Consider the following 55,465-nt stretch of genomic DNA (forward strand, 5'->3'; position numbering starts at 1 on the left):
CCAAAGAGATCATGCGCTGCCTGAAACGCTACATCGCCCGAGAGATCTTCAAGATCCTGACCAGGGCAAACACCCTCAGCGAGGAAGGCCTGCACGCAGCTTGACACGACATAGGAGCATCCCGAAGGTTCCGGACAGCGGATCCTGCGCAAACTCGGACTGACCTCGCGGGCGCGGGTGGCTGCCTGGGCGGCGGAGCACCTCGCCTCCTCATCCGCCATGCGCTGAGCGCCCAACGCGTTCATCCGCGCCGGTCATCGGCGCGGATGAACACTGCAAGGCTTGGCCTTTCGAGGGGAGCCGCGATCAGGGCAGGCGGTACTCCATGTGGCTGATGGCGTGGACGAAGTTGCCGACCAGCGGCTGCGGTTCACCGAAGGTGATGCCGGGGGCGCGGGTGAACAGCTGCTGGAAGATGTGGCGGAGCTGCATCTTGGCCAGGAAGTGGCCCATGCAGTAGTGGGGGCCGCCTCCGCCGAAGCCGACGTGCTTGTTGGGGGTGCGGGTGATGTCGAAGACCTCGGGGTCGTCGAAGACCGCGGCGTCGCGGTTGCCGGAGGAGTAGAAGATCGCCACCCATTCGCCCTTGCGGATCTCCTGGCCGCCCAGGACGGTGTCCTGGGTCGCGGTGCGGCGGAAGGTCATGACCGGGGTGACCCATCGCACGACCTCCTCGATGGCCGGGCCGATGCGGGCGTCGAAGTCCTCCAGCAGCAGGGCGAGCTGGTCGGGGTGGTCGGTGAACGCCTTGGCGCCCAGGGTGATGGTGTTGCGGGTGGTGTCGTTGCCCGCCACGGACAGCAGCACGAAGAAGGAGGCGATTTCGTCGTCGGTCAGTCTGACGCCGTCGATCTCGGCCTGCACGAGCTCGGTCCAGATGTCGTCGCGCGGATTGGCCCGGGTCAGCTCGGTGAACTCCATGCCCATGCCGAGCAGGCCGACGAGTCCCTCGGTGAGCAGTTCCGCGGGTGCGCGGCCTTGGGCGATCTCGGGGTCGTTCCAGCCGACCAGACTGTCGGTGAGGCGGGCGGCTTGCTCGCGTAGTTCCTCGGGGAGGCCGAGCATGTCGTAGATGGTGTTCATCGGCATCCGCATCGAGAACCGCTCCACGAAGTCGCCTTCGCGGGTCTGCAGCAGTTCGTCGACGAGCCGGGCGGCCCGGTCCTTGATCTGCTCCTCGATCTTGCGGATCTGGCGGGGGGTGAACGCGGAGTTCACCAGCCTGCGCAGGGACAGGTGCCGCTCGTCGTCCATGGCCAGGAACGAGCTGGCGGCCTCCAGGAACTCCTCGGGGACCTCTTCGAACTGCACGCCCTCCCCGGAGCAGAAGATCTCCGGGTGGGTGCTGACCTCGGCGATGAGCTCGTTGGTGGTGACGGCCCAGTATCCGTCGTTCTGGGGCGGCATGAGTTGCCCGGCCACCGGGGGCTGCCAGCTGACCGGGGCCTGCTCGCGGAGTTGCCGGAAGGTCGCTTCGCGTTCTTCGGCCGTCTTCGCCCAGAAGGACATGTCCGAGATGCAGATGGGGTGGTAGGGACGCTTGTCGATGGTGACGGACACGGTGTTTCCTCTCGTCAGAGGTTCGGGGTGGGGGAGAGCGGATCGAGCGGCAGGCCGATGCGCGTCAGGACTTCTCGATTCGCTCCGTGTAGCGGGTGCGGGCCGAAGCGTCGAAGTGCAGGAAGGTGTCGTAGGCGCCCATCTTGTGGTTGAACCAGTCGCGCAGGCGCCGGCCCAGGAACGGCTGGATCTTCAGGATCGGCGCCAGGATCTTGGGCACCACGACGTCCTTGCGGCGGTGTTCGATGGCCTCGGCGATGGCCGAGGCGACGTCTTCGGGCTCGACGGTGGGGATGAGCTTGAGCCCGGCGGTGCCCGCGATGAGATCGGTGTTGGTGAAGGAGGGCATCACGCAGGTGAAGTGCACTCCGGTCCCGGCGAATTCGACGCGCGCGGCTTCGGTGGCCTGGATGACGGCGGCCTTGGCGGCGCAGTAGACGATGCCGCCGGGGATCGGCGCGCGGCCCGCGGTGGAGGCGACATTGACGATGTGGCCGCGGCCGCGGGCGACCATCCCGGGGAGGGCCAGCCGCATGCCGGTGAGAGGACCGGTGACGTTGATCTGGAGCGAGCGCCGCTCCAATGCCGGGGACATCTCCAGGAACGCGCCGATCGGCATGATCCCGGCGTTGTTGACGAGGACGTCGATCTCGCCGTGCTTCTCGGCGCTCGCGCGCAGGAAGGCGGCGAAGGACTCCTCGTCCGTGACGTCCACGTGGAACGCGGCGACGTCGGCGCCGATCTTCTCGGCGGCCTGACGGGCGGCGGCCTCGTCGATGTCACCGATGGTGACCGCCGCGCCGCGCCGATGCAGCTCTTCCGCCGTGGCGAAGCCGATGCCCCGGGCCGCGCCGGTGATGACGACGTGACGTCCCTTGGTTCTGCTGTTCTCGGACATGCTGGGTGACTCCCGGAGGTGGGGTGGGTTTGCTCAGAGGTCGAGGACCAGGCGGCCGGAACGGCAACGTGAGACGCACGGCATGAAGTAACCCTCGTCGCGGTCTGAGTCTGTGAGGACGGAGTCCCGATGGTCCGGTTCGCCCTCGATGACCTTGGACTCACAGGTTCCGCACACACCCGAGGTGCAGGAACTGTCCAGGTCGATGCCGTGTTCGCGGGCGACGGCGAGCACGCTGGTTCCGGTGGGGACGTGCGCGGTGACTCCGGAGCGGCGGAACTCGACCTCGAACGCGGTGTCCGCGCTGTCGTCGAGGTCGGTGCGAGGGGTGAACCGTTCGGTGTGGAGGCTGCCGCCGGGCCAGGCCTGACAGTGCCGCTCCACCGCGGTCAGCAGGGATTCGGGGCCGCAGCAGTACACCAGGGTGCCGGGCAGGGGAGTGCCGAGCGCGGATTCCAGGTCGAGCAGGCCGGTCTCGTCCTCGGGTTGCAGCCGGACCCGGTCGCCGTGCCGGCTCAGTTCGTCGCGAAAGGCCATCGAAGCGAGGGTCCGCCCGCCGTAGAGCAGCCGCCACTCGGCGCTCTGCCGTTCGGCCGCCCGGATCATGGCCAGGATCGGGGTGATGCCGATGCCGCCGGCGATGAAGAGGTAGGACGGCGCGGGCTGGAGCTCGAAATGGTTGCGCGGCCGGGAGACGGCCACGACGTCTCCGACCCGGAGCCGTTCGTGGACGTACGCCGAACCGCCGGCGCTGTCGGGAGCGCGCAGGACGGCGATGCGATAGGTGTGCTCGTCCTCCGGGTCTCCGCACAAGGAGTACTGCCGCACCAGGCCGTCCAGGCGCAGGTCGATATGCGCCCCGGCCGTCCAGACGGGGAGTGGTGAACCGGAGGTCAGATCCACTGCGAGGACGCCGTCGGCCAGGGTCTCGAGCCGGGCCACGGTGAGCGTCAGGTCGCCGTTCCTGTCGCTCTCCAGGGCGCGCGGTGCTTGCAGGATCGTCACGGGGGGCCTCTTTCGGGGTAAGGATCCGGCACGTCGGTGCCGCCCGGCCCGCCAAACATAAGTCAACTTATGTTCGAGGGCAAGACCCGTCCCCCCTGCTGTGAGGCCTCCCTCGTCACAGGTCCCGTCGTTCCTCGATGTGCTCCAGGAGTCGGCGGAACGCCCAGTTCAGGTGATGGGGGTCGGTGGAGTCCCCTTCGAACTGCTCGAAGCCGACGAGCACGTAGAAGGCGGTGCGGGCGTAGCCGGTCGAGGTCTCCCGGTCTGAGAACAGCGCATCCATGGCGTGCTGTACGGCGTCCAGGCGCTCCCGGTCGACCAGTGCCTGTACCTCGGCCACCTGGGGGTCGATGAGACTCCAGGCGCGGATCGCGGCCTCGGCCCTGTGGGGCAGGCTCAGGGCCAGTTCGCGCAGCAGGTCCAGTGCTTTGGCCGGGTCGTTCGTCCGCGACGCGGCGGCCGCGAGCAGTGAGGTGCGCTCCTTGCGCCACTTGTCGAGCAGTTGGCCGGTGAAGTCCTGCCAGTTCTGGAAGTGGTTGTAGAACGAGCCGGTGGTGACCCCGAGGGCCTTGCAGAGGTTGGCCTGTTTGAGCGCCGGATAGCCCTCCTCGGCCAGTACCCGCATGGCGACGTCGAAGTAGTCGTTCTTGGTGGCCCGGGGTGCCATGGGGCTCCTTCGGCGTCGGGTTCCCCGCTCGACGGAGGGGATCGGTGGTGTGCTTCGTTGAGGGATTTTTCCACCCCCTTCCAACATAAGTTGACTTATGTTAGCGTCCGCGGTCGATGGAGGACGGGGCTCGCCGCATCGGCGTGTCCACCGGCTCCTCCCAGGAAACCGGAGGTCGAAGCCATGTCCTTGCAGAGTCGGGAAGAAGTGCGCACCTACCTGGGCGGCGTCTTCGAGACGGCCTTCGCCGACCCGGAGTTGGCGTCCAAGCTCAAGGAGACCGGGCTGGTGCTGCAGTTCGACTACAGCGACCCCGAGACGGTCATCACCGTCGACACCGCGTCCGGGTCCGTCGTGCTCGGCACGATCGACGGACGTTCCCCCGCGGCGACTCTGTCCATGACGGCCGGTGTCGCCAACCGTTACTGGCAGGGCAAGGTCAGTCTGCCGCTCGCGATGGCCAAGGGCCAGATCAAGGTCGCCGGCAACGTGGCCGGACTGCTCAAGATCGCGCCTCTCGGCAAGAAGCTCTACCCGATCTACGTCCAGAGGCTCAAGGACGACGGACGTGACGACCTGATCGCCGCCTGAACCGCCCTTTGCCAGAAAGGCCATCCATGTACCGTTCCTTAACAGTGTCCAGGAGTGACCCTGTGATCAGCGGCCTGCCCCGAACGGTGCTGGACAGGCTGATCCCCCGCGTTCACGCACCCGGCAGATGCACCGATCGTGTCCGTGTATCCGTTCGGGTGGGGCGGGTTCCCTCACGCTCCGAATCGCAGCGTTCGGCCTGGGCGGTCCGATGCCCCGCACCATCACTCCGGTGGTGCGGGGGCGGTGCCGTCCGACGCCGGGCGCCATGTCCCAGGGCGCGTCTGCCGATCACCAGGCTCGCGGCCTCGTGCCGGGTGGTCTCACGAGTGGTGGTGCTGGTGGGCTTCTGCCAGTACTTCGCTCCCCACACGCTGGTGTAGGCCGGATCCACCGCCACCAACGCCAGGTCGTGCTCGGCGGCCATCGGGGCTCATGCCGGGAGCGGAGCCCTCCGACGAACCGGCCGCCGAGCTCATCGCGTACATCCGCGAGAGGCTGGCGCTACAAGGCGCCCCGCAGCGTCGACTTCGTCGAAGACCTGCCCCGCACCCCCACCGGCAAGCTGGTCAAGCGCAAGCTCGTCGACCGTTACGGCCCGGACGGAGTGCCGAGGTGAGCACCGCTGCGGAGACCCCGGCCATCGAGATCGAGCTTCTCCCTGTAATACGAACACAGGCGGTGCGGCGTCGAATGCTCAGGAGCGGATTCTCGTACCGCTACGCCTGACCTTCAGCCACCCTCTCCCAAGAGATACGTAATCAAGTACATCAGCTGCAAGGCTGTCGTGCGGGTGCGCCGAAGGATCCTCACTACGAGAACCTGCCACCACACCGTCCGTGTTCATGCTGAGGCCTCTGCTGGCAGGGGAAGTTCATTCGACACGGCCTTCTGGAGAGCTTCAACAGTCGAAGCTCTCTAGAACCTCGGCAGGCCTTGGAGCGGGTGGTAAGGGGTCATGCCCGTGCCTGAGACGACGACCAGGGCCGTGGGGGCCGGGACCAGCTGCAGCCGTGAGTCGATGCGGCGCAGCGGGACGGTCGCCGACCTGCGCTCCGCTCCGGTGGCCGGGTCGAGGATCCGGAGCTTCATCGTGTCGAACCGCGCGGTCGCCATGATGACGTCCTGGCCGTCCACGGCGAGGGCCGAGACGGAGTCGCGGTCCTCCTTCGTCGCCCACAGGCGGCGGCCGTCGGCCAGGGCGTAGGCCGTGACCTGGTGCCGAGCCTTCTCGGTGCGGGTCGGGGTGATGACGGCGTCCCCGGTGACGGCGATCCGGAAGACCGGGATCGACCTGCCGGGCAGCACGGCGGAGGCGTCGATGGCCGCGGCCGGGATCGTCGCGGTGATCTTGCCCTCGGCGTTCACGGCGAGCAGCGAGGTCGTGCCGCGCTGGTCGGTCTCCCGGACGTGCAGAACGAGCGGGTCCGCCGAGATCAGGGCGACGTTGGCGTTGCCGACGGCCGGGATCCGCAGGGACCACTGTTCGCGTCCGGTCGCCGGGTCGAGCGCGCGGAGCACCTCTCTGGAGACCCCGTCCCGGTCGTTGCAGCGCTCCGCGGCGATCGCCAGGTTCGTCCCGCCGGCGATCCAGGAGTAGCGGCACACCGGGCTCTGCGGGACGCGTTTCCAGCGGGGCTTCCCGTCGCGGGCGCCGAGCGCCTGGAGCGTGCGCTGGGTGCGGATCATCGCGGTGTCGCCCGCGATGGCCAGCTTGTCGGCGTCGGTACCGCTCGACGCCTCTTCGGGCGGGATCGTCGCGTTCCACAGGCTCTTGCCGGTGGCCAGGTCGACGGCCGAGACGCGGGAGCACTGGGTGCTGGTCGTCTGCTCGGCGATCATCCCGATTCCGTCGACGGCGGTTCTGCTCATGCCGCACAGGACGTCGCGGCCGGGCAGAGTGGACTGCCAGCGCTGCCCGCCCGACCCGGCGTCGAAGGCGGTCAGCCCGTCGAACCTGGCCCTGACGACGAGCCCGCCGGACGTCCAGACGCCCTCGGTCTCGGCGTCGGAGACGGTGTCGGACGGCGACGTCCAGGTCACCTCCACGGAGCGTCCGTGCATGGCGTCGAACAGGACGGCGCCCGGGTAGATCCCGATGGCCGTGACCAGCACGCCCGCCAGGCAGCCGACCCGCCCGGCCTTGAGCAGCCCGTAGATCGACAGCGGGATGAGGGCCATGAGCGAGAACAGCGACAGGACGAAGATGGTGCCCCAGTTCTGTGGGCACGGCCCGCTGCTGATCCCCCGCGACGACGACCCGCACGAGCCGCCCGCCTCGGTTTCCAACACGATCCAGTCGCGCACCTGAAGGGTGAGCATCAACCCGACGCCGACGGCGGCGACCAGACCGATCACCAACCATTTGACGTTGACCGTCCCGCGCATCCGGCCGCTCCTCTCTACGAGCGACCGGAGTATCGCACGCCCCACCCGCCCTTCCGGACGAAGGAGATCAAATCGGGATCAGAGCGGGAGGTCTTCGCCGCGTTCGGCTTGGTCGCGGCGGAAGGGCGTTCAGCTCGCGAGCAGAGGGGCGGGTTGCGGCTGTGGCGCGTGTCCGCGTTCTCCCAGATCGATCTTGGTGTGGGATGGGACGTTCGCTCATGCCGATGGCCGGACGTTCCCCAGGATCGGCGGGACCATCAGAGCGTCCATGAGGGACGGTTCACATGCCGTCGACGGTCCTACCTTTCGCTTGACCGATGGCGCGCATGGATTCGCATCCTGATTTGAAGGTAAGTGTTGTGAGCCGGCGGGACAATGAAGGCAGCCAGTCATGGAACGCGAAGGGGGACCGCGGATTTTGTGGTCGCGATCAGGTCTTGAAAGGCCGTTGCCGTGGGCTGGTCAGCTCGGCGGAGACCCGCGGCAGTGGGTGCTGTCGGCCGACGATCCGGCGGCCCGCTGGGTGATCTTGACGGGGGTGCTCGGCCGCACCACCGAGGACCTCGACGTCGTTTCGGCCCACCGCGAGGCCCTCACGGATGTCGGTACCGCTGATCTGCTGGGCAGACTGCCTGACTGGGAGGGGGGCGACCGGTTGTCGGGCCACAACAGCCCGGCATTCGCGCCCAACCTTCTCAATCTCCTTGCGGACCTCGGCGTGCGAGGGGGCGAAGACGCCGGGATCGAGCGGCTGCTCGACCAGATGCTCGCCCACCAGGAGCCGACGGGCAGGTTCCCTTCCTTCGGCGCGCCGCGAGGAGGGGAGGCGCCGGTATGGGGAGCGCTGCTGTGCGACAGCCATGCGATCCTCGAGGTGCTGGTGCGGTACGGTCGCGCCGACGACCCCCGAACACGCGCCGGGCTGGACCGGCTTGCGGTGGACCTGGCCGATACCGCCCAGGGCCGCGCCTGGCCCTGCGTGCCGCATCCGGTCCATGGGTTTCGCGGCCCCGGCCGCAAGGGGGACTTCTGCCCCCAGGTGACCCTGCAGGGGTTGCGGGTGTTCGCCAGGCTCCCTGAGGACCAGCGGCCGCCCGAGTTGATCCGGGTCGCCCGGGTCGCGCTGCGGGCCTGGAGGATGCGGGGAACCGAGAAGCCTTACATGTTCGGCCACGGCAAGGCGTTCAAGACGGTCAAATGGCCGGTCACGTGGTACGGCGCGTATGCGATGCTCGACACTCTCGGCCGCTTCCCGGCACTGTGGCGAGGGGCCGCGGCGGAGGAGGAGGACCGCTCCGCGCTGGCCGAGCTCGCCGCCTGCCTGATCGCCTACAACGTGGGTGCGGGAGGAACGGTGGTTCCTCGTTCCGTCTACCAGGGCTGGGCCGGGTTCTCGTTCGGGCGCAAACGCGAGCCTTCACCGCTCGCGACCGCCTGGCTGCTGAAGGTCCTGTGCAGGCTCGACGACCTGGCCCCTGAAGCCGCCGCCGTCGACGTCCGCCGCCTGCCGAGCTCCAAAGGGGGAACCGGAACGGTGGTGCCTCCACCCGGATGACGGGCCGAACGACCGGCGCATGGCGCCCCACGGGGTCTCGTCGCCCGGGCTGCAGCAGCCGTGGAGCGGCAGGACAAGACCGAGCCCTACCGGGAGACCGGCCTCAAGATGAAGCACTCCGGATCCACCCAAAACGGGGCACATCAGTCGGCCAGATCGTGCCTGCCGACCTGCATCATGTGCTCTTGGGCATCTGCCAGCACCTTGGCCAGACCAGCCAGCGAACGCTCGATCTCAGCGGGGTCGCTGACCAGCTTTGACAGACGGTATCCGTTCGCCTCGAAGGTCACCTTCACGAGGCTGACAGGTCCGGTTTTGGCGGCCACCGCCGGCGCCACCCTTCCGGAGCTCAAGGAGCGGATGGGGCATTCCAGTGATCGCGCGGCGATGATCTACCTTCATGCCACCCAGGAGCGTCACCAGGAGATCGCCGACACCCTCAGCGCCATGACCAGGGCGCAGCTCAAGGGCACGGCGGAAAAGCCATCGGGCACGCGGCGGGCACGCAGGGGAAGAAAGCAGTCCTGACATGACGAAGGCCCAGGCAGAGTTTCTCTCCCTGACCTGGGCCTTCGTCGGCTGTACCCCCAACGGGAAGCGCTCCGCACGGCTGCACGCTCACGGTGTCGGCCGTGTTCCCGTCCACCGCTTACACGACGGGCGGTCCCCTTCGGAAGATCGTCGAACCGTGTCTCTCTCAACACCCGTGCCCGTCGGACGGCGGTGACGGGGCCGCCCTCAGCCCGCTACCACCAGCAGTCGTACTGCCTGATCGCGGCGCCCTTCGTGGTGAGGCCGCCGTAGTCGGGGGCCAGGCACTTGCCGGTCGAGGCGTTGCGCAGGACGTATCCCGTCGTCTTGCTGCCCGCCTTGAGCACGAGGGTCACCGGGTAGATCTTGTAGTGCTGCTCGTCGGGGCCGCAGTGCCAGTTGATGACCTTGGTGCCCGAGCTCTTGCTCCAGCCGTCCACGGCCATGCACCTGTTGGACCAGTCACTGTAGATCTGGTACTGGCCGCTGCTCTTGTGCAGGGTCTCCCATCGCTGCTGATCGGTCTTCTGGCAGCTCTGCTGGACCAGCGGGGTGCCGGCGGCCTTGCTTCCGCCGGAGATGTCGGCGCACAGGCTGCTGTAGGAGTTGACCAGCCTGCGCTCGCCGTCGAACCTCCAGATCCGGTAATCCTTGCCGTAGTCCTTCTTGGGCGGCGTCCCGCCGGCGACCTTGGTGATGAACGGCGGCGCGGAGGCGTTGGGGCAGTGGTCGGCCAGCTCGCTCGCGGTCAGCGCACGGGTGTAGCCCTTGAAGACCGGGGACCGGGTGTTGTCCGGGCTGGTGACGTAGTCGGTGGCCGTCTCGTTCCTGTTCCCGTCATAGGAGGCCTTGACCGTGACGTGGGACCGGTAGAGGGGGTCCTGCACCTCGATCCATCCCACGGAGTACGCCGGGACCGTGGTGCTGTGCGTCTCGGAGTAGCTCTTGGTCCAGCTCCACGACCAGCCGATCTTCGCGCCCATCTGCTGCTCGTACTGGGTGCCGATCGCGCCGGACTTGTGCTTGAGGCCGAAGTCCAGGCCCACGCTGAAGCTCGTGCTCTGGGAGTGGCCCTTGCTGAAGCTCACGGAGCCGCTCGTCTCGCACTGCACGTGCCAGTCGGTCTTGCGCTCGGGCGTGCTCCAGACCTGCTTCGGCTGGTCATTGATCGTGATGACGCATTCGGGGTCCTCGTAGATGTAGTCGCCCTGCTGGACGTTCCTGGGATCCATGCAGTCGGCGATCACGTCGGCGGGGCCCGCGGAAGCGGGTCCCTGCACGGCGATCACGGTGGGAGCGGCCACCGCCAGGGGCAGCAGAACCCTCAATGCTCTCCGGACAACTGCGTTCACGTGGAGAACCTTTCCTCGGCCTGAAGGGTCGCCGCAGCCTAGGAATCACACGGAACCGTCCGGTGTACGAAAGGCGGCCTCCTTGTTGATCAAGAATGTTTTTCACCTTTCGCGCACGACACCTGATGTTCGCCTGAAGTTATTTCTGACAGCAGAGGCGTCGGTCGTCGTTCACTTGACGACCACGCCGCAATGCCCGGCCCGGCGAGCGGGGCGGAAAGCGGACCGGCGACCCGGGTCAGCGGCAGGTCCAGAGGACGGCCGTGTAGGGGGCCCCTCAGGCGGTCGCCAGCGGGTACGGTCTTCCATCGGCGTCGATGAGCCTGGCCACGGTGGGGGCGCCCGAAGGAGCCTCGCCGTAGGCCCAGACCGATCAAGGAAGGAAGATCATGTGTCATCATCTCATCCGCCGGAATTCGGGTGTGTTCAGCGAACGGCCCTGTTTCGAATCCAGTGGTAGCGGAACGTAGTCATCCCTCTGCTCCGATTCCTGTCGAGGTCGGCATGTAGCGCTGGTTGGCCGCTCTACATGACCACTGGATATAAGGCGGGGCCGTTCGCTGAACACGCACTCAGCCCGTTCTCTGGGAATGCGGATCAGGCCGCTGTGGCCGAGCTTGATCCGGATCTGCGAGTTGTTCCTTGGCAGAGACGCTCTCGTGACGTCCTGAGAGAATAATCTGGTCTCGGCCAGGCGGACAGGAGATCTTGATGTGCCCTGCGGGATGCCGGCACTCCGAGCTCCTGCACATCGAGGCGGAAGGCTGCCGAGCGGCCGGATGCGGGTGCATCTACGGGCTGGTCCCCGGATCGAGGCTGATGGGCGCTGTGCGGTGTTGTGGCTTCTTGCGGGGCTCGATCGCCGGTTGCGGGAGACTCTGAGCCGCGATGGAGACGGCGGGAGGCCGGGAAGGACGGGGGCGGCTGTGGCGGGCGCGCGGGTGAGGTCGGAGCGTGAGCCGGGGCGTCCGCGCGAGGCGAGGGTGGACGTGGCCGCGCTGGCCGCGGCCCGTGAACTGGTCTGTGAGCTCGGCTATGCCGACACCACGATCGACGGGATCGCCCGCCGGGCAGGGGTCAGCCGGACCGCCATCTATCGTCGCTGGCCGTCCAAGGCGCTGATCGTGCACGCGGCCGTGTTCCCCGCCTCCGATCTGCGGCTGCATCTGACCGTCACCGGAGATCTGGCCGCTGATCTGCGGGCGCTGGTGTTCGGGCTGGCTGCTTTGTTCGAGCGCCGGGAGGTCCTGGCCGCCATGCCGGGGCTGATGGCGGACGCGGTGGCCGACGCCCGGTTGCGGGAGGCGTTTCAAGCCGGCCTCGAGTCGGCCGTGCGGGACGAGTTGAGCGGAATGTTGTCGGACGCCGTCGCGCGTGGGGAGGCTCGTGAGGACGTCTCGGCCGAGACGCTCCTCCACCTCGTGACCGGCACGATGCTCTTCCGCGTCGCCGTTCGTGGGCTGGACTCCCTGGAGGAGCTGGCGTCGGAGCTCACCATGATCCTCCAGCGGGCCTGCCTGCTCTGACGCGGTTCCTCCGCTTCCATCGCTTTCGAGTGATTGACATCACAGCCAATTACGCTACATCATGACTCGAAATATTCCGTCCAGGAGGCGATGCCCAGTGGATCTGCGCACGAGTGCGGTGTTCAAGGACTTGATCGGCGAGCTGACCGCCATCCAGGAACGACTCCTCAACGACCCCGGCCTGGATGAGAAGAGCCTGCTCGAAGGCCACAAATGGATCTTCTCGGTGCTGCGGACCGGCCTGGAGACCCAGGTGTGGGCAGACCCGGACGCGCCGCGGTTCGTCGACATCGTCGGCCCGCATCACAAGTGGGGCGGCGACAACGCCGACGCGTTCTACCAGTTCGCCCCGCTCGACCCGTCCCGGACCTATCGGGTGCGCGGCCTGCGCGGCGACGCCGTCTACCTCTCCCTCACCGTCTACGGAGGCCCGAACGACGGGCGTTACTCGGACCGGATCGTCGCCATCGCCAACGACCGGAGCATCCCCTTCGCCGACGACGGCGCCTTCGAGTTCACCATGGGGCCGGGTGAGGACACCGACCTGAGGCTGGAGCCCGACGCCGTGTGCGCGATCACGCGCGACTATCTCGCCGACCCCAGGACCGGCCGCCGCGCCGAGTGGAGCATCGAGTGCCTCGACCCGGCCCCCGGTCCGCGCCGCGACGACGACGCCGACCTGGCCCGCCGGTTCCAGGCGGCGCTGACCTGGCTGCGCGAGCAGTCCGCGCTGATCCTTCCCCTCGAGGACGACAACCGCGTCGATGACCCCTACCCCGTCCCCGAGCACACGATCGGGTGGGCGGCGGGCGACGCCGCCTACGCGATGGGCTGCTTCTCGCTGCGGCCCGACGAGGCGCTGATCATCGAGGGCCGTTCACCCGGGTGCGCCTTCTGGAACCTGTGCTTGTGGAACCCGTTCCTGCACACCTATGACTACGACCGCGAGCGGGTGACCATCAACGGCCACCAGGTGGCGTACGAGGACGACGGCTCCTGGCGCATCGTCGTCTCCGCGGCCGACCCCGGCCACCCCAACTGGGTCTCCACCTCCGGGCATGAGAAGGGGCGCCTCTGGTTCCGCTGGTTCCTCCCGGACCGGACGCCCGACCGGCCGACCGCCCGCGTCGTGCCGATCTCCGCGGAGGCGGTGAGATGACCGACAGCGTGCATCTCGACGACCTGGCCGAGCCGCGCTTCCCCGCCGAGGCGCAGACGGTCCTCGACATGATGGCGGGGATGGCCGACGGCTGCCCGCTGGAGCCCACGGCGCTGATGGAGGCCGCCGCCGCGCAGAGCGGCGGGCTGACGGACTTCGGCGACCCGCCCTTCCTGGACAACCTCGACCTGTTGTGCCGGTCGCTTCGCGAGGAGGCCGGACTCGGCCCGCACGGGCGGACGGCCGTGCACATCCAGTTCGTCCAACTGCTGAAGAACCGGCTCCTGGTCGAGGACCTGCTCCGACGGCATCCGGAGATCCGCGACATCCCGATCACGGCACCGATCGTCATCGCCGGGATGCCGCGCACCGGTACCACTCACCTGCAGAACCTGATCGCCGCGGACCCCGCGATCCGATCGCTGCCCTACTGGGAGGCGGTCGAGCCCGTTCCCCCGCCGGGAGAGGAGGGGATCGAGCCGCGCATCGCGCGTACGACGGCCGCACTCGACTTCGCGCACACGGCGATGCCGCACTTCCGGCGGATGTTCGACCTGGCGCCGACGAACGCGCACGAGGAGATCGATCTGCTGGCCATGACGTTCGCCTCGGCCTACTTCGAGACCCAGGCGCTCATCCCGTCCTACCGGGACTGGTACACCTCGGCCGACCAGACCCCGGCGTACGCCTATCTCAAGACGCTCCTGCAGGTGCTCACCTGGTCGCGGCCGGGCCCGGAACGATGGGTTCTGAAGTCCCCGCAGCATCTGGAGCAGTTCGGCCCCCTGCTGAAGGTCTTCCCGGACGCGGTCGTCGTGGTCACACATCGCGACCCCGTCGCGATCACCGCCTCGATGACCACGATGATCTGCTACGCCCTGCGCATGAGCACCGCGCCGATCGACCCGCACAAGGTCGGACGCTACTGGGCGTCCCGCACCGAGGACCTGCTCACCGGCTGCCTGCGCGACCGGGCCCTGGTCCCCGCCGACCAGTCGATCGACGTGCTCTTCCACGAGTTCATGGCCGACGACGTGGCCACGGTACGGCGTATCTACGAGGTCGCCGGGCAACCGTTCACCGCAGAGACGCAGGCCGCCATGGCCACCTACATGGCCGAGCACGGCCGAGGCCGCCACGGCACCGTCGCCTACCGGCTCGACGACCTCGGCCTCGACCCCGCCGAGCGGCGCAGCGCGCTGGCCCACTACGCCGCCCGGTTCGGCACACGGGAGGAGACGGCGCACTGACCTGGCGGTTCTCAGCCGGTCGCCTGGGTCGGCGATTCGATGCCCTCGGCGATGGACGGAACCTCATCGAGGAGAAGGCGACTCTCTTGTTCCCGCCGGTGAACGGGTGCGAGGTGATGAGGGAGTGCGGCTGCCTTCTCCGCCAGAGCCGGGTAGGGGTCCAAGCCGAAGGGCGTCGTGGACGGCCGTGCGGCAGTCGATGCGACCAGCCCGAATTCAGCAGGTTCAGGTGTCGCGGGCGGTCTCGTCGGCCGGCACGAGCCCGTGGGCGAGTTCACGGCGTTGCCGGTACTCCTGCAGTGCGTGATCAGGATCGCGTTCTTGGACTGGTGTTCGGCTGCGGCCGCCTCGTCGAGCCAGGCGTCCAGGCCCTCGGGAAGGCGTGCTGCGAAGGCCACGGGAAACTCCTCACTCGTGCGATGGTCTGGTATCACGAGTGGTGCCAAGCCTGATTTCATGACGAGGGGTTCCGGCTGGAGGTGGTCTACGACCAGACCGCCGGCACGATGAATGCCGGATCACCCCGACCCCGAAGGCGGTCCCGCCCAGTACCGGTCTGCCCGGGGAGTCATCGAAACCGGAAGCGCAGGGGCGAAATCCTGGGAAGCAGAAAGATCGGGATCATTCGATCCCGATCTTGCAGCCATTCGGCCAGTACCCCCAACCGGATGCCGGCCAGGTGGCTGCAACCTTGCACGACGCATGCCACCATCGGTTCGCCCCACGTTCGTTCTCATGTAGGCGCAGAACTCGCGCCGTGTGGCTTCTGATGACATGACATGTCCACGAGGTTGCGGCGCTCGTTTCGGCAGCGCCGCCGGACCTGATCGCAGCGGCGGATCGGCGCGCCAGGCGGAGGATGGAAGAGGTCGGGCTGGCGCCGCATCCGGAGAAGACCAGGATCGTCTACTGTCAGGATGGGAAGAGGCGTGGCTCGTACGAACACACCCCGTTCACATTCCTGGGGTTCACGTTCCGGGCCCGGGGAGCGCGGGACAAGAACGGGAGAATGTTCACCTCGATCCTGCCCGCGATCAGCAAGGACGCCCTGAAGAGGCTCAACGCGGAAGTGAATTCCTGGCGGCTGAACCACTGCACGAGCCTGTCCGAAGCGGACCTCGCCCGCGGGATAAATCCGGTGGTGCGCGGTTGGATGAACTATTACGGCGCCTCCTACAGGCCGGCGCTATATCCCCTCCTGGCGCGCATCAACGCCTACCTGACGCGCTGGCTCCGCGAGAAATTCAAACGACTTCAGGGGCGCAGAAAGGCACAGACTGCGGGGTGTTGGCGGAGCGCGCGAGGTCCACTCGCAGCCCGGTCGCGGTGCTCGCGTCCGGCACGGTGTACCAGTCATTCGGGAACGGCAGCAGGCAGGCCGCCGGATCCACCGGATCGCAGACGACAGGGTCCCCGCAGGCGCGGCGGAGGCCGCAACCGGAACCAGAAGGCTCGCCGCGACGAGAACGAGCACGGCAGCGCTCCGTCCGGACACCCGCCACCTCCGCGTCCTGGAACTCCTTCACGCGCTGCCGCACCATCCCTGCCGCCGACGCCGCGGTCAAGACCCAGAACGGGGAAGAAGCGAAGAGCGGTAGAGCGCGGGCGGCCGGGTGGTCTCTTACGCCCGGGGCGCGATCCTCTGGCACACGACCCGGTAGCGCAGGTGGGTCGCGTGCGGAGTGATCCGGGTGTCGAGGCATTCGAAAACGTGCCGGTCGGCTCCGGTGAACAGCCGAGTGCCGGAGCCGAGGGTGAACGGCGCCAGCTGAAGGCGGAGTTCGTCCACGAGCTCCGCCTTCAGCGCCTGCCGGGTGACGTCGGCGCCCATGATGATCACGTGTTTCTCGCCCGCCGCCGCGTGAGCCCGCCGGACAGCCGCGGCAAGGTCGCCGACGAAGGAGAACGAGGCGCTCCTCATCTCGAGGTCGTCGCGCGTGCGGTGGGTGACGACGAAGGACGGCACCGGGTAGGGCGTGTCGTTCCACTGGTCGAGGCCGACGTCGAACGTGCGGCGGCCGAGGACCACCGCGCCGACCGCGGCGAACGTGTCGAAGATGATCTCGCGGTCGGCGGGCGAGGGGTCGAAGATCCAGTCATGCAGTCGTTCACCGCCCGCTCCCATCGGCAGTTCTCTGCTGATGTCCGGCCCGGCCATGAAGCCGTCAAGCGAGATCGTCACGTGTGCGTACAGCATCGGGATCCCCCTTCAGGGTGAGTGCGGTGAGGATGAGCGCCGCGGTGAGCGCGTAGGCGGCGGGGTAGCCGGTCAGGCCCGCCATGACGCCGAGGGCCGCCGACCCGATGCCCATCCCGGCGTCGAAGGCGAGGTTCCACAGGGCGCTGACGGCTCCGTAGCCGGAGGCGTCGACCCGGGAGAGCATCAGGGTGTAGGTGGCCGTCTGGGCGAATCCGAAGCCGGTGCCGAGAAGGGCCGCGGCGACCAGCGGCGCGGGCCCGAGCAGGGCGGTTCCCGCGGCGCAGACCACCAGGGCGGGCACCACCAACCGGGACGGCCCGTGCCGGTCCGCCAGCCGCCCGCCCCACCAGCGGCTCACGGTCATCGTGAGCGCCTGGAACAGCAGAGCCGACGGAGCGGCCCCGCCCGCCGTGATCGGCAGGAACGTGATCGCCGCCCCGGCCGCCATGGCCGTCACGCCGAACATCACCGAGGGCCTGACCAGGCCCGGGCTCCGCAGTCCGGCCAGTATCCCGGCCGGGTCGCCGGTGCCGCGGTCGGGCAGCGCGGGCAGGCAGAAGAGCCCGGCCATCGCGGACAGACCACCGATCACGAAGACCGGGGTGAAGCCGACCGCGTGGGCCAGCCAGACGCCGAGCGGCAGGGCCAGCACCGCCGGGACCGCCGCGACGACTCCGGCCACCCCCAGGCCCTCTCCGCGACGCCCCTCAGGCACGAGCAGCGGGACCAGCGCCCCGCCGACCACGACCACGAGGCCCGTTCCGAGGCCGCGCGCGAACGACACCCCGCCGACCAGGGCGGCGGAGGCGCCGAGCGGGAGGATCAGAGAGGGCAGACCGAGCAGCAGCAGCCCGGCGCCGAGCACGTTCCGGTGGCCGAAGCGGTCCGTCAGCGCGGGGGTGAGGAGTTCGCCGACGACCGTCGCGGCCAGCAGCAGCGCGTTGGCCGCCCCTGCCTCCGCCCTGCCCGCACCGCTGCCGGCGACGTAGAGCGGCACCACCGAAAGCAGCAGGTAGAAGCCGGTCAGCGCTCCGAAAGTCATAGTGAACAACAGGGCGAGCTGTCCGCTCACCAGACGCGATCGGGTCATGCGGGAACCGTAGAGGCGGGGATCGGCCTCCGCTAAGGTCCAATTTCGTGTCCATCGAGTGGGCCGGTTGGTCGCCGGAGCTGCTGGTGCGGCTGGATCGCGCGGGGCCGCTGCGCGTCCAGCTGGAGTCCGCGCTGCGGGAGGCGATCCGGTCGGGACGGCTGTCGCCCGGCGAACGCCTGCCGTCATCGCGGGCGATGGCAGCTCGGCTCGGCGTCTCCCGAGGACTCGTGCAGGAGGCGTTCGACCAGCTCAAGGCCGAGGGATATCTGACCACCCGGACAGGCTCCGCTACCCGGGTGGCGGCGCTGATGGTCCCGCCCATGGCGCCCACCGCCCGGTTCGAGCCCCCGGATCCGCCGATGCTCGCCGATTTCCGGACCGGCGTTCCCGATCTGGCCTCGTTCCCGCGCGCCGACTGGGCGTGGGCGCAGCGCGAGGCGGCCCGGACGGTCCGCACCGCCGATCTGGGGTACGGCGATCCGCGCGGCGCCCACGGGCTCCGCGAGGTGCTGGCGGGGTATCTGCGGAGGGTGCGCGGCGCCGCCGCCGACCCCGGCGACCTCGTGATCTGCGGCGGCTTCGCGCAGGGACTGATCCTCGCGCTGCGGGCGGCCGGGGTCCGCAGAGTGGCAGTCGAGGACCCCGGGTACAGCGCAGAACTGCTGGAGGCCGTCGCCTGGATCGGCATGGAGACGGTGCCCGTGCCGGTCGACGAGGAGGGCGTCGACGTCGGGGCCCTGCTCGCCTCGGGCGCGGACGCGGCCGTCCTCACCCCGGCCCACCAGTGGCCGACGGGGGTGGTGCTGTCCCCCGCCCGGCGACGGGCGCTCGCCGCGACGGACCTGCTGCTCGTCGAAGACGACTACGATGCCGAGTTCCGTTACGATCGCGACCCCGTCGGCGTGCTCCAGGGCTTGGCCGCCGACCGCGTCCTGCTGATGGGCACGGTCTCCAAGTCACTCGCCCCAGCGGTGCGGCTCGGCTGGATCCTCTGCCCGCCCGCCCTGACCGGGGCCGTCGCCCGGCAAAAGGCGGTCGTCGACCGGGGCTCGCCGCACCTGGACCAGTTGGCGCTGGCCGCGCTGCTCCGCTCCGGCCGCTACGACCGTCATCTGCGGCGGATGCGCACCCTGTACGCGGCCCGCCGAGACGCCCTGGTCTCCTCACTCGCCCAGCACGCGCCGCAGGTCCGCCTGTCGGGGCTGGCGGCGGGTTTCCACGCCGTCGCGCACCTGCCCGCACACCTGTCCGAGGGGGAGGTCATCGCCGCCGCCCGCGAGCGGGGCGTCGCGTTGTACGGCATGAGCACGCACCGCTCGGGCGGCGCCGCGGCCCCGCCACGGCTCGTCCTGGGTTTCGGGAACCTCCCGGAACAAGCGATCCGCGAGGCCGTGCCGTTGATCGCCCCGCTCTTGCGCTGAGGCCCCGGAGCACGGCACGGGGGCGTGAGAGAGGTTCGGGGACCGGGCGAGCATCGTCTTGGCGGCCACGTACGGGGAGGAAGGGCCTGCTCCGGGAGCCATCTCCCAGACCGGGCTCTTCACGCTACCCATGAGGTGATCCTGTGTCCGAGGCGAGCGCAACCATTGACACATGCCCCCGCCTACCCCATCGGCGACATCTGCCGCATGGCCACGGTGACGACCGCATTTCGGCCTGGTGTGTTGAGGGGGGAGTCCATGACGTGCATGCCAGGGGGCCATGTTGCTGTCGGCTGATGCATGCGGTTTCTATGGGAGGCGGCGGTAGACGTCGCGGTGGTTGCCGACCGCAAGGACCCATACGGTCAGCAGGCCGTTTTCGATGGTGTACACGACGCGGTGGTCACCGATCCTGAGCCGCCGGCGGGCGTTGTGGCCTTGGAGTGCTTTGATGTCGAACGTCGAGGTGTCTCCCGTGTCCATCGCCTTCTGGAGTTCGGTGAGGCGGTGCAGGGTCTGCGTGGCGTCCTGGCGGGGGATTTTGAGCATGTCGCGCTGGGCTTGGGGGGTGAAGCGTGTGGTGTGTCCCATGGGTCAGCCGTGGTGGTCGCGGATCAGGGCCGCCATCTCTTCGAGGGAGACCGACCCCTGTGTGTGTTCGGTCTCGGCTTCGTCGGCCAATTGGTTGAGCCAGGCGTCTTCGGCTTCTTCGGCGATCTGATGCAGTCGCCGGTATTCCTCGATGTCGAGTACCACGGCCTCTTGCTTGCCTCGGCGGGTGATGATCGTCGGGGTCTTGTCACGGTGTGCGCGGTCTATGACGTCGGCGAGGTGGCTGCGCACCTCCGCCATGGATGCGATCACCGGCTCGCTCATGTCACTAATGTAACAGGTGTACATGAGCGGTTTCGGGAAGAAGGAGCAGGCCGAGTTCTCCAGGGTGAGGGCGTCCCCCGCTGTTCGGGGAAGAGAGGTGACCGCAAGAACCGTCCCGCACCTTCGCGTGTCGCGGCTGGAAGGCCGCAGCAGTCGGGATGGGCGGCGGCGTCTTCCCCGAACCAGAAGGTCTGGCCCGATCGTGTCCAGGCGAGCAGGTGGACGAGCTGTGTGAACGTCGACGGGGCGAAAGACGGTCGATCGGGCATCAGCGTCAGTGGAGAACCGCTGTCGAGCGTCCCTCGTCCACGGTGTACGAGCCCGCGGAGATCGCCCTGAGGCCGACGGGATACAGGAGCAGCCGGTAGACGTCAACGAGTCCCGCCTGGTGCAGCGTCTGCACGAGCTTCCAGCTTCCATGAACCTGGAGCTCGTTGCCGGGAAGCTCCTTGAGGCGGCGTACCCGGTCGACTGGATCACCACGTAGGACGGTCGTCGGGCTCCAATCGGCTTCCCCGCCGTTCAGCATCGAGCTGACGACGTACTCGGGCAGCGTGTTGAGCTTGGCGGCGATCAGGTCCTCAGGGTCGGTGGCCTTCGACCAGTACCCGCCGAGCAGGCCGAAGGTCGTGCGGCCGATGATGCTCGCGTCGATCTCGGTGTCGCGATGTTCGAATCGCAAGGCCGTGGCCTCCTCCGCCCGCAATCCGCCGATGTCCCCGCCACCGGGGCGGAGTCATCGGCGATGAGGATCGAGATGCCGAAAACGCAGACTGCACAACGTGAGGACCGCGGCCGGTCGACCACCGCAGGGCAGCAGCCGAAGGAGGAGCACCCGGAAACGAAATCACCCGAGTCCAGCCGAACCATTGGCATATGCCCTTGGCCGTCCCATCGGTGACGTTCACCGCATTCGGGTCGGCTAGATCGTCAACAGGGTCCTGGCGTGTCGGCTCGGGCGGGAGCAGCGGTCGATCCTTCTCGCAGGGGCACTGCTGTCCTGAGACTTCGAGGCGCAGTCGGCGCCCACCGTCGTCCTGCGCGTCATCGACTCGATATCGCGGGGCGATAGCGTCTCCTGCCTCCGCCCCTGCGCTCGGAAAGCCCGCCATGCAGCGTGATCTTCTGCGGGTCGCCGTCTTCGGCGTCTCCTTCTCCCTGCCTGTCTCGGCCGCCGTCGTGGTCGCCGCTCTCCTCCTGACCTCGGAGCCGGACCTGCCTTCCGCACCGATCGCGCTTCCGTCGACGTCGAGTCCTGCGCCGCAGTCGACCGTCACCGTGACGGTCGAGGCGCCGGTTCCGTCGCGTAGTGCTCGGCCGCCCGAACCCAGCTCGCGGCCCGTTCCGCAAGGATCGGTTGTCTTGGTGCACCGGAGTACGACGGCCTCGGACGACGAGTGCACGAGAATCGTCACGGTGTACGAGAATCGGTCCAACACGGCGGTCGTTTCGATCACCCAGTCCTTCCAGACGAGCTACGCGCCCAAGCATGAGGAGGGCGAGTATCCCGAGGACAAGGATGGTCCGGTCAAGACACTCACCCAGGACGCGGGCATCGCCCCGTACGCCACCCGTCAGCTGACCTGGGATGTCTGCGCTCCGGAATTGACGAAGCTGATGAATCCCTATCCGGAGGACGGCACGGGCGGCTTCATGAGCGAAGTGGGCGCGGTTCCGACGAAGACCAGGTGGAAATGGCTGGCCTAGTGAAACGCTGCTCGACGTGTCCCACAGATCCGTTGCGAACACGTTGCCGGTCGCGTGACGGCCCAGGCCACTGACACCGGTATGAGCAGCGCTTACCAGAGGTCGGCAGTCGCAACAATCGTGGAGCGGAGAGCCCGTGCACGTTGAAGCGCTCGGGGATGTGTTTCAGGAGAGCTCGAAGATCGCGGCGTCCTTGTTCCTCCCAGAGGGTTTGACGCTGCCGACGCCGAGGAGGCGCTGGGTGCCGGGGATGCGGACGAACTCGGCGACGCCTGCGGTCTCCTCGTCGACGTGGCCCAGGAAGCGTTCGCTCCAGCGTCCGGTGGCAGTGCGATGAGTGAGGACCAGGTCGTACTCCAGGCCCCCGTCCCAGCCGGAGATCTTCTCGGAGACCAGGAGCCAGAGGCCTCCTCTGCCGTCGGGGATGGGGGTGTGGCCGAGCTCGGAGGTAGGGTCGGCCTTCTCCTTCCGCCATCTGCCGTTCTTGTGGCGGAGGAGGAAGGATTCGATCTTCGGATCGTCGTCGGTCCAGTTCGCGATGTGGTTGGCGACCATCCAGACGTTCTCGCCGGCGAAGACCGGTTCGGTGAAAGTGGTCATGGATTCCTCGGTCTGCTTCGGTAGGAGGGCGCCCGGACCCGCAGGTCTCCAGCGCCGCCCGTTGAAATGCACGGCCTCGGTCTTGCCGTGCCTACTGAGGCCCCAAGCCCAGACCGTCTTCCCCCGGGCGGCAGCGTCCCAGACGGGAACCGGGGTCTTGACCTTGTGCCAGCGCCGGCCGTCGAAGCGCAGCGCGCGGGACTGCAGGCTGTCGAACACCCAGACTCCACGCCGGCCGGTGGTGGAGATGGTCAGGGGGAAAGTCGATTTCCAGCGCCTGGCGAGCTTCCAGCGTTCGCCGTTCCAGTGCAGCAGATAGGCACTGCCTTGCCCGTCGAATGAGCCGCCTCCCACGGCCCAGATGTTGCTCCCGGATGAGGCGTCAGCCGCCTGTATCCCACCGTTCAACCCGCTCGGAAGCCGGTCCTTCTTCCAGGTGGAGCCGCTTTTGCGGTAGACGAGGGGCCTCGCCTTACCTGCAGAACGGGTGGTGCCGAACGCCCAGACGTTCTTCGCGTCCGGGGCGACGATGGCGTTGAAGTCACTGTCGCCTTGGAGAGGACTGACCCAGACGGGGGTCAGCGGGTCCCTTGCCGCGGCGGTGGAGGCTCCGGCCGGAAGCATCAAGACGGCCGAACAGAACACCGCGGCCAGGATCCGTCCGGCACTGGTTTCCCACATGTCAGGCACTGTCCCACAAAGATCGCTTAACGACGCCAACCTCAACCGAGGTGGCGAAACGCGCCGGTGCCGCGGGCGGGAGAGAACGACGGTAGGCGGCGCTCCTCGGGCAGGGAGGTTCCCCGGATTGCCGGAAGGCTACATAGGTAGAACTCCCGGATTCTTCGGAATCGTTTCCTCCCGTTCCGGTCATCTTGAAGGTGGGTGCTTCCGCCCTGGAGAGAGCGGAGAGGCCGTGGTGCTACCGAGCATGGGTAGGGAAGCAGGTAGCGGGCTACAGGCGTGGGTGAAACGCTCGAAGAGCCAGCCGGTGGCGTTGCGTGAGCGGGGTGGGTTGCGGTTTGCGTTCTACGGGCGGGTGTCGACGGAGGGTTACCAGGATCCGGTGACGTCCCGGGCGCGCCAGCACGGTCAGGCTGAAGCGTTGGTGGCGGGGTTCGGGCGGATCGTGGCGGAGTTCTTCGATGTGAGGGAGAGCCGGGTGTTGCCATGGGCGCGGCGGACCCAGGCAGCGGCGCTGGTGCTGGCGATGGCCGATCCCGATCGGAGCTTTGATGCGGTCGTGGCGGGGAGTACGACCGGGCGTTCTACGGCAATCAGTTCAGCCTGATGGCTCCGCTGTTCGAGCACCACGGGGTCCAGCTATGGCTGCCGGAGGCGGTAGGCCGGGTCGACTTCCACGCTGAAGGACACGAGCAGCTGATGATCTCGTTGGGTGTGCAGTCCAAGCGGGAGATCGCCCGAACCCGGATGCGGGTGATGACCGCGATGACCGCCCAGGTGAGAGTCCAGGGCCGGTATCAGGGTGGTCGTCCTCCGTATGGATATCGGCTGGCTGACGCAGGACCGCACCCGAACCGGGCGCATGCGGCGTGGGGGCGCAGGGCGCATCGGCTGGAGCCCGACCCCGCAGACCGCGCCGATCGTACGGTGGATGTTCGCGCAGCGGTTGGCGGGGCAGAGCCTGGCCCGCCTCGCCCGGGCGCTGAACGATATGCAGGTCCCGTGCCCGTCGGCGGCCGATCCGCAGCATAATCCTCATCGCTCTGGTGGGGGGTGGTCGGTGAGCACGGTGCGGTCGATCCTGGCCAATTCCCGCTACACCGGCCGCGAGGTGTGGAACCGCCAGCCCTCGGCCCACGACCTGATCGACCCGGGCAACACGGGTCTGGGTCACCGTCAGGCGCAGCGCTGGAGTCTCCCGGAAGACTGGGCGATCTCCGAACGTCCCGTTCATGAGGCGCTGGTGAGCGAAGCCGACTTCGTCGCCGTCCAGGGCGTCCGTGCCCGTCGCGATCATCCCTGCCAGGTGTATCTGCTGGCCGGCCTGCTGCGGTGCGGTCTGTGTGGGCGGCGGTTGGAGTCCTGCTGGGCCAACGGCCGGGCCGCCTACCGCTGCCGTCACGGCCACACCAGCGCCTCCCGCCCGGATCCGCGGCGTCCGAAGAACCTCTACGTGCGTGAAGACCATCTCCTGGCCCGCCTGCCGGCCCTGTACCTGCTTCTGACCACAGACCTGGCCGACCTGCCGGAGGAACAGGTGCCCGGTGCCGAGGACGTCATCGGGTGGCTCCACGCCCGCCGCATCGAGCTCGTCTACGACCAGCGGACGCGCTCTCTACGGGCCGACCTTCCCGGAACGGCGCGGGTCATCGTCGACCAGAAAGCCGGTTAGGCCACCACGAGACGGCAGATGAAAGGAGGAACGCCCGGAAACGAAAACACCCGAGTTCAGCCGGTGCTGACCTCGGGTGACGGTCGACCCTGCCCGAAAATATCCGGACATGTACAACTTTGGTGTCCGAGGGCGAGTGCAACCATCGGCACATGTTCTTGGCCGTTCCATCGGCTGGATCACCAAGAGGGTCCCGGCGTGTCAGCTCGGGCGGAAGCGGTGGTGGATCCTTCTCGCAGGGCGCTGCTGTCCCGAACCTTCGAGGCGCTTCTGGGGGAGGGTGCGGATTCGGATCCGGTCATTCGTAGTGGGTGCGGCAAGCGACGATCTGGACGGTGTCGGCTTCGATGGTGTAGACGATGCGGTGCTCGGTGGTGATGCGGCGTGACCAGAAGCCGGACAGGTTCTGCCGGAGGGGCTCGGGCTTGCCGATGCCTTCGTAACCGTTGCGGCAGATGTCTTCGATCAGCCGGTTCAGTCGTTTGAAGGTCGCGTGGTCGTTCTGCTGCCACCAGAGGTAGTCGTCCCAGGCCTCCGGCGTGAAGAGGATCTTCACCCGGTTTCCCGGTCGTCGTCTTCGAGGAGTTCGCGCGGCTGGGCCTGGCCGACGCGCAGGCTCTGGATGGACGCGGCGAGGTGACGGGCGTTGGCGGGGATGCCGAGGAGGAACGCCGTCTCCTTCAGGGACTCGTACTCGCGCAGGCTGATCACGCGGAAGCCGTCCAGGGCCGGCGGGACGGCCCGCGCCGGAGGCCGTGCACACGTTGTTGTCCCACGCCGTGCTCTCCCGGACCGGCCGTCCCGTCGCTGACGAGGTCCAGCGCGTCCTGGGAGGCCGCCGGGTCCGTGCGGCCTCCCAGACGGCGGGGGAGATCCACCAGCTGAAGATCTCGCTGGACGGTGTCCGGAACCTCCGGGCGGTTCAGTCGATCAACTCGTGTCTTGGCGTGAGCGCGAGGTGTTCCGCTCGTCGGTACGGCGCGTGACGGCGTCGGCCCTCCCGGATTCCATGGTGGACGGGCCGAGGCTCACCCCACCCCGGCCGTCACGAGCGCGAAGGAGCACCATGTCCACACTTCGGCCCGGTCGGGTCGTCATCGTCGGGGGCGGGCTCGCCGGGATCACGGCGGCCGGCGAGTTGAGGGCCCTGGGCCACACCGGGACGATCACGGTGCTCGACCCCGGCGAGGTCCCCTACGACCGGCCGCCGCTGAGCAAGGCCTTCCTGCAGGGCACGACCGATCTCGACGGCATGCGCCTCGTCCCCGAGGAATGGTTCGCCGACAACGACGTGCGCTGGCTGGGCGGCCGTTCCGCGGTCGCCCTGCGTGCCACCGAGGCGGGGGTCGAGCTGGATGACGGTTCCCTCGTGTCCGCGGACGCCGTCCTGCTGGCGACGGGCGGGCTGGCCCGTCCCCTGCCCGTACCGGGCGGCGATCTGACCGGGGTGTTCGGGCTGCGGAACGTGGAGGACGCGCGGGCGCTGGCCGAAGTCCTGGTTCCTGGCGCCCGGATCACCGTGGTGGGCGGCGGCCTCATCGGCGCGGAGGTCGCCTCCACCGCTTGCGCGCTGGGCTGCGAGGTGACTCTGGTGGAGCCCGCGACACCGCCGCTCGCCGGCGCGCTCGGCCCGGAGATCGCCGGGCATCTGCACGCCCAGCACACCGCGGCGGGCATCGAGGTCATCGCCGACACCGTCGCCGCGATCACCTCGGACGGCCCCGCCTTGACCGTCACGACCGGCGGCGGCCGCGTGGTCGCGGCCGACGCCGTCGTCGCGGGCGTCGGCCTCGCCGTGGACACGCGCCTCGCGGCGACCGCGGGCCTGGCCACGGCGGGCGGGATCGTCGTGGACGACGCGCAGCGCACCTCAAGGCCCGGCGTCTTCGCCGCAGGGGACCTCGCGGTCTCCGGGGCGGCGGGGGGCCACCGGCGTGAGCACTGGCAGGCGGCGCGGCACGCGGGCCGGACGGCCGCCGCCGGGATGCTCGGCCTGCCGCTGCCTCCCGCCGAACCCGACTGGTTCTGGACCGACCGGCACGGCGTCCACGTGGAAGCCGTGGGCGCCCTCGACAGCCCGAACCGGATCATCAGGACGGCCCCGGACGGAGCCCCCCAGGCGGTCTTCTCCCTGGACGCCGACGGCCGGATGCTCGGCGCCGCGGCCATCGACGGGAACCGTCTCATCGTCGTCGCCCGCCGTCTCGTCGGCACCGAGGCGCAGCCCGACCCGGAGGTGCTGGCCGACCCGTCCGCCGATCTCCGCCCCCTGCTCAAGGCCCGCCGCTGACCCCTGCGCACCGGATGTTCCGGCGAACGGAACCGAACGTGCTCTGGGCCACATTCCCGACCGAGACTCGTGGTACGGCCGCGACGCCGGACACACGGCGCGGCGCGACCCACCCCTGAGTGCGCGACGGCTCGCCCGCCGGCATTCACGCGAACGAAGGACGCACCCCATGTCAACCATTCACGCACTGGGCTACCTCGTGGTGAGGGGCCCGATCGAGGAGTGGCGCCGATTCGGCGCGGAGATCCTCGGCGCGCAGCTCATCGACGGCCAGGACGGCGAGCTGCTCCTGCGCCTGGACGACCGCGCCTACCGGGTCGTCATCGAGGAGGGCGAGCCCGCCGGGCCGCGCAGCCTCGTGGCGCTCGGCTTCGAGACCGCCAAGGCCGCGGATCTCGACGCGCTCGTGGCGACGCTGAACGCCGCGGGGGTCGAGGTCGGCGAGGAGCCCGAGCTGGCCGCCCGCAGGCAGGTCCGCAGGCTCGTCTCCTTCACCGATCCCGACGGCAACCGCCTCGAGGCCTACTACGGCCAGGCCACCGACCACCACGCCTTCGTCTCCCCGCGCGGTGTCTCCTTCGTCACCGGAGACCTCGGCGTGGGCCACGTGTTCATGCTGTCCGACGACGCGCAGAAGGCCGCCGCGTTCTACTGCGACGTCCTGGGCTTCCGCCTGTCCGACACCATCGATTTCCAGATCGCCGAGGGAATCTTCCTCCACTGCAATCCCCGCCACCACTCCGCCGCGTTCGCCTCGATCCCCGGGGCGCCCTCCGGTCTGGGCCACCTCATGCTCGAGGTCTCCGACCTGAGCGCAGTGGGCCGCGCACTGGACGCCGTAGGCGCAGCCGAGGACACCCTGACCATGGCCATGGGCGAGCACACCAACGACCGGATGACGTCCTTCTACGTGCAGACCCCGTCCGGCTTCGACGTCGAGTACGGCTGTGACGGCCTGCTCATCGACGACGCGGAGTGGACCGTCGGCCACTACAGCGCTGCCAGCCTGTGGGGCCACCACTTCCAGACTCCGCCGGCCCCGGCCGAGGCGCGACAGGAGGCGGCGGCACGATGATCGACCTCACTGCACTCGATGCCTCCGGCGGTCTCATCGACCCGCGCATCTACACCGACGAGGACGTCTACCAGCTCGAACTGGAGCGGGTGTTCGGCAGGTCCTGGCTGTTCCTCGCGCACGACTCCCAGCTTCCCAAGCGCGGCGACTTCGTCCAGACGTACATGGGTGAGGACCCCGTGCTGGTCGTCCGGCAGCGGGACGGGAGCGTCAAGGCGTTCCTCAACCAGTGCCGCCACCGGGGCATGCGCATCTGCCGCGCCGACGAGGGCACCGCGAAGACGTTCACGTGCAGCTACCACGGCTGGGCCTACGACCTCGAAGGCAACCTCATCAACGTCCCCGAGGAGGGCCGCGCCTACCGGAACGAGATCGACAAGTCCAAGTGGGGGGCCCTGAAGGTTCCCCGGATCGCCGTCTACAAGGGCATCATCTTCGGAACGTGGTCCGCTGACGTCCCGGAGATCGAAGAGTACCTGGGCGAGATGACGTACTACCTCGACGCGGTCCTGGACGCCTACGAGGGAGGCATCGAACTCGTCCCCGGCCCGATGAAGTGGGTCATCGACTGCAACTGGAAGTTCGCGGCCGAACAGTTCGCCAGCGACATGTACCACGCGCCGATCTCGCACCCCTCGGCGTTGATCGCCATGACCGACGACCCCGCCGGGCAGGCCGCGTTCTCGCTCCAGGCGCAGTTCTCGCCCGGCCGCCAGTTCGCCGGCAACGGCCACGGTTCCGGCTCGTTCTGGCTGCCGGAGTTCGGGCCCGACTTCCAGTTCGGCCCCGAGGCGAGCGCCTGGCAGACCGGCAAGCGGGAGGAGGTCTTCGCCCGGATCGGCGAAGAACGCGCCCACAAGGTGTACGGGCACAACACCGTCTTCCCGAACTTCTCCTGGCTCGGCCCGCCTCGCTCGCTGCGGGTCTGGCACCCGCGCGGGCCCGGTCAGGTCGAGGTCTGGGCGTGGGTGTACATCCCGAAGACCGCGCCCGAGGAGGTCAAGGAGGACTACCGCAAGATGAGCGCGTTCACGTTCAGCCCCGCCGGGGTCTTCGAGACCGACGACGGTGAGAACTGGACCGAGGTGCAGACGGTCCTGCGCGGCTGGATGGCCCGCGCCAACTCCTTCAACGCCCAGATGGGCCTCGGCCACGAGGAGCGCGACACGCACGGCCTGCCGGGCCTGTCCAACGACGTGTTCAGCGAGACCGCCGCGCGCGGCTTCTACCAGCGCTGGAAAGACCTGATGACCGGCCGTACCTGGGCCGAGATCGCCGAGCTCGACGCGGCCCGCCGCGCCGCCGAGGAGGTGCCGTCCGCATGACCGCCGCGACCGCGCAGTCCGCGCTGCGCACCACCGACCCCGTGCTCCAGCACCGCGTCGAGCAGTTCCTGTACGCCGAGGCCGAGTTGCTCGACGACCACCGGTACACCGAGTGGATCACCCTGTTCGCCGAGGACGCCCGCTACTGGATCCCGACCCGCTCCACCCGCACGATCCGTGAGCGTGACAAGGAGATCTCGGCGCGCGGCGAAGGGGCTCACGTCGACGACGACCACACGATGCTGTGCGGACGGGTCCGGCGGATCACGTCCGGGCTCCAGTGGTCGGAGGAGCCGCCGTCGCGGACCCGCCGTCTGCTCACCAACATCCGGATCACCGAGCTGGACGGCGGCGAGCTGGCCGTCCGCACGAACTTCTGGGTGTACCGCAGCAGGCTGGAGCGCCACGAGGACTGGTTCGTCGGCGAGCGCTCCGACGTGCTGCGACCGGCCGGCCCGGACGCCGCCTATCCGTACCTGATCGCCGACCGCAAGATCGTCCTGGAGCAGACGACGATCCTCGCGCCGAGCATCAGCATCTTCCTGTGAACGGGGCGACAGGCATGACCGACACACTGACCCGCTGGGTGCGGGTGTGCTCCGTCGCCGAGGTGCCCGAGGACGAAGGGTTCGTCTTCGCGACGGTCCCGCCCGTCTCGGTGTTCCGCTCCGGCGACGAGCTGTTCTGCATCGACGACACCTGCACCCACGAGACGTTCTCGCTCGCCGAGGGCTGGGTGGAGGACTGCGTCGTGGAGTGCACCCTGCACATGGCCAAGTTCGACCTGAGGACGGGCCGGGCCCTGTGCCCGCCCGCCAGCCGCGCTGTGCGGACGCATCCCGTGCGCGCCGAGGACGGCGACGTCCTGGTGGCGCTGCCCGCCGACTACACGCTGCCGAAGGAGTCATGATGGGCTGGCTGGACACGACACCGGTCCTGATCACCGGCGCGGGATCGGGGCTGGGCCGGGCGATCGCCGAGCGGTTCGACGCCGAAGGCGCCCGCGTCGTGGCGTTCGACCGGGACCCGGTCAAGCTCGCCGACCTGCGCGAATGGTCGCTCGGCCGGATCGTCACCGTGCAGGGCGACGTCACCTCGCCGGAGGACAACGCGAAGGCCGTCGCCACGGCCGTCGAGGAGTTCGGCGGACTCGAGGTGTTCGTCGGGAACGCCGGGATCTGGGACTTCTTCCGCGGACTCCTCGACACCTCGCCCGAGGACCTGGCCCGGGGCTTCGACGAGGTGTTCGCGGTCAACGTCAAGGGCTACCTGCTGGGCGCGCGCGCCGCGGCCGAGGCGCTGCGGGAGTCGCACGGCAGCATGATCTTCACGCTGTCGAACGCCGCGTTCTTCCCCGCGGGCGGAGGACCGCTCTACACCGCGTCCAAGCACGCGGGCGTGGGCCTGGTCAGGCAGCTCGCCTACGAGCTGTCGCCCGAGGTCAGGGTCAACGCGGTCGCTCCCGGCGGCATGGCCACCGACCTGCGCGGCCCCGGCTCGCTCGGCCTCGACGGCACGTCCATCACCGACGCGATGCCGATCAAGGAGCTCGTCCGGACCCGCTCGGCGCTGCGCAACGACGTCGAGCCCGCCGACTACACCGGCTCGTACGTGCTGCTGGCGTCCCGCGCGAACTCCTCGACGGTCACCGGCGCGGTCTTCGACATCAGCGCGTTCGGCACGCCGCAACGTCCCCCGGCCCAGTAAGGAGCGATCATGGAAATCACCGAAGAGGGCACCAGCCGCTACGCGCGGACCAAGAACTTCCGCATCCACTACCACGAGGCCGGCGAGGGCCACCCGGTCGTGCTGCTGCACGGCAGCGGCCCCGGCGCCACCGGCTGGAACAACTTCCGCGACAACATCGGCCCGCTCGCGCGCGACCACCGGGTGATCGCGGTGGACATGCCCGGCTGGGGCCGCAGCGACACCCAGACCGACGAGACCGGACGCGACCACATCGCCACGCTCGTCGAATTCCTCGACGAGCTGGGGATCGAACGGGCCGCGCTCGTCGGCAACTCCATGGGCGGGGTGACGTCCATCTCCACCGCGATCCGCCATCCCGAGCGGGTCAGCCACCTGGTGACGATGGGTGCTCCCTGCCCGGGGCCGAACTTGTTCTCACCGGGTGGAGGACTGTCGGAGGGGATGACGGTCCTCCTAGAGGCCTACCGCGACCCGAGCCCGGAGGGCATGCGCCGGCTCGTCCAGGTGATGTGCTTCGACCAGGCGCTGGCCACCGAGGAACTCACCGAGACCCGGTCGCGGGCGGCCTCGGAGCGCCCGGAGCACCTGCAGGGATTCCTGGGGTCGTTCGGCCACCCGTCGTCCTCGATAACCGCCTTCTTCGAGCTCGGCTCGAGGATCGCCGAGATCGGCGCACCGACCCTGGCGATCCACGGCAGGGACGACCGGGTCGTGCACTTCGAGAACAGCCTGCGCCTGCTCGGACTCGTCCCGGACTCACGGCTGGTCCTGCTCAACCGCTGCGGCCACTGGGCGCAGCTCGAACACGCGCGCGAATTCAATTCGATCGTCGCGGGGTTCATCCGCGATCATTAACGATCTACCGGCGGACGGGGCGACAGCGATTCGGCTGTCGCCCCTCTTTTTCGGCGCCTCGGAACATGGATTCCAAGCACCGGGTTGAGTATCCTGAGAAAGTGCTAGAAGGATCGTTCTAACGATTCACTTCCGGTGTCATGATCAGGAGGAGTGCGGTGGGCGAAGACGCCATCCATGAGTTCACCCGGGGCCCGGGCCGAGGCAGCGCGGGCCTTTCGATCCTGAATAAGGCCGGCAGGATCATGCGCGCCTTCAGGCTCGGCGACGCGCATCTGAGCCTCACCCAGCTCAGCCACCGCACCGGCCTGCCGAAGTCCACGGTCCACCGGGTCGTCAAGATGCTCGTGGAACTCGGCGCGCTCGCCCGGGACAGCGAGGAGTACACTCTCGGCCCCATGGTGTTCGTCATGGGGTCGCGTTCCCCGGAGATCGGGATGCGCGAGCTGGCCCGGCCGTACCTGAAGACCCTGGCCGCGCGTACCGGCCAGACCGTCCAGTTCGCCGTCCTGCGCGACCGGGAGGTGCTCTACCTGGAGAAGGTGCAGGGCCCCGGCTCCGACCGCACCCTCAGCCCCGTCGCCGTAGGAGACCGTCTCGGCGCCCACATGCCGGCGCTCGGCAAGGCCATCCTCGCCTTCTCCCCTCCCGAGACCGTCCAGGCCGTCCTCGGCGGGCCGCTCGACCGCCGCACTTCGACCACGATCATCGATCCCGCCCGCCTGGCCGAGGCACTCGACCGCATCCGGGACAGCAAGGCGGCCACCGACACCGAGGAGGTCGCCTGCGGCCTGCGCTGCGTCGCCGTCCCCGTCCTGCAGAACGGCAGGGCGGTGGCCGCGGTGTCCATCCCCTTCGGCGCGGCCGACGGCACGGGGCAGAAGTTCGTGGGAGCCCTCCACGAGACCGCGATCAAGGTCGCCCGAGCGCTCCGGGAAGCCGACGCGCCCGTTCTGAGGTTCGCTGAGGGAGCATGACCATCAATACCGAGACCTCCTCCCGTGAGGTGATCCTCGAAGCCGCCGAAAGGCTCATGGCCGAACGCGGCTACGCGGCCACCTCCATCTCGAAGATCTGCGCGGAGTCCGGACTGCCCGTGGGCTCGGTCTACCACCATTTCGGGAACAAGGCCGGAATTCTCGAAGCGGTCCTGGAACGCGGAACCCGCCGTTTCTACGCGCAACTCGAAACTCTCACCGCCGACCCGGCCCTGTCGGCGATGGAACGCATGCGCAGCTATTACAAGAACGCCCCAGAGATCGTCATCGACAACCGGCATTACCTGAGCATCCAGCGCGACTTCCTCGCAGGCGCCGACACCGCTCTCGCCGCCCTCCTCGACGCCAACAACCGACTCGTCACCTCCACCCTCGCCCGCGTCATCGTCCCCGCCGCGGCCGAGGCCGGCGTTCCCGACCCCGAGGCCCTCGGCGCGCGCCTCGCCCGCCTCTCGGTCACCTACGCCATAGGCGCCATGCTCCTCAGCCGCTTCGAACCCGACCTCCTCCGCGCCGAGATGGCCCCCCTCCTGGACGTCGTCCTGACCGCCATCACCGCCGCCGCCCCGCAAGGGTGAGCCGGCCGGACGGCCGGCAAGGTCATGGATCCGGTCGTCAAACGTTCGCCTTGTCCACGCGCGGAACCACGCTCAGCCGCTACATGAGCACCCTGAGCGAGGGGCTGGCGAGCATCGTCCTTCCTCCGGCGCCGGTGCAGGGGACACCGCCCTGGTGACGGGCGTCCCGATGCCGTGTGGGCCGGCCCCTGTCACGCGAAGTGGGCTTCCTCCTTCAGCACGGACGCCAAGGGTTGGGAACACTCATTTGAGGAAGCGCCAGCGGAAGCCGTGCGCGAGTCCCAGCGCCGGGTTGCTGAACTCGATCGACAGCTCGTTCGCCGCGTCGGGCATGACTTCGGTGCCTGCGGCCGGTGAGTCGTCGAGCATCCGTGGGGTGACGGCGTCGAGCCGCCAGACTCGGATCTGTTCTGGGGGTGGGCACTTCAGGCATAGCTGGAAGTCATCGCATCGGACCAACGGGGTCAGCGCGTAATGCCGCAATAGGTTCGGATCCGGGAAGGTATAGCGGAGGGTGAGGCTGTGGCGGTCGCCCCGCCGGAGGGTTCGCGGTAGCTTGATCACGAAACGCCGAAGGCTGTCGGAGGGCCGTTCCACCGCGATCAGCAGGCCGCCGAACATCGCCTCCGCGGACAGCTCACGGACGACCTCGCCGGGCGAGCGCGGAAGACTCACCTCAATTTCCAGAGTATCGAGTGCGGCGGCCGTGGCCACCAGCCGGCGTTCTTCGATGACCTCGCGCAAAGGCAGATCGAGCCGCACCAGCGTCTTGATCGACGCGAAGTACCAGCCGTTCTTCCGCGCGGAGGAACGGCTGATCGGGGCCTTCTCTTCGGAGAGGACGTTCGCCAGGAGGACGAGTGCTTCGTCGACCCGGCGGCGCACCGTCCGCTCGTCCCGTCCGAGGGTCTCGGCGAGCCACTGGAGCCGTTCGCCGAGGAAGCGTTTACGGGCCTCGGGATGGACGCCGAGCGCCACCTGGGCCACCAGCCGGAGGTCTTCGGGCAGCGGTTCGACGGCGGTGGTGAGCCAGGAGATGACGGAGCCGCGGTCGACGGAGTCGGACACGCCGGACGCGGTCATCCGCTCGATGAGACGCGGACCTACGAGGCCAGGGTCAAGGGGACCCATGAGGCCGCGCCCCTTGCAGAGTTTTCCCAATTCCTTCCGGAGCTCCGACGCGCTCATAGGCTCTGGATATCACATTTTTGGATGATCAGTCCTGCCATGTGCCCGGGCTCTGTGCACCGACACGCCTTCCCTGCGCATAGCGCCTTCAAGGCGAGGGATTGTCCCTTTGCGGGGGACTCCGATCAGCCACACCTGTTCGCCGTCCCGCTCCACCTGGAGGGGGGGACGCTCGGGGACATGCCGTAGGAACGGGGTATACCGGTCCCTACCGAGCTCTGTCATCGGAGTCAGCCGCTGGTTCGCCGATCCACGCCAGATGAGAGCGGTCGGTTCGCCGGCTCGATAACGGCCGGTCACCACGGCGTCGGCTCCGGCGAGCGCGTTTCGACGGGCGGTGTCGAGTTCGTCCTCTTCGTAGCCGGTATAGACGAGGACGTCGACCGGGTGTCCGGCCGCGACGGCTCGCACCGAGGCCAGCAGCTCAGCGAGCCCCTCGGCCTGCTGGAGGGGCTCGCCGCCGCTGATGGTCAAGCCGTTCGCGCCCGCCCTGACCGCTTTCCGCCAGAGCCGCGTCACCTCCTCGACCGAGGAGGTGAAGCCCGCCCCGGACGGCCACGTGTCGACGGACATGCATCCGGGGCAGGCCAGCGTGCACCCCTGGAACCAGACGCCCAGACGACGGCCCGGCCCGAGTGCCAGCACCGGGTAGAGCACCCGGCTCAGAAGGAGCGCGGTCATGGCCGTGTCATCGTCCGGGAGACCGTCTCTGTCAGCGCGGGAAGTCCTGCGGCCTCCGTGAGCGCCACGTAGTAGGAGTATTCGGCCTGGTCATAGGACAAGTGCGTGTGGGTCACGCGCTCTTCCAGCCGCTCGGCGAACGTCAGGCGCATCGCGTCGAGTTCGGCGTGTGCCCGGGCTTGCTCGGCGTGCGCCGCGGTGTTCTGCTGATGGTGCTTGTTCAGGTTCTCGCGGGCGTCGTGGACCCGTTTCTCCGCCTCACGATGGGCGATCTGCAGGGGATGCTCCTGGGCCAGCCCGATCAGGAAGGCGATGCCGCCGGTCGCGAGGAGCAGCGCCACGAAAAGCAGCCCGATGCTGCCCGGCGAGATGTCGAGGGCCTCGGCGGGAGTGGGGTACGGCTGATGGGTGACAGGGTCGGTGAGCGGTACGCCGTTGGGAGTCGGCGGTATCAGCATGACCTTCGCGCGGAGCGTCCCCAGCCGCCAGAGGAGGTAGAGCCAGGGGATCAGCATGGCGATCGGCAGCCAGTCCATCGTCCGGGCGGTGCCCGTCAGATGGCGGCGGCGGAACAAGTGCCCGGCGAGATGGGGAAGCAGGACCAGAACGAGGGAGACGGACACCGTGAGAACCCAGGTCAGGGCGTGTTCGAGGAAGGATTCTCCGTGGAAGTGGCTGAAGATTTGGTATTGGATCGGCATGTCGACGCCGATCAGTCCGAGCAGCACCGCCCGGCGAATCCCATTGGAGAAGGGCGGCTGGAAGGAGGCCGCCTCCCACCGCTCGTATGGCTCGAACATCGATGTCTTCTCCGGGCCCCCGGTCGCTTCGGGTTCGGGGCCGGGTTCGGGGAGCGACTCGATCTTCGGGTCGGGCGGGGCGGCGGGATGGCGGTTCAGGTGCTCCGAGGCCAGCCAGTCGAGCTTCGCACGGTTGATCTTGAGCTGTTCGAGCGCCTCCTCGTGGACACGGGTGAGCTCTTGGAGTGTCTTGTCACTCTTCTCCACCGCCGCATCGGCGGAGGCCGCGTCGTTCTCCAGCTTGCGGAGGGAGTCGGCGAGGTCGGTCCGGCATTCCTGGACCTTGCGGGCGCGTTCCCGCTCGAGTTCCAGCTGGTAGGGGAGACGCTCGCTGAGCGACTCCAGCGACCAGACGTCGTAGACGGCACCGCGTACGTGCTCGATCGCCTGGGTGCGCACCTTCTCGATGAGCGCCGGATCCTCGGGCCGGTAACGCAGAGGATGGACGGTTCGGACAGGAGCGGGCCGGGGGCTGGGGGCGTCTGACATTCTCGAGCCTCCGCTCATTGAAGGGTCAAGGGCTCGGGCACCCCGGCGTGGTCCTTGAGGACGCTGCGCCAGAACGCGTCGAACTGGGAGAACTTGGCGGGGTCCTTGCCTTGGAGCATTCCGTAACCGGACGTCGTGAGTTTGATCGATGAGAGGTCGGAGATCTGTCCCCGGTCCACGAGCCCGTCGATGATCTTCTCGCGCTTCAGTTCCGTGCCGAGGTCGGCCCGGTAGAGGCTCACGTGCGGATCGGTGTGCATGAAGTCGCTGACGACGAGAACGTTGAAGTCTCCGGCACTGTCGGGGTGGCTCCTGGCGATCCTGGCGAGTCCGCCGAGCACGTCCGAGCCGCCGTCGTTGCGTTTGTCGTCGTAGATGCATTTGAGAAGGCTCTGGGCGGCGATGAGCGTCGCGGCGCGGAAACTCGCCCGCACCTGCTCACGCGGGGTGGTGCCGATCTCGTCGGGGTCGAGATCGATCGGTTCGGAACTGCATGTCGAGGCCGCGGAGTTCACCGTGATCGCGGCGAACACGACGTTGCGGCACTTGGCCTTGAGCAGGAACCGGTCGAGGTCCTTCCTCAGTTGCTGATCGGCGTTGAAGCCTGTCGTCTCCCGGCTCGAACCGGAGCCGTCCACGACGATGCCGCACCCTCCGCTGAGCCGTTGCGGACCGCCGCAGGCGGTGAGACCGGGGAGGAGCAGCGCGAAGCCGATGGGCAGGGCCAGGAGCCTGGCGCGCCAGGAAGGACGAAGGCGGTCAGGTGCAGTCATGGGGGTCCTCCGGTGCTCCCGGATCCGGCTTCAGTTCCGGATTGATGATCTTGATTGCCTTGTCGATGACACCCGCGGAGTCGCCGGCGTCGTAACCGAACTCCTCGCGCCCGGTCAGCAGGTTCCAGGGATCGCTCCAGAACTCCTTGACGACCGTGGACGCCTTGACGGGCTTCCACGCGTCAAGGTGGCGGGGGCGATACCGTCGCAGTCCCGCGTGGCCGGCGGAGAGAGCCCGGAAGTAGCGCACGATCCACAGATCGCAGGGGTGAGCCGCGACCTGAGCGCGCCCCATCGCCTCGCGGGTGACCGAGCCCCAGTCCCCGAGGGCCTGGGAGAGCCTGCCGAAGGCCGCGGGGCTGACCGTCCCGACATTGGCGTTGAACTCGCGGACGACCGCGAACGCCTCGGTGTGGATCCGGGCGATCAGATGGCGCTCCTCGTAGAAGAGCTCACTCAGTATCGTCTTGGAGAGCCCGAGGGCTCGTTCGTGCCGGTCTTCGATCGCGGGCGTCCAGGGATGGGGGCATTTCCCGGCCCCGAACTCGTTCGCCCCCGGCAGGGTGAGGACCCGCCATAGCCCGTCCCAGGTTCCGGCCCACCATGCTGAAAGCATTTCCCATCGATTGAGCTTCTCAGTGCTCTGTGGCGCCATAGGTAATTCCATAAAACGTTGGAATGGGAGTCTGTCGTATTCCGTGCGCTCGAAGTAGATCTGATATCCGGCCTCTTGGAGTACGATCCCATAAATATATCCCCATGGCCAACATGATTGTGGAGCGTACTTTCATTCCACTGTCTCCAGGAATTTTCGGTGTTCTATGGAATGGTGGAACGGGCATGGGGTGCCAGAATCGGAATCCGGGAGCGCGGAGGCTCGTGCATGTCCCAGCAACCACCCACCGACCTCGATCCGGGACGGAGCCGCCGTTCCGCGGTGAACACCGATCTGGACCCGGGACGTCTCCCGCGGCACCAGGTCTTCCCCGGTCTGCCCCCGGCGGAGCTGGCGGCGCGGTTCGACTCGGTGCGCGAACTGACCGGGGCCGGAGCCCAGGCCGGCCTCCACCTCGTCCGGGAGGACGGCGCCGAGCGGGTGCTGAAGGTCTACCGGCCGGAAGAGCCGCGCGACCCCGGCGTCTGGCAGGCCGTGGCCGGCAGGCGGATCCGGGACGAGCTCGTGCACGTCTTCGAGGCCGGCGCGGTGGGCGATGTCTTCTACGAGCTGATGGAGCACATCGAGGGCGAGAGCCTGGAGACCAGGCTGAAGGAGCGCCCCCTCGACGCCGCGACCGCGCGGGCGATCGTCGTCCGGCTCGCCTCGGCGCTGGCGGAGCTGCACCGGCTGGGCGTCGCCCATCTCGACGTCAAGCCCGGCAACGTCCTGCTGCGCCCCGAACCTGGACCGGACGGCCACCCGATACCCGTGCTCATCGACTACGGGATCAGCCGGCGACTCGGCCCGGGGGAATACGCCCGCGCCGCCGCCTGCAGCACCCGCTGGGCCTCGCCCGAGGCGCTCAGCGCGAGGCCCACCCGGCGTTCGGACTGGTGGTCGCTCGGCGTCCTGCTCTACCAGATGGCCACCGGGCTCCTTCCGCACGAGAGCGCGGAGGGCGATGGCGAGGACGGCGACCTGGACGACCTGATAGCCACCCAGGTCAGCGCCCACCGTCCGGTCGACTACGACCTCATCGAGGATGAGCGGCTCCGGCTGCTCTGCCGCGGTCTGCGCCAGCACGACCAGCAGCACCGCTGGGGCTCTGAGGAGATCGAGCTCTGGATCGCCGGCGAGACCCCGGAGATCCTGGAGGGAGAGGGCGGCCGGGTCGGGGACGACGTCGATCCCTTCGTGCTGTTCGGCAACGACTTCCGCGACCCCCGCGATCTGGCCGGGTTTCTCCATCTCCACTGGGATCAGGCGGCCTCCTGGTTCTTCGAGCCGAAGGCCGGGGAGGCGTGGAAGGCGCTGACGGCCTGGGCCGAGCAGTTCATGGCTCCGGTCGGCGGCCTGCCGGACGGATCGGCTCCTTCGCTGCTCGACCGGGAGGATCTCGCCGCCATCTCGGCCGCGGTCACCCGGTCCCGCCGGAGGAGGGAGCGGTCGTCGCTGCTGCTTCTGCGGCTCGTCGCCTGGCTCGATCCCAGCCGCTCGCCGCAGATCTACCGGTGCGAGATCATGGTGCGCGAGAACCTCATCGGACTGGCACAGCGCGCCATCCGTGGCGAAGCGCGCGCGATCTCCATCCTGGATGATCTCGCCGATCCGGTGGTCGCGGGCCTGCTCTCCGGCGACGACCCCGACCACGAGGCGTCGCTGCCCGCGATCATCGACCGCCGGCGGGCGCTGCGGGTCCGCTGGAACAGCGGGGAACGTCCCCAGGAGGACGTCGAGGCGGAGCTGTTCTGGCTGGCGACACAGGACCCCAAGGCCGAACGCCGCCTGGCCCGCCTCGCCGCGGAATCGGCTGAGGGGTTGCCGAGCCGGGTCCCCTGGCATGCCGCGCTCGTCGCCTCATCCGACCCCCTCGACCATCTGACGGCCCACCTCCGTGCGAAGGAGGCGCGCGCGGAGTCACGGAGGATCGCCGAGGAGACCGCCGAGCGGGAGCGGCTCTCGGCCTACCACCATGCCCGGGAGGAGAAGTTCCGCTGGATCGAGAGCCAGCAGCGGCTCATGGCGATCGGCTGGGCGGCCGGAGGCATAGCCGTCCTGATCATCGTCTTCTGGTGGATCGTCACCTTCAGCGACCGGATCCCTGCGATCCCGCAGACCTCGATCGTGCGGGCCACGTCGAGCCTCGTCCTGGCCGTCACCGTCATGGCGGTCGGAGAGTTCGCGCTCAGCGCCCGCATGGGCGGTCTCTACTACAGGTACGGCAGAAAGTACTCCCTGCTCGGAGCATTCGCCCATCTGAGCGCGCCGATCCTCAGGCCGTTCCAGAGCAACGCCTGGCCGCTCGTTCCGGTGATCATCGCGGTCGGCGCTCTGATGGTCGCCGGCACCTGGTACGTCCCCGACATCCTGCCCGGAGTGTGCTCCGCGGCGCACGTCATCTGGACGGTCCACAGATGGCAGGCCCAGAAACGGGATTTTGCCCCCCACTCCGGCGCGGGCGGGGATACCGCGTCGGCCGTCTTGATGGAGGAAACATGAGTCTGTTCGGTGGCACTTACCTCAGCGAAGCCGTCCCGGTGATGACCAAGCCGCCGGAACCGGTGATCACTGCCGCGTCGGTGCACGCGTCGCATGTCCACTCGATCCACCACGAGACGATGGGGCACTCCCTGGGCAGCGGGCACGAGATCGCCAACGGGATCCTCGACTCCGCGGGCCATGCGCTGCTCGCGGGCGCGACGATCCTGGGAGCGGCGGGCCTGGCCGTGGTGGTGACCAGAGCCGTGGTCAGGAACACCGAGCGGCTGGCCCGGGGGGTCGATCGGCTCGACAGGGAACTCGCCGACCTGGAACGCAGGTATGTGGACGCCTGCGAGGCCGCGGCACTGTGGGAGAACATGGCCGAACAGGTCGTCGAGGTCAACGCGCGGCTCGCGGTGCTGCGCGGTGCGGCCCGCCGGGGCTTCGGGGACGACCCCGACCTGCCGATCCCGCCGCCGCTCGCGATGGGCTGCCGGTCCCTCTCGGAGATCGCCGATGAGTGCGCCCGGCGGAGGGACGAGATCGACGAGGCCTGGGCGGAGTTCGATCTGCGCGCCGAGAAGCGGGCCCGTGACCGGCTCGCGATGTCGCTGCCCGACATCGATCCGTCCCTGCTGCCGACGGCCGAGGAACTGCTGGCGAGGACGGGGCGTCCGGCCCCGCCTGTGCGCGGGAACACCGCCGAGCGCGAGGCCGCGCGCCGCAGGACCGAAGCGTCCGTCCTGCTTGAGGAGTTTCTCGCCGAGACCTCCGGAAGCCCGATCGTCTCCGCCAGGGATCGCGCCCGTCTGCTGGAGACCGCGGCGAAGGCCGGGCAGCCCACGAACGGCGCGCCCGCCCAGCTCGACCTGCTCGCACGGCGGATCGCCCAGTTGCGTGCCAAGGTCCGGCGCCACCACGAGGACGCCCTGCTGTGCGGTCGACTTCTGGAGGGCATCGAGTACCTGAACCGCAGCGGAGCCCTCGACGAAACCGACCTCAGGGTGGTCGCTGAGCTCAACGCGGTCATCGAGGGCGACGACACCCTCGCCGAGGAGGTACGCGGCGAGGCGATCCGGCTGGCCGGACGTGCGAGCACGCTCGCGGAACAGCACCGCCACGCCCGACGGCTGGCGGAACTGCTGAAGGCGGAGGGCTATGAGGTCACCTTCACAGAGGCCACCGGACCCGCCTCGCCTGATCGGTTCCAGGTCTCCCTCGCGGGATGGAACAAGGAGCACTACGGCGACGTCATCGTGGACGGGCTGCGGGTGAAGGGCCAGTTGGTCGGGGCGGTCGAGGCCACGGACAGTCAGGCGCGGCTCCGAAGCGCCGATCACTGCAAGGCCTTTCACGACTCCATGGCCGAGGCGACGCGGCGGCTGGAGGCGGAAGGCACCAAGGTGACCGATCTGCAGGCGTCGCTGACGGAGGTCCAGGCGAGGGCCGAGAACCCCGGCGCCGCCCTGGATGAGGGCGCCGAGCCCGCCCAGCGGACGCATGACCTGGGAGCCGGACGATGACCGCAGAGCAGCGCCTTCCCGGGTGGCCGACCTTCGTCCGGGAACTCGACGGCACGCTCGCCGTGGCCTCGCAGTACATCCTGCACGGCGACACACGCGACATGTTCCGGATCCCGGCGGACGCCGATCGCCCGGCGATGCTCGTCTCGCTCCAGGACCTGATCTGGCGGGCGCTGCGGGTCAGCGGCTACCGCTGCCTCATCCGCTATGACCTGGTGGACGGGATCAGCGTCTACCCGGAGACGGCGGAGGCGCGGGCGGAAGCCCAGCGGATTCTCGGCGTCCGCGGCCTGCCGGAGGGGTGCATCTCCCTGGAGAATCTATGCGGGTACCTCCAATCGGTGGCATGTCCGAGGACCCCGCTCGACCCGGAGGCCGAGGGCGGCGAACCGCTGCCGCCCGGAGCGCTCCCGCTCTATCCGCGGGTCGCCTTCCTACTGGACTACGCGTCGCGGATCCCGCGGTCGCTCAGCGGCCTCGACGCGGCCGAACGGGACTTCTTCCTGTTCTGCCAGAAGCTCGCCGATACCGCGGAGAGCGTCTACGCGCGGGGCGGAGCCCGTCCCTACAGCATCTTCAACCCGCTGATCTGGCTGGTCGACGGGGACCGGGACCTGCCGGCGTGGTTCACGGGCGGCAGCGAGCGCATCAGGGTGATCGGTCTGCCCCGGATGGAGCTGGACGAACGGCGCGAGGTCGCGGAGGTGCTGGCACGCCGGTTCGGCAAGCGGAGGCAGGAGTACTCCGAGTCCGACAAGAAGGTGATCGAGGAGTTCGTCCACGCCACCGACGGCATGGGCGCGTTCGCGATGAGCGAGATCACTCGGCTGGCACAGGACCGTGGTACCGGTTTCGCGGGCCTGTCCGAGGCGACCCGCATCTACAAACTGGGCATCTCCGACGACCCGTGGGCGAGCCCGGGGCTACGGGGCCGGTTGGTCAAGGAAGTCGAGCGTCCCCCGTCGTCCTTCAGTGAGGAGACCCACGACGAGCGGAGCCTGTACGACCGGGTCATCGGCCAGGACATGGCAGTCGACAAGACCCTCGACATCCTCATCCGCGCGGCGACCGGCCTGTCGGGAGCGCACAAGACGGCCAAGGGCAGCAGACCACGGGGCGTCCTGTTCTTCGCGGGGCCGACGGGCGTGGGCAAGACCGAGTTGGCCAAGGCGGTCTCGAAACTGCTCTTCGGCGACAACGAGTCCTATCTGCGTTTCGACATGAGCGAGTTCTCGGCCGCGCACGCCGCCGACCGGCTCGTCGGAGCTCCGCCCGGCTACGTCGGGTTCGAAGCGGGAGGAGAGCTCACCTCCGCCATCCGCAACAGGCCTTTCCGCGTGGTCCTCTTCGACGAGATCGAGAAGGCTCATCCGTCGGTTCTCGACAAGTTCCTGCAGATCCTCGAGGACGGCCGTCTCACCGACGGCCGCGGGATCACGACGCACTTCTCCGAATGCGTGCTGATCTTCACCTCGAACCTCGGGATCATCACGACCGATCCCAAGACCAACATGAAGTCCCACGTCGTCCGGGCCGAGCAGAATCTGGGATACGACGAGCTGAGCGCCCGGATTCTCGAAGCCATCCGCCAGGAGTTCGTCATGAACATCGGACGGCCCGAACTCCTCAACCGCTTCGGCGACAATTTCGTGATCTTCGATTTCATCTCGGCCGAGACGGCTGACAAAATCTTCCAGACGCTCGTGGCGAACACGATCCACACCATCGAAACCGGGCTCGGGATCCATCTGAGGATCGCGCCCACGGCGGGCGAGGACCTGCGTGCCCACTGCACCAAGGACCGGGAGAACGGGGGCCGGGGCATCGGCAACGCGCTGGAGACGGTGTTCATCAACCCGCTGTCACGCGAACTGCTCATCGGCGGCTACCGGCGCGGGACGACGCTGACCGTCGTCGAGGCGCAGACCGGCCTGGGCCGTCCGGCGCTCGTCGTGAAGCCCGGAGGAGAGCGGTGATCGACTGGCACTGCGGTATGGGGTGCGTGGAGCAGTACGACGCCGACGAGATCGACGTCCGGTGCTCCGCGCACGGCATCCCGATGAACTCCGGCTCGATCGCAGCCCCGTCGGAGCCGCCGGAGCCGATCGAGGAGGGTGCGGCAGCGGAACCGGTCGGCGCGGTGACCGAGCCGGAACCGGAGCCCTCGGCCCCGCCTGCCTCCGTGCCCGCGGGCACGGAGGTCTGCTGGGACTGCGGGAGCCCGTCGCCGGTCTCGACGAACACCCACTGCCTGGACTGCCACGAGCCGCTCGTCCCTCCGCCGCTCCTCCTGACGTTCGACCATGGCGGCAGGCTCTCCGTCGGGCTCTCCGAACGGATCGTCCTGGGTCGCTCACCGGAGTCGACGGGCTGGTCCCATCTGGAGAGGTTCACGAACGTGAGCCGGATCCACGCCGTGATCCGCGTCGACCGCGACGGCCGATCCTGGATCCGGGACGAGAGGTCGATGAACGGGACATTCGTCAACGATGAGGAGATCCACCACCCCGCGGAGCGGGAGCTCGCGCATGGAGACCGGGTCAGGTTCGGACTCCATGCGCGGAGCGTGGTCAGGGTCGCCGGGAAGCGACTCCCTGGTGGGTGAACGCCGCCCATGCGGAAGGCTCGGCGAGCGTGCCACTGAATCGGGTGAGCACGGCCTGTAGCGTTTTCGGGAGGCGTTCGGGGGCCTTCCGGTCCGGGTCGAGCATCCAGCGCTGGGCCGCGCGGAGGGCGTCGGCGGCGTCGAGCCCGGTGGACAGGTTCAGATGGAACATGTACATGAGGAGCGCGGCCGCCCGGTCGAGCACCTCCCAGCGGGAACCGACGACCTCGGCCACGCCCGCCGTCAGGAACGCGGTGGCCAGGGTGAGGCTCTCGTCGTAGTCGGCTCCGGCGAGGTCGGAGACGCAGGCGCTGAGCACCATCAGTTCGCATGTGAGCCGGTCTTGTGAGGTGAGCGCTTCGGCCACGGGCAGAACGTCCTCGCCCGCGAGGAGGATCGCCGACTTGCGCGGTGACGGCGCGGACCGCGCGTGTGAGGCGCAGTGCAGGAGACGGGCGCGGCCCAGGGCCGCCCGGACGTTCTCGGCCGACGCCGGTTGGCCGGTGATGCCGAAGATCTCGGCATCGGGGTAGAAGCTCATGCTCAGAGCCTCGGCCTCCCGCGACGCCCAGGGCAGCCCGAAGCCTCCGTGTCCGGGGTCGGCGATGAGCACGGGACGGCCGAGATGTTCCCTCCGTTTCGTTCGTACACCGTTCATCAGCTGGCGGCCGGAGACGGAATAGGACAGCACCGCGTCCTCGCAGACGTACCGGGTCTTCTCCGCGAGCCGACGCCGTGCCGCGTGCCAGGGCACGAGGCCGAGGACACCGCAGGGGACCAGGACGACGCGCGGTGTCTCGCCTTCGGGCGTGATGCTCGCGCAGATGTCGAGTACCTGCTCCATCGCGCTGGACCAGGCCCAGTCGCAGACCTCGGCGACGGCCGTCCGCTGTTCGGGCCTGGCCTCCGGATCGTCCGCGGTGAGTCCGGCGAGGGCCCGCACCGGGCCGAGCGACCGCTCGGCGAGGGCGGGAAGGCGCAGCGGCCGCGGCACGCCCTCCCGGTCCAGGACGATCGCCCAGCCGCCGTCCTGGCCGGGCAGCAGGTAGACGAAGGCGTGGGCGCCCGTGGCCGCGGCGGCGGCGCCGATCTCGGCGGGGGTGGGGACCGCCAGGAGCCCGCCGGCCTCGGGCCGGTCGTCGAGCACGGCCAGCACCCGCCGGTAGAGGTCGGACGGCGTCTCTCCGCCGATGATCTGGCGGAGGAAGGAGTGTGCCGCTTCGGGGCCGACGCTGTCGATCTCCAGGACGCCGGGGGCGCGTTCCGCCCAGACCGCGGCCAGGTCGTCGCGTCCGGCCGCGCGCAGCGAGTCGGGGATCGAGGTGAAGGTCGTCGCGCTGTGCAGGACGAGCCCGCGACCGAGTTCGAGGGCCTCGACGGCCAGATCGGGGCGTCCGTCTTCCAGGCTCCACAACGCGACGGTCCAGGCGAAGCCGTCGCCGTCGCGGGCCCGGGTGAGCCCGTGATCGGGCCCGATCTGGAGCAGGACCTCCCGGGCCCGTGCCCGGAGCGCGCGCAGCCCTTCCCGGACGGCGTCCGCGCTGTCGCCGCGCAGCCGCAGCGCCTGCGCCAGCCGGAAGAGCGGTTCGGCGGATCTTCCCTCGGTGAGGTCGGCGCTGCTCTCGTCGGCGGCGCGGTACCAGTCGATCGCCTTGTCGAGGTCGGCCGCGTCGCCCCGGGCGGTGTGCCGCTGGGCGTAGGCCAGGGCGAGCATGCTCATGAGGGGCGGACGATGGTGGACGCCGAAAGTCGGGTTCGTGATCGTGCGTTCCAGCCGGGGGATGAGCCGGTCGATGGCGTTGAGATCGCCGTCCATGAGGAACCTGAGCATTCTGGCAAGGGCGCTGAGAGCGGTGAACAGATGCCGGGTCGAGGAGCCGGTGTCCTGGTCGCCCGCCTCGATCGCGTAGTCGAGCCCGAGCGAGAACTCCGTCATGTCACCCGTGATGAGGGCATGCTGGAGATGGAGGAAAGCCAGCCCGACGAGCAGAAAGACACGCGTGGAGTGGCCTTCGAGCCGCTCGACGAGCGCGGTGAGGTCCCCGATGCCCTCCGACAGCCGGTCGGCGTCCTGGGGTCCCCGCAGGTCCCGGTGGCGAAGGATGATCGTCATTCCGCGGATCACCTGCGCGTACTGGTCGCTCTCCGGAAAGTGGGCGAGGAGCCCCTGGGACTGCTCGAGGAACAGGTCGGCGGCCTCCTCCTCCTGGAGGGTGCCGCGGGTCATCGACTGCTCGAAGAGCACCGACCCGTAGGCGGCCAGGGCGATGGCGGAGAACCCGTCGTCCCGGGGAAGCCGCTCCAGCGTCTCGCCGAGCAGCTGGAGCCCGGCGCGCCGGGTCTCCGGGTCCCCGCTGCCGATCGAGCTCATGACCAGGCTGAGCCCGGCCATGAAGGAGTGACGCGCGGCCTCCCGCACGTCTTCGTCCGCTCCGGTCTCCGCCGCGCGAGCCTTGCTCTCCTCGAGGAGTCCGGTGGTGACCTCGACGGCCTCGGCGAGAGTCGGCCCCGCCCCGTTCTCGCGCAGCGGGTCCTCCACGGCGACCACCGAGGTGGCCCCGGCGAGCATCTCTCGCAAGAGCCCGGCGAAGGGATGGTCGCCCTCTGTCTGCTCCATGGAGCGCGTGAGGATCTGGAGGAGATCGGCCATCTGGGCGTCGCGGTCGATCGCGATCTTGCCGAGCCCGTAGCCGATGGGGGCGTGCATCGGATGGGCGGCGGGCAGCTCGTCCAGGAGCTCCCGGGCACGGATGACGGCGTCGTCGGCCGCCGTGTTCGGGTTCGACTGGAGTTCCGTCAGTTCCAGCCACGACTCGATGGCCTTCAGGTCGAGCGCGGGCATCGGCGGTGTCCCGGGGGAGCCGGAGGCCTGCACGATCTGGCCCACCACCTGCAGGAGGGACGTCTGATCGCCGGTCGCCAGTTTCCTGATGAGCGACAGCCGGTGGGCTATCGTGCGGATCTCTTCCGGGGTATCGGGAAGAAGGCTTACTTTCTCAAATATTTGCGATGATTCGGTCAGATCGGCGGAGGCTCTGGCGATGTTGAACTGGAATCCACGCATGGCAGCGAATACGGACGCGAAATCCTTCGCTGTGTCGGCGCGCAGGGTGTCCGGAAAAACCCGGAGGAGAAGGAGATAGGCGAGGAGCGCCGAGGCCTTGGTCTCGTACGGTCCGGGATCGGCCAGGAGGATCCGCAACCGGGCTATGGCCTGATTCACGTCCTCGCGATCCCCGCCATGGGCGTAATAGCGCAGGAAACGCAGCAGAGCGACCCGCAGGAGCGTCTTCGGAGCGCCGTCACCACGCTCCAGCGCACCGATGGCCTCGTCGAGCTCGGCCGGGTCGCAGCCGCTGATGCCGTGGGCGAGAACCCGCTCGGCCAGGAGCGAACCGAGCGTCGTCTCCCACTCCGCGCGCGTCCGCGTGTCTTCCGGAGGAAGATCCCTCAGACGCGCGCGGAGATCCGAGATCGTGGCTTCGGGGTCGGTCATCGCGATCGCCTCCTCGTGTTTGCCGAGGATTATGCACCTGTCGTGGGGGCGGGGCCACCAATTCTATTATTGTGCCGCATTCCATGGAACAATGAATCGGGTTCGCTGCTCGCTGTTTTCGTTTTCAGTGTCTATTCTCTTCGTTGGACGGTGCTCTCGCGCCGGGGAGGGTTCCCTTGAATCCACGGGAGGAGCCGCACCATGCTGGGTTGCGAATCCGGGGGCCGGGCGTGGTCCGCCTTGCCGGGAGACGCCCCTCTGCCGGCGAAGGCGGTCCCGCTGCTGCTGGCTCACGGCGCCGCTCTCGCCGAGGCGCTTCCGGCACCGGGCGTCCATGACCTCTGGTGCACCGTGACAGCCGAGGCAATCCTGCGCAGCGCTCGGCTGAGGGTCCTGAGCGCTCTGGCCGAACGGGTGCTGGACGATCCCCCGAGTCCGTTCGTCCTGGACATCACCGGAATGAGCCGCGGGGATCTCGCGGCCTGGACGGCCGGATGCGCCGCCCGATGCGCCGCGCTGACCCGTCTGATGGGCGAGGCCGCCGACCGGGAGGCGCTCAGGCTCCTGGGAGAGAGCGATCCCCCACTGGACACCTCGGTGGTGGACAAGGCGGAAGGGCTGGTCCAGGGCGTCGCGGAAGCCGAATCGCTGGGGAGAGTCGGCCGCAGGGTCAAGCGCGGGTACACCTCGCTGGACCCCACAGTGTCGGCGCGCGCACGCGTTCAGGTCCTGGAGATGGCGGCCCGCGCGCTGGCCACCCGCTCGCCTGCCGCCGGGCTCAGCGGCGTCGACCCGCTCGCGGCGGCGGTGCGCACGCTCAACGCGGCGGCCCGGCGCGGGATCGAGCAGGCCCTGCCCGCCGCGGTCCATCTCCAGGTGTTCTCGGCCTTCCCCGCCCACCCGACGCGGGACTGGCTGATCCACCGTCTGCGAGGCGCGCTCGACGCGGTGACCGACCGCGGCGGAGCCGCGCTCGACGAGACCCTGCTCGACGACGCCGAACGCTGGCGGTCCCTGCTGGAGGAGGAAGCCGAGCAGGTCTTCCTCGCCGAGGTTCTGGAACGCCACTTCGCGGGGTTCGGAATTCCGCTGTCGGTCACCACGGACCAGGTGGCGCCCGCGGTGGTCCTGGCCGGGCCGGACGGACGGCTCCTGCTCGACGGCGGCCGGGTACGCGGTGGACCTTCGGGCGACGGGACGGTCTCGTCCCGGTTCGTAGAGGCGTTCGGCCTGCTGGGATCGGTCACCGGCGGGATCCCCGTCTGGGATCCCGCCGCGTTCGCCGAGCCCCGCGGCACGGCCGGCCTGGATCAGTCGCCCAACTCGCTGACGAGGCGCTGAGCCTCGCGCAGCTGACGGCTGCCCTCCAGATAGCTCGTCGAGCGCAGCCGGACGGCCCGATGGGCGTGAGTGCGCGCCCGCCCGGGATGAATGTCGCGCAGCGCCCGCGCCAGAAGGTAATCCGACCAGCCGGGGTCGAGCATCCCCCGGCCCTCGACGGCCTGCACCTCCCGCAGTTCGGCGACCGCGTCCTCGGCCTGTCCGAGCAACAGGAGCGCGTGCGCGTAGACGATCTGCGCCCGCAGGGTGGAACGGTGCCCGTCGCCGTACCGGCGGCGACGCGACTGGAGCATCTGCCGGGTGAGGTCGGCGGCTTGCCGGGCGAGATCCCGGCGGGTGTCGGTATCGGCTCGGTCGGCCAGGAGCAGCAGGGTCTGCGCGAAGACGATGTTGGCGATCCAGGTGAACGGCCGGTCAGGCCCGTACCGGTCGATCCGGAACAACGCCTCGCGTTCCAGGAGCTCGCGTGCGGTCTCCAGATCGCCCGGCCTGTCGCGCTCCCTGATCGTCAGAGCCAGATTGGCCCGCGCCGTGGACGTCCGGGGATCGTCCGCGGAGAAGAGCTCCTCGCGTAGCCGCTGCTCGTCCCGGTACATCTCGATCGCCCGGTCGATGTCGCCTGGCAGCCCCCGACGGCGGGTGTACTGGGCGCGGAGCGACCGGGCGGTGAGCATCGCGGGATCGTCCGGCGGCAGCCGCACCGCACCGCGGCGGACGAGGTCGTCCCAGACCGCGGCGGAGTCGGCGACCGGCCGGCCGCGGCTGCGGATCTTCTCCAGCTCGTACTCGATCCGGAAGATCAGCGCGGCGGAGTGACCGGGTGTACTCCGGGCCTGTTCGAACATCTCCTCCAGCATCGCCGCGTCGCCGCTGTCGGCGGTGTAGACGGCGACGGTGTGCAGCTCGGCCAGCATGGTGGCTTCGGAGGCCATGCGTCATGCTCCCTTGGCGAGTCGGCGGATGGTGTCGAGTGAGACGTCCGACGGCAGCGCCGCCGCGATCTCCTCCTCGGACATGCGGTCGAGGACATGGACGATGTCGCGCAGCGAGCTGCGGATCCGTCCGAAGGCGTCACGCACGGTCTCCGGCCTGCTGTAGGGACGCATGAGCTCGTCGTAGACCGCGTCGACCACGGCGTCGGGCGAGATGCCCAGCGGCCCGGTGGCCTCGGTGATGACCCGTTCGAGCAGGGCTACCGCGTCGTCGAACGGCAGATGGTGCTCCACCACCAGACAGAGGTCCTGGGCGGCGCTGAGCGGGGGGATCGTCGGTCGGCTGGACGCCAGCGCCGGCTCCGCGGCGGCCCACAGCGCGACGGTCTGGAGGAGGGTGGTGGCGGCCATCCTGGTGGATTCCGCTCGCATCCGGCTGAGCCCGTTCATCCAGCCGAGACGGTGGTCGTGGTACGACCAGATCTGGGTCTCGGCGAGCAGCCGGTCGACGATGTCCCCTTGCTCCAGCCGGGAGCGCGTCGCCGACTGGTCGATCGCGTCGACCAGCGGGAGTTTCCTCAGCGCCGCGTAGAGGGTGGACGCCGACTGGCGTCCCACCTCCTCGACTATCCGCTGACGCTGAGGCCTGGATTGGGCCGCCGCGTCGGTCTCGCGGAGAAGCGCCGTGAGCGTCTCGTAGTACTCAAGACGCTTGGCGGGCGTGCCGAGCCGCTTCTGCCAGTTGGAGATGGGGGTCTGCTTCAGGTAGAGGACCAGATGGACCATGCTTCCCCTATTTGTGTTCAGTTCCCGTCGTTGCCGGTAAGACGCAATGATGAACGAATCGGTTGTCGCCGGAATTCAGTGCGGTGAAGTGACCGGTATTTGTCCACTCTGCAGCCCTGCGTCAACTCTGGGATTCTTGTCAAAGAAAAGGGCTGGAAGTGCGGGAGCAGGGAAACCCAGACTGGAGTCACCGGCAAAGACCTCGGAGGTGGAAATGCTCTGTCAGGGAGAAGAGGACGAAGAGCCTTAGGCCTTCGGGACCGGGGTCTCTCGCGGTCGAGGGCGCCGCGAGAAGCCCCGCGCCCGGTCATGCCAGCGAGGGCGGCGGGACGATGGCGGCGGCGAATCCTTCGAGCAGGTCGTTCGCCCGTTCGACGCCACGGGCGCTGTCGAAGTCCAGGGTCTCGTCCGGCAGGGGCTTGAGGAAATCCTCGCCACACCGGTCGCCGAACAGCAGGAGCGCCCGCTCCGGCCGGTTCCGCCGCGACATCCAGAGCATGCCCTGGACGCGCTCCTCGGCCTCCCAGAGCTGACCGGCCCAGACCCTGGTCTGGATCTGTTCCGCTCCACTGGCCTCCAGAAGCCATTCGTCCTGGCCGAGCCTGCTGAGGTCCAGAGCGCTGACCAGATTGGCGAGCCGCAGGTCGGCGGTCGTCTCCACGGCGCTCAACCGTCGGCCGGCGACCTCGTGGTGACCGATGAGCCGTTCGGTCCGTCCCGGATCGAACCGGCGCTGGCGCAGGAGCACCTCGGCCAGCGCGGTGTCGGCACGGTCGGCCGCGTAATAGTACGGATACGGGTAGAGCCTCGTGCCGTCGAAGCGGTATCCGGTGAAGAACGGATCCTCCCGGGGCGGTGCGAACGACTCGGCGGCGAACCGGGACTCGTGGAAGCGCCACAGCACGGTTCCCGCCGGAAGCGTCGTCAGGGACACGGCGTCGGCCCGGTAGACGAGCGGTTGGGGCGGCATCAGATCGTCTCCCTGAGCGCTCGGGCGGCGGTGACGAGCCGGTGGTCGTCGATGTGGCCGAGGAGAGCGGCGGGCACGCCGTCCAGGAGGGAGTTGTCGCCGAACCACCAGTCGGCGGCGCTCCACGCCTCCTCGTCGGCGTGGAGCAGCCGGTTGACCTCTCGGACCACGGGCAGCACCCGTCCGTCGGCGTCGAACTGGAACAGCGGAGTCCGGAGAGTCCCGTCGCGTTCGTTCAGCAGAAGCAGTCCGGGCTCGGTGGTGTCGCCCGGCATCGCGTCCCGTGCGGGCTCGCCGAGGAGCCGCTCGCGGGCACGCTCGATGATCGGTGACGCGGCCGGGGTGGAGAGCTCCGCGAGCAGGCGCCGCGCCTCCTCACGGAGCTCGGCCAGCGACGCCGGTTCGACGACCGCGGTCGTCGAACGGAAGGTGTCCCCCTCGGTGTCGAGGACCAGGGCGACCAACTCGTCGTCTGGGGGGAGATGGTCGAGTAGAAGCGTGTTCAACCTGATCCAGACCTGGTACGGAGTGCCGGAGTGCTCCAGTTCGGCGAGCAGCTCGGCGAGATCGGTGATCACGGAGCCGAGTAGCACCCGAAGTCTCGGCAAATGTCGTTGAATAGCACGAACTATGTCTTTTTCGGACATGACATGCTCCCTAGTGGTGATGCCTCCAGGGCATCTTGCCGTGAATTGGTGGGGCTTGTTGTTCTTTTGTTCAGTGCGGTTCCATGAAGGCTCCTCCCTCCCTCCTGGCTATCCAAGTTGGTTAGGGCGTCCTAACTCTGGGCGTCCTCCGGGTGGGATCCGGAGGTCTTCGGCTCTGCTTTCTGTCCTGTTTTCTGGATGATTTTCGGGATTGAGTCCGCGTGAAGATCGGAGTGACAGCCGGAAGGAGGGCGTATGTGGCGTCGGATCAGATGGGATCTTCCGCGGCGGAGGGACCTCGAAGCCCGCATGGTCACCGGGGTCGCACTGCTCTTCGCGGTGCTCTCCCTCTTCGGGGACCTCGTCTCCACTGACATGCAACTGGCGGTATGCACGGTCGGCATCGGGCTGCTCGTCCACAGGCTCACGCCACGCGAGCCCGAACCCCGCCTCTGCGCGAGGGAGGAACTCCTGCGTGCCGACGTGTACGAGAGGCTCCGTTCCGCCCGCGAGGTCTGGATGTTCGCTCCGTCAGGACAGAACTTCCTCAGCGCCGTGAACCGGGCGACGTTGCGCGAACACGTGCTGGCGCGAGAGAGAGGGGTGCTCCGGGCCGTCGTCCTCGACCCCGAACTCCCCGCCACGGTCGAGACCGCGGCACGGCACCTCAGCGGAGACCACCCGACAATGCCTTTTCCCGAAGCGCTGTGCTGGGCCTACGCCGAACTCAGCGAACTCTGCGCGGGCGGGACCATGGGCCGCGGTGAGGTCCGCCTCCTCGGCTTCAACCCCGGTTTCAGCATCGTCGCCATCGATCCGTCGTCCAGAAAGGGCATGCTGATCGTGGAGTTCCACGGATTCCACAACCCGTCGAGTGCGGCCCGTATGCACCTGAGGCTCACCTCGGCCGATGGCGACTGGTACCGCTACTGGCTTGGCCAGTTCGAGCAACTCTGGGAAGCCACTGGAACGGCCGGGTCGCCATGTACGACCCTACGAGAGTGACGGATGCCCCAAACCACTACGAGTTGGTTGCCGAACTACGCGTTCTGCGAGAACGAGGCCTGCTTCATCTGCGCAGACTGTCGCTGCCCGGGCTGACGGCCGCCGCCCGGCTCCATGACCCGGACGCCCCGGAGTCGCCTGCGGCGATCGAGGCACTGCTGCGGGCCGCGATCACCTCCCTGGACCCCGGCCAGTTGGCGGACGCCGCGTCCTACACTCTCGGCCTCGCCCCCGGCACCCGGGACTGGCCCGCCCAGGACCGGCGCCGCCGCTCGGCGGAAATCTACGGGGTCACACCCGAGCATTTCCGCAAGGGCAGGGAGCAGGACGTCCTCGAACAGATCGCTGAGAGCATCATGGGATTCTGCGAGGGGGCGGTGCGGGTACCGCCGCCCTTGGCGCCTCGAACCTCCATCCCGTTCCCGGACCCTTCATTGCACCCGCTGACATTCCATGTCGGCCCGGTCGAACTGCTGACCGAAGCGGATGTACTGGTCTCGTCCGAGAACATTTATCTGGAAGTGTCGAAGACCTTCGGTACCTCGGTCTCCGCAGCGATCCGGCGCGCAGGCGCCATCCGTGAGCCGTCTGGCGAGATCGTGGATGACGTGATCCAGCGGGAGCTGTCGGCCTGGGTCCAGCGCAACGCGCGGCCAGGTCTTGCGGTTCCAGTCGGAACCATTGCCGAGACCTCACCGGGGAAACTGGCGGCCAACGGCGTCCGCGCTGTGTACCACGCTGCCGTGGCCTCTTCCGGAGCCTCGGCTTCCGCGTACACCGTCACTCCCGACGCCATCCGACTGGCCGTGCACAACATCTTCCGGCTGGCAGCCGCCCGCCGCTCCGCCTACACTCCGCCCTTGTCCTCCCTGTGTTTCCCTCTGTTCGGTGCGGGGCGCAGTCGCCTTTCCGCCAAGACCAGCGCCTCCGCCTTGTGGCGGGCCTTCATCGCCGAACTCTCCGTCGATCCCACCTGGGCTCTCCACCTGGTGACCAACGATCCCGATCACGCTACCGAGGTCCTCGCCACCCTCTCCTGAAGCCGAGGCCGGGGTCTGATAGAGCCACTGCCGCCCCTACCCGCTCTCGCGGTTGGCTGTGGTTGTGAACTCCCTGCTTACGGCCAGTCGATTTGTCGCCCTCAACGCTGAACTACCTGGCCGGGTGATCCATCGGCACCGCAAAGCCATCGGTCCGTCTGGCGGCGGCTGAACCCGGGCCGCCAAGCCCTGCTGGCGCTGGTCCACCTGCGCAAGGGCGAGACGTTCGCGCAGTTCGCAGCCGGTTTCGGAGTCTCGGCAGCGACCGCCTGGCGCTATGTGCAGGAGGTCGTGACGCTGTTGTCGGCTCGTTCTCCGAAGCCGGCGGCGGCCCCGCACAGAGCCGAGCCCTCTCTGCCAGACTGGCGTGACACACGGGACGGCGAAGAAGGACTGATTTTCGTCGGTGCCAAAGGGGCGATGCCGCGGCGCGGCGGGTTCCGTCGGATCTGGGCCAAGGCCCTGGCCGAAGTCGGCTTGAAAG

At 68.7% G+C, this 55,465-nt stretch carries 55 protein-coding genes and 1 pseudogene (1 of these 56 cut by a window edge); 28 read left to right on the top strand and 28 right to left on the bottom strand.

The features are described from left to right. Window positions 1–306: 306 nt before the first annotated feature. The 4 genes from ABGB12_RS34075 to ABGB12_RS34090 all read right to left on the bottom strand — a co-directional run bounded on the left by ABGB12_RS34075 (window position 307) and on the right by ABGB12_RS34090 (window position 4,130). A complete protein-coding gene (locus ABGB12_RS34075; protein WP_347684516.1) occupies window positions 307–1,560 on the bottom strand; it encodes a cytochrome P450 in 1,254 nt (417 codons plus the stop codon). A gap of 64 nt (window positions 1,561–1,624) precedes the next feature. After that, window positions 1,625–2,458, bottom strand: a complete 834-nt coding sequence (locus ABGB12_RS34080; RefSeq protein WP_347684518.1) for an SDR family oxidoreductase — start codon at window positions 2,456–2,458, stop codon at window positions 1,625–1,627. Between the two features lie 33 nt (window positions 2,459–2,491). Beyond that, window positions 2,492–3,463 carry a PDR/VanB family oxidoreductase gene (locus ABGB12_RS34085; RefSeq protein ID WP_347684520.1) on the bottom strand — a complete coding sequence of 324 codons (972 nt, stop codon included), beginning with the start codon at window positions 3,461–3,463 and terminating at the stop codon, window positions 2,492–2,494. A gap of 115 nt (window positions 3,464–3,578) precedes the next feature. Further along, window positions 3,579–4,130, bottom strand: coding sequence for a helix-turn-helix domain-containing protein (locus ABGB12_RS34090; protein ID WP_347684522.1), 552 nt, complete (start codon window positions 4,128–4,130; stop codon window positions 3,579–3,581). 183 nt (window positions 4,131–4,313) lie between these two features. On the opposite strand from ABGB12_RS34090, the gene ABGB12_RS34095 reads away from it, so the two are divergent. Further along, window positions 4,314–4,721, top strand: coding sequence for an SCP2 sterol-binding domain-containing protein (locus ABGB12_RS34095; RefSeq protein ID WP_347684524.1), 408 nt, complete (start codon window positions 4,314–4,316; stop codon window positions 4,719–4,721). A 112-nt stretch (window positions 4,722–4,833) separates the two neighbouring features. Here ABGB12_RS34095 and ABGB12_RS34100 read toward each other — a convergent pair whose 3' ends face one another. Together ABGB12_RS34100 and ABGB12_RS34105 are read right to left on the bottom strand one after the other, a co-directional pair. After that, window positions 4,834–5,148, bottom strand: a complete 315-nt coding sequence (locus ABGB12_RS34100; protein WP_347684526.1) for a hypothetical protein — start codon at window positions 5,146–5,148, stop codon at window positions 4,834–4,836. A gap of 491 nt (window positions 5,149–5,639) precedes the next feature. Further along, window positions 5,640–7,109, bottom strand: a complete 1,470-nt coding sequence (locus tag ABGB12_RS34105; RefSeq protein ID WP_347684527.1) for a PQQ-binding-like beta-propeller repeat protein — start codon at window positions 7,107–7,109, stop codon at window positions 5,640–5,642. A gap of 448 nt (window positions 7,110–7,557) precedes the next feature. Here ABGB12_RS34105 and ABGB12_RS34110 point away from each other — a divergent pair, with 448 nt between their 5' ends. Continuing rightward, window positions 7,558–8,664: a hypothetical protein gene (locus ABGB12_RS34110; RefSeq protein WP_347684529.1), complete on the top strand. Its 1,107-nt coding sequence runs from the start codon at window positions 7,558–7,560 to the stop codon at window positions 8,662–8,664. A gap of 143 nt (window positions 8,665–8,807) precedes the next feature. On the opposite strand, the gene ABGB12_RS34115 is transcribed toward ABGB12_RS34110, so the two are convergent. Then, window positions 8,808–8,954 carry a hypothetical protein gene (locus ABGB12_RS34115; RefSeq protein ID WP_347684531.1) on the bottom strand — a complete coding sequence of 49 codons (147 nt, stop codon included), beginning with the start codon at window positions 8,952–8,954 and terminating at the stop codon, window positions 8,808–8,810. Between the two features lie 25 nt (window positions 8,955–8,979). On the opposite strand from ABGB12_RS34115, the gene ABGB12_RS34120 reads away from it, so the two are divergent. Beyond that, window positions 8,980–9,192 (top strand): hypothetical protein, encoded by a 213-nt coding sequence (locus ABGB12_RS34120; protein WP_347684533.1) that lies wholly within the window; start codon window positions 8,980–8,982, stop codon window positions 9,190–9,192. Between the two features lie 218 nt (window positions 9,193–9,410). On the opposite strand, the gene ABGB12_RS34125 is transcribed toward ABGB12_RS34120, so the two are convergent. After that, window positions 9,411–10,547, bottom strand: a complete 1,137-nt coding sequence (locus ABGB12_RS34125; RefSeq protein ID WP_347684535.1) for an RICIN domain-containing protein — start codon at window positions 10,545–10,547, stop codon at window positions 9,411–9,413. A 941-nt stretch (window positions 10,548–11,488) separates the two neighbouring features. Between ABGB12_RS34125 and ABGB12_RS34130 the strand changes: the two genes are divergently transcribed. The 3 genes from ABGB12_RS34130 (at window position 11,489) to ABGB12_RS34140 (ending at window position 14,482) form a co-directional block, all read left to right on the top strand. Beyond that, window positions 11,489–12,073, top strand: a complete 585-nt coding sequence (locus ABGB12_RS34130; RefSeq protein ID WP_347684537.1) for a TetR/AcrR family transcriptional regulator — start codon at window positions 11,489–11,491, stop codon at window positions 12,071–12,073. A 97-nt stretch (window positions 12,074–12,170) separates the two neighbouring features. Then, entirely contained in the window at window positions 12,171–13,232 is a 1,062-nt protein-coding gene (locus ABGB12_RS34135; RefSeq protein WP_347684539.1) for a DUF1214 domain-containing protein, read from the top strand. Next, window positions 13,229–14,482 (top strand): sulfotransferase, encoded by a 1,254-nt coding sequence (locus tag ABGB12_RS34140; RefSeq protein ID WP_347684541.1) that lies wholly within the window; start codon window positions 13,229–13,231, stop codon window positions 14,480–14,482. Before ABGB12_RS34135 ends, ABGB12_RS34140 begins: the two co-directional genes overlap by 4 nt. A gap of 11 nt (window positions 14,483–14,493) precedes the next feature. Here ABGB12_RS34140 and ABGB12_RS34145 read toward each other — a convergent pair whose 3' ends face one another. The 3 genes from ABGB12_RS34145 to ABGB12_RS34155 form a co-directional block, all read right to left on the bottom strand. After that, window positions 14,494–14,880 carry a hypothetical protein gene (locus tag ABGB12_RS34145; protein WP_347684543.1) on the bottom strand — a complete coding sequence of 129 codons (387 nt, stop codon included), beginning with the start codon at window positions 14,878–14,880 and terminating at the stop codon, window positions 14,494–14,496. A gap of 1,223 nt (window positions 14,881–16,103) precedes the next feature. After that, window positions 16,104–16,679, bottom strand: coding sequence for a dihydrofolate reductase family protein (locus tag ABGB12_RS34150; protein WP_347684545.1), 576 nt, complete (start codon window positions 16,677–16,679; stop codon window positions 16,104–16,106). Continuing rightward, on the bottom strand, window positions 16,648–17,772 hold the full coding sequence (locus ABGB12_RS34155; protein ID WP_347684547.1) for an MFS transporter: 1,125 nt from the start codon (window positions 17,770–17,772) through the stop codon (window positions 16,648–16,650). Before ABGB12_RS34155 ends, ABGB12_RS34150 begins: the two co-directional genes overlap by 32 nt. Window positions 17,773–17,819: 47 nt before the next feature. Here ABGB12_RS34155 and ABGB12_RS34160 point away from each other — a divergent pair, with 47 nt between their 5' ends. Further along, the gene (locus tag ABGB12_RS34160) at window positions 17,820–19,196 is read left to right on the top strand and encodes a PLP-dependent aminotransferase family protein (protein WP_347684549.1); all 1,377 of its coding nucleotides are present in this window, start codon (window positions 17,820–17,822) and stop codon (window positions 19,194–19,196) included. Window positions 19,197–19,505: 309 nt separating this feature from the next. Here the strand turns inward: ABGB12_RS34160 and ABGB12_RS34165 are convergent, their stop codons facing one another. From ABGB12_RS34165 to ABGB12_RS34175, 3 genes are all read right to left on the bottom strand, one after another. Then, on the bottom strand, window positions 19,506–19,787 hold the full coding sequence (locus tag ABGB12_RS34165; protein WP_347684551.1) for a type II toxin-antitoxin system RelE/ParE family toxin: 282 nt from the start codon (window positions 19,785–19,787) through the stop codon (window positions 19,506–19,508). Window positions 19,788–19,790: 3 nt separating this feature from the next. Continuing rightward, a complete protein-coding gene (locus tag ABGB12_RS34170; RefSeq protein WP_347684553.1) occupies window positions 19,791–20,072 on the bottom strand; it encodes a type II toxin-antitoxin system Phd/YefM family antitoxin in 282 nt (93 codons plus the stop codon). 274 nt (window positions 20,073–20,346) lie between these two features. Beyond that, entirely contained in the window at window positions 20,347–20,754 is a 408-nt protein-coding gene (locus ABGB12_RS34175; protein ID WP_347684555.1) for a dihydrofolate reductase family protein, read from the bottom strand. A 428-nt stretch (window positions 20,755–21,182) separates the two neighbouring features. On the opposite strand from ABGB12_RS34175, the gene ABGB12_RS34180 reads away from it, so the two are divergent. Then, a complete protein-coding gene (locus ABGB12_RS34180) occupies window positions 21,183–21,779 on the top strand; it encodes a hypothetical protein (protein ID WP_347684556.1) in 597 nt (198 codons plus the stop codon). 165 nt (window positions 21,780–21,944) lie between these two features. Here the strand turns inward: ABGB12_RS34180 and ABGB12_RS34185 are convergent, their stop codons facing one another. Then, window positions 21,945–23,060 carry a hypothetical protein gene (locus ABGB12_RS34185; RefSeq protein ID WP_347684558.1) on the bottom strand — a complete coding sequence of 372 codons (1,116 nt, stop codon included), beginning with the start codon at window positions 23,058–23,060 and terminating at the stop codon, window positions 21,945–21,947. A gap of 310 nt (window positions 23,061–23,370) precedes the next feature. Here ABGB12_RS34185 and ABGB12_RS34190 point away from each other — a divergent pair, with 310 nt between their 5' ends. Then, window positions 23,371–23,670 carry a hypothetical protein gene (locus ABGB12_RS34190; RefSeq protein ID WP_347684560.1) on the top strand — a complete coding sequence of 100 codons (300 nt, stop codon included), beginning with the start codon at window positions 23,371–23,373 and terminating at the stop codon, window positions 23,668–23,670. Between the two features lie 255 nt (window positions 23,671–23,925). Further along, the gene (locus tag ABGB12_RS34195) at window positions 23,926–24,735 is read left to right on the top strand and encodes a recombinase family protein (RefSeq protein WP_347684614.1); all 810 of its coding nucleotides are present in this window, start codon (window positions 23,926–23,928) and stop codon (window positions 24,733–24,735) included. Window positions 24,736–25,033: 298 nt separating this feature from the next. On the opposite strand, the gene ABGB12_RS34200 is transcribed toward ABGB12_RS34195, so the two are convergent. Genes ABGB12_RS34200 through ABGB12_RS34210 form a run of 3 tightly spaced genes read right to left on the bottom strand, consistent with a single transcriptional unit; the run spans window position 25,034 to window position 25,613 of the window. Next, window positions 25,034–25,291, bottom strand: coding sequence for a Txe/YoeB family addiction module toxin (locus ABGB12_RS34200; RefSeq protein WP_347684562.1), 258 nt, complete (start codon window positions 25,289–25,291; stop codon window positions 25,034–25,036). After that, window positions 25,288–25,446, bottom strand: a complete 159-nt coding sequence (locus ABGB12_RS34205; protein WP_347684564.1) for a hypothetical protein — start codon at window positions 25,444–25,446, stop codon at window positions 25,288–25,290. Before ABGB12_RS34205 ends, ABGB12_RS34200 begins: the two co-directional genes overlap by 4 nt. Then, window positions 25,443–25,613 carry a hypothetical protein gene (locus ABGB12_RS34210; RefSeq protein ID WP_347684566.1) on the bottom strand — a complete coding sequence of 57 codons (171 nt, stop codon included), beginning with the start codon at window positions 25,611–25,613 and terminating at the stop codon, window positions 25,443–25,445. The genes ABGB12_RS34205 and ABGB12_RS34210 overlap by 4 nt, the downstream gene beginning before the upstream one ends. Before the next feature lie 188 nt (window positions 25,614–25,801). Here ABGB12_RS34210 and ABGB12_RS34215 point away from each other — a divergent pair, with 188 nt between their 5' ends. The 9 genes from ABGB12_RS34215 to ABGB12_RS34255 all read left to right on the top strand — a co-directional run bounded on the left by ABGB12_RS34215 (window position 25,802) and on the right by ABGB12_RS34255 (window position 33,566). Next, window positions 25,802–27,025, top strand: a complete 1,224-nt coding sequence (locus ABGB12_RS34215) for an FAD-dependent oxidoreductase (RefSeq protein ID WP_347684568.1) — start codon at window positions 25,802–25,804, stop codon at window positions 27,023–27,025. A gap of 169 nt (window positions 27,026–27,194) precedes the next feature. Beyond that, window positions 27,195–28,100 (top strand): VOC family protein, encoded by a 906-nt coding sequence (locus tag ABGB12_RS34220; protein ID WP_347684570.1) that lies wholly within the window; start codon window positions 27,195–27,197, stop codon window positions 28,098–28,100. Continuing rightward, window positions 28,097–29,425 (top strand): aromatic ring-hydroxylating dioxygenase subunit alpha, encoded by a 1,329-nt coding sequence (locus ABGB12_RS34225; RefSeq protein WP_347684572.1) that lies wholly within the window; start codon window positions 28,097–28,099, stop codon window positions 29,423–29,425. Before ABGB12_RS34220 ends, ABGB12_RS34225 begins: the two co-directional genes overlap by 4 nt. Beyond that, window positions 29,422–29,973, top strand: a complete 552-nt coding sequence (locus ABGB12_RS34230) for an aromatic-ring-hydroxylating dioxygenase subunit beta (protein WP_347684574.1) — start codon at window positions 29,422–29,424, stop codon at window positions 29,971–29,973. The genes ABGB12_RS34225 and ABGB12_RS34230 overlap by 4 nt, the downstream gene beginning before the upstream one ends. A 14-nt stretch (window positions 29,974–29,987) precedes the next feature. After that, a complete protein-coding gene (locus ABGB12_RS34235; RefSeq protein WP_347684576.1) occupies window positions 29,988–30,335 on the top strand; it encodes a bifunctional 3-phenylpropionate/cinnamic acid dioxygenase ferredoxin subunit in 348 nt (115 codons plus the stop codon). Beyond that, window positions 30,335–31,132 (top strand): 3-(cis-5,6-dihydroxycyclohexa-1,3-dien-1-yl)propanoate dehydrogenase, encoded by a 798-nt coding sequence (hcaB, locus tag ABGB12_RS34240; protein ID WP_347684578.1) that lies wholly within the window; start codon window positions 30,335–30,337, stop codon window positions 31,130–31,132. Before ABGB12_RS34235 ends, hcaB begins: the two co-directional genes overlap by 1 nt. Before the next feature lie 9 nt (window positions 31,133–31,141). Further along, on the top strand, window positions 31,142–31,990 hold the full coding sequence (locus ABGB12_RS34245) for an alpha/beta fold hydrolase (protein WP_347684579.1): 849 nt from the start codon (window positions 31,142–31,144) through the stop codon (window positions 31,988–31,990). Window positions 31,991–32,148: 158 nt separating this feature from the next. Further along, entirely contained in the window at window positions 32,149–32,967 is an 819-nt protein-coding gene (locus ABGB12_RS34250) for an IclR family transcriptional regulator (RefSeq protein ID WP_347684580.1), read from the top strand. Further along, the gene (locus ABGB12_RS34255) at window positions 32,964–33,566 is read left to right on the top strand and encodes a TetR/AcrR family transcriptional regulator (RefSeq protein ID WP_347684581.1); all 603 of its coding nucleotides are present in this window, start codon (window positions 32,964–32,966) and stop codon (window positions 33,564–33,566) included. Before ABGB12_RS34250 ends, ABGB12_RS34255 begins: the two co-directional genes overlap by 4 nt. Before the next feature lie 243 nt (window positions 33,567–33,809). On the opposite strand, the gene ABGB12_RS34260 is transcribed toward ABGB12_RS34255, so the two are convergent. From ABGB12_RS34260 to ABGB12_RS34280, 5 genes are read right to left on the bottom strand one after another with little or no spacing between them, the layout of a single operon-like run. Further along, window positions 33,810–34,754 (bottom strand): hypothetical protein, encoded by a 945-nt coding sequence (locus tag ABGB12_RS34260; protein WP_347684582.1) that lies wholly within the window; start codon window positions 34,752–34,754, stop codon window positions 33,810–33,812. A 12-nt stretch (window positions 34,755–34,766) separates the two neighbouring features. After that, window positions 34,767–35,435, bottom strand: coding sequence for a 4Fe-4S single cluster domain-containing protein (locus ABGB12_RS34265; protein WP_347684584.1), 669 nt, complete (start codon window positions 35,433–35,435; stop codon window positions 34,767–34,769). After that, window positions 35,432–36,724 carry a hypothetical protein gene (locus ABGB12_RS34270; RefSeq protein ID WP_347684585.1) on the bottom strand — a complete coding sequence of 431 codons (1,293 nt, stop codon included), beginning with the start codon at window positions 36,722–36,724 and terminating at the stop codon, window positions 35,432–35,434. Before ABGB12_RS34270 ends, ABGB12_RS34265 begins: the two co-directional genes overlap by 4 nt. A 14-nt stretch (window positions 36,725–36,738) precedes the next feature. After that, window positions 36,739–37,497: a hypothetical protein gene (locus tag ABGB12_RS34275; protein ID WP_347684586.1), complete on the bottom strand. Its 759-nt coding sequence runs from the start codon at window positions 37,495–37,497 to the stop codon at window positions 36,739–36,741. Beyond that, a complete protein-coding gene (locus ABGB12_RS34280; RefSeq protein ID WP_347684588.1) occupies window positions 37,484–38,113 on the bottom strand; it encodes a hypothetical protein in 630 nt (209 codons plus the stop codon). Before ABGB12_RS34280 ends, ABGB12_RS34275 begins: the two co-directional genes overlap by 14 nt. 267 nt (window positions 38,114–38,380) lie before the next feature. Between ABGB12_RS34280 and ABGB12_RS34285 the strand changes: the two genes are divergently transcribed. Genes ABGB12_RS34285 through ABGB12_RS34300 form a run of 4 tightly spaced genes read left to right on the top strand, consistent with a single transcriptional unit; the run spans window position 38,381 to window position 44,764 of the window. Beyond that, window positions 38,381–40,654 (top strand): protein kinase, encoded by a 2,274-nt coding sequence (locus tag ABGB12_RS34285; RefSeq protein WP_347684590.1) that lies wholly within the window; start codon window positions 38,381–38,383, stop codon window positions 40,652–40,654. Then, a complete protein-coding gene (locus tag ABGB12_RS34290) occupies window positions 40,651–42,159 on the top strand; it encodes a hypothetical protein (protein ID WP_347684592.1) in 1,509 nt (502 codons plus the stop codon). Before ABGB12_RS34285 ends, ABGB12_RS34290 begins: the two co-directional genes overlap by 4 nt. Next, window positions 42,156–44,135 carry an AAA family ATPase gene (locus ABGB12_RS34295; protein WP_347684594.1) on the top strand — a complete coding sequence of 660 codons (1,980 nt, stop codon included), beginning with the start codon at window positions 42,156–42,158 and terminating at the stop codon, window positions 44,133–44,135. The genes ABGB12_RS34290 and ABGB12_RS34295 overlap by 4 nt, the downstream gene beginning before the upstream one ends. Further along, window positions 44,132–44,764 (top strand): FHA domain-containing protein, encoded by a 633-nt coding sequence (locus ABGB12_RS34300; RefSeq protein WP_347684596.1) that lies wholly within the window; start codon window positions 44,132–44,134, stop codon window positions 44,762–44,764. Before ABGB12_RS34295 ends, ABGB12_RS34300 begins: the two co-directional genes overlap by 4 nt. Here ABGB12_RS34300 and ABGB12_RS34305 read toward each other — a convergent pair. Then, window positions 44,730–48,260 (bottom strand): CHAT domain-containing protein, encoded by a 3,531-nt coding sequence (locus tag ABGB12_RS34305; protein WP_347684598.1) that lies wholly within the window; start codon window positions 48,258–48,260, stop codon window positions 44,730–44,732. The genes ABGB12_RS34300 and ABGB12_RS34305 overlap by 35 nt on opposite strands. A gap of 201 nt (window positions 48,261–48,461) precedes the next feature. Between ABGB12_RS34305 and ABGB12_RS34310 the strand changes: the two genes are divergently transcribed. After that, the gene (locus ABGB12_RS34310; protein WP_347684600.1) at window positions 48,462–49,601 is read left to right on the top strand and encodes a hypothetical protein; all 1,140 of its coding nucleotides are present in this window, start codon (window positions 48,462–48,464) and stop codon (window positions 49,599–49,601) included. Here ABGB12_RS34310 and ABGB12_RS34315 read toward each other — a convergent pair. From ABGB12_RS34315 to ABGB12_RS34330, 4 genes are all read right to left on the bottom strand, one after another. Next, window positions 49,571–50,533: a hypothetical protein gene (locus ABGB12_RS34315; protein ID WP_347684602.1), complete on the bottom strand. Its 963-nt coding sequence runs from the start codon at window positions 50,531–50,533 to the stop codon at window positions 49,571–49,573. The genes ABGB12_RS34310 and ABGB12_RS34315 overlap by 31 nt on opposite strands. A gap of 3 nt (window positions 50,534–50,536) precedes the next feature. Next, complete coding sequence (locus tag ABGB12_RS34320) at window positions 50,537–51,319, bottom strand: hypothetical protein (protein WP_347684604.1); 783 nt, start codon at window positions 51,317–51,319, stop codon at window positions 50,537–50,539. Window positions 51,320–51,626: 307 nt separating this feature from the next. Beyond that, window positions 51,627–52,289 carry an RES family NAD+ phosphorylase gene (locus tag ABGB12_RS34325; protein WP_347684606.1) on the bottom strand — a complete coding sequence of 221 codons (663 nt, stop codon included), beginning with the start codon at window positions 52,287–52,289 and terminating at the stop codon, window positions 51,627–51,629. Beyond that, a complete protein-coding gene (locus ABGB12_RS34330) occupies window positions 52,289–52,867 on the bottom strand; it encodes a hypothetical protein (protein ID WP_347684608.1) in 579 nt (192 codons plus the stop codon). The genes ABGB12_RS34325 and ABGB12_RS34330 overlap by 1 nt, the downstream gene beginning before the upstream one ends. 324 nt (window positions 52,868–53,191) lie before the next feature. Here ABGB12_RS34330 and ABGB12_RS34335 point away from each other — a divergent pair, with 324 nt between their 5' ends. The 4 genes and pseudogenes from ABGB12_RS34335 to ABGB12_RS34350 form a co-directional block, all read left to right on the top strand. Next, entirely contained in the window at window positions 53,192–53,941 is a 750-nt protein-coding gene (locus ABGB12_RS34335) for a hypothetical protein (protein ID WP_347684610.1), read from the top strand. Continuing rightward, window positions 53,938–54,981, top strand: a complete 1,044-nt coding sequence (locus tag ABGB12_RS34340; RefSeq protein WP_347684612.1) for a hypothetical protein — start codon at window positions 53,938–53,940, stop codon at window positions 54,979–54,981. The genes ABGB12_RS34335 and ABGB12_RS34340 overlap by 4 nt, the downstream gene beginning before the upstream one ends. A gap of 124 nt (window positions 54,982–55,105) precedes the next feature. Continuing rightward, window positions 55,106–55,302, top strand: a pseudogene (locus tag ABGB12_RS34345) (transposase family protein); the annotation flags it as partial. After that, window positions 55,282–55,465, top strand: partial view of a tyrosine-type recombinase/integrase gene (locus ABGB12_RS34350; protein WP_347684616.1) — the 5' end (the start) only. 251 nt of this gene lie beyond the right edge of the window; the window shows 184 of its 435 coding nt (coding positions 1–184); its start codon is at window positions 55,282–55,284; its stop codon lies beyond the right edge, outside the window. The pseudogene ABGB12_RS34345 and the gene ABGB12_RS34350, both read left to right, overlap by 21 nt.

Source organism: Actinocorallia sp. B10E7, from assembly GCF_039871655.1.
GTDB lineage: Bacteria > Actinomycetota > Actinomycetes > Streptosporangiales > Streptosporangiaceae > Actinocorallia.

Coding starts and splice junctions, on each gene's coding strand:
- ABGB12_RS34080 (WP_347684518.1), bottom strand. CDS start 2,458: ATGTCCGAGAACAGCAGAACCAAGGGACGTCACGTCGTCATCACCGGC.
- ABGB12_RS34090 (WP_347684522.1), bottom strand. CDS start 4,130: ATGGCACCCCGGGCCACCAAGAACGACTACTTCGACGTCGCCATGCGG.
- ABGB12_RS34095 (WP_347684524.1), top strand. CDS start 4,314: ATGTCCTTGCAGAGTCGGGAAGAAGTGCGCACCTACCTGGGCGGCGTC.
- ABGB12_RS34100 (WP_347684526.1), bottom strand. CDS start 5,148: ATGGCCGCCGAGCACGACCTGGCGTTGGTGGCGGTGGATCCGGCCTAC.
- ABGB12_RS34105 (WP_347684527.1), bottom strand. CDS start 7,109: ATGCGCGGGACGGTCAACGTCAAATGGTTGGTGATCGGTCTGGTCGCC.
- ABGB12_RS34140 (WP_347684541.1), top strand. CDS start 13,229: ATGACCGACAGCGTGCATCTCGACGACCTGGCCGAGCCGCGCTTCCCC.
- ABGB12_RS34150 (WP_347684545.1), bottom strand. CDS start 16,679: ATGCTGTACGCACACGTGACGATCTCGCTTGACGGCTTCATGGCCGGG.
- ABGB12_RS34155 (WP_347684547.1), bottom strand. CDS start 17,772: ATGACCCGATCGCGTCTGGTGAGCGGACAGCTCGCCCTGTTGTTCACT.
- ABGB12_RS34165 (WP_347684551.1), bottom strand. CDS start 19,787: ATGGGACACACCACACGCTTCACCCCCCAAGCCCAGCGCGACATGCTC.
- ABGB12_RS34170 (WP_347684553.1), bottom strand. CDS start 20,072: ATGAGCGAGCCGGTGATCGCATCCATGGCGGAGGTGCGCAGCCACCTC.
- ABGB12_RS34180 (WP_347684556.1), top strand. CDS start 21,183: ATGCAGCGTGATCTTCTGCGGGTCGCCGTCTTCGGCGTCTCCTTCTCC.
- ABGB12_RS34185 (WP_347684558.1), bottom strand. CDS start 23,060: ATGTGGGAAACCAGTGCCGGACGGATCCTGGCCGCGGTGTTCTGTTCG.
- ABGB12_RS34195 (WP_347684614.1), top strand. CDS start 23,926: ATGCGGCGTGGGGGCGCAGGGCGCATCGGCTGGAGCCCGACCCCGCAG.
- ABGB12_RS34215 (WP_347684568.1), top strand. CDS start 25,802: ATGTCCACACTTCGGCCCGGTCGGGTCGTCATCGTCGGGGGCGGGCTC.
- ABGB12_RS34220 (WP_347684570.1), top strand. CDS start 27,195: ATGTCAACCATTCACGCACTGGGCTACCTCGTGGTGAGGGGCCCGATC.
- ABGB12_RS34225 (WP_347684572.1), top strand. CDS start 28,097: ATGATCGACCTCACTGCACTCGATGCCTCCGGCGGTCTCATCGACCCG.
- ABGB12_RS34230 (WP_347684574.1), top strand. CDS start 29,422: ATGACCGCCGCGACCGCGCAGTCCGCGCTGCGCACCACCGACCCCGTG.
- ABGB12_RS34235 (WP_347684576.1), top strand. CDS start 29,988: ATGACCGACACACTGACCCGCTGGGTGCGGGTGTGCTCCGTCGCCGAG.
- hcaB (WP_347684578.1), top strand. CDS start 30,335: ATGGGCTGGCTGGACACGACACCGGTCCTGATCACCGGCGCGGGATCG.
- ABGB12_RS34245 (WP_347684579.1), top strand. CDS start 31,142: ATGGAAATCACCGAAGAGGGCACCAGCCGCTACGCGCGGACCAAGAAC.
- ABGB12_RS34255 (WP_347684581.1), top strand. CDS start 32,964: ATGACCATCAATACCGAGACCTCCTCCCGTGAGGTGATCCTCGAAGCC.
- ABGB12_RS34260 (WP_347684582.1), bottom strand. CDS start 34,754: ATGAGCGCGTCGGAGCTCCGGAAGGAATTGGGAAAACTCTGCAAGGGG.
- ABGB12_RS34265 (WP_347684584.1), bottom strand. CDS start 35,435: ATGACCGCGCTCCTTCTGAGCCGGGTGCTCTACCCGGTGCTGGCACTC.
- ABGB12_RS34270 (WP_347684585.1), bottom strand. CDS start 36,724: ATGTCAGACGCCCCCAGCCCCCGGCCCGCTCCTGTCCGAACCGTCCAT.
- ABGB12_RS34275 (WP_347684586.1), bottom strand. CDS start 37,497: ATGACTGCACCTGACCGCCTTCGTCCTTCCTGGCGCGCCAGGCTCCTG.
- ABGB12_RS34280 (WP_347684588.1), bottom strand. CDS start 38,113: ATGCTTTCAGCATGGTGGGCCGGAACCTGGGACGGGCTATGGCGGGTC.
- ABGB12_RS34285 (WP_347684590.1), top strand. CDS start 38,381: ATGTCCCAGCAACCACCCACCGACCTCGATCCGGGACGGAGCCGCCGT.
- ABGB12_RS34290 (WP_347684592.1), top strand. CDS start 40,651: ATGAGTCTGTTCGGTGGCACTTACCTCAGCGAAGCCGTCCCGGTGATG.
- ABGB12_RS34295 (WP_347684594.1), top strand. CDS start 42,156: ATGACCGCAGAGCAGCGCCTTCCCGGGTGGCCGACCTTCGTCCGGGAA.
- ABGB12_RS34305 (WP_347684598.1), bottom strand. CDS start 48,260: ATGACCGACCCCGAAGCCACGATCTCGGATCTCCGCGCGCGTCTGAGG.
- ABGB12_RS34310 (WP_347684600.1), top strand. CDS start 48,462: ATGCTGGGTTGCGAATCCGGGGGCCGGGCGTGGTCCGCCTTGCCGGGA.
- ABGB12_RS34315 (WP_347684602.1), bottom strand. CDS start 50,533: ATGGCCTCCGAAGCCACCATGCTGGCCGAGCTGCACACCGTCGCCGTC.
- ABGB12_RS34320 (WP_347684604.1), bottom strand. CDS start 51,319: ATGGTCCATCTGGTCCTCTACCTGAAGCAGACCCCCATCTCCAACTGG.
- ABGB12_RS34325 (WP_347684606.1), bottom strand. CDS start 52,289: ATGCCGCCCCAACCGCTCGTCTACCGGGCCGACGCCGTGTCCCTGACG.
- ABGB12_RS34335 (WP_347684610.1), top strand. CDS start 53,192: ATGTGGCGTCGGATCAGATGGGATCTTCCGCGGCGGAGGGACCTCGAA.